This window comes from Methylomonas sp. MED-D (assembly GCF_050276835.1).
GTDB classification, from domain to species: Bacteria; Pseudomonadota; Gammaproteobacteria; order Methylococcales; family Methylomonadaceae; genus Methylomonas; species Methylomonas koyamae_A.
In genome coordinates, this window is sequence record NZ_CP189965.1 from 629,906 (window position 1) to 687,576 (window position 57,671).

Genomic DNA, 57,671 nt, shown 5'->3' on the forward strand with positions numbered 1-57,671 from the left:
CGGCGCCGATTCGCTCGCGCAAATAGGCGGCGCGTTCCAGCACCAAAGATTCGATGGTGGCCATGCCGGTTTCCAGCAGCAAGGACAAGCTGGCGGACAGCGCATGAATCCCGACCATATTCGGACTGCCGCATTCGAAGCGGCGGGCGGTGGGGTGGACTTCCCACGGCCGGTTTTCGTAATTGTGCGTGTCCTTCATCATGTGCCAACCGTATTGCGTCAGCTTGAGACGGTCGCGCGCGGCCGGCGTGGTGTAGAACACACCTAGACCTTCCGGGCCGAACAGCCACTTGTGGCCGTCGGCCATCACGAAATCGGCGCCGCAGGCTTGCACGTCGAATCGCACCGCGCCCAGACTTTGAATCGCATCGACGCAAAACAAGATATCGCGTTTTTTACAGAACTCGCCCAGTCGTTCGAGATTCAGGCGCAGGCCGTCGGCGAACTGGATCGAGCTGACCGCCAGCAAGCGGGTCCGGCGGTCGATCAGCGCGATCAACGCGTCTTCCGGCGTCGCGCCGTCGCGCATATCGGCCTCGCGGAACTCGACGCCTTGGTCGGCCAGCGATTGCCACGGCAATCGGTTGGACGGAAATTCCTGGTTGCTGGAGACGATGTTGTCGCCGGCTTGCCAAATAAGGCCGTAGGCGACGAAGGACAGAGCCTCCGAGGTGTTTTTGACCAGCGCGACATCGTCGGCGGACGGCGCGTTCAGCAAGTCGCGGAACTGCTCGCGCAGCTCGGTTTGTTTCTTCAGCCAGTCCAGGTAAAAGTGCGAGCCGTAGCGGCTGTTTTGCTCGGCGAAGGCGATCACCGCCGCGCTGGTACGTTTCGGCCACGGCGCGACCGCGGCGTGGTTCAGGTAAATCAGATCGTCGATCAGCGGGAATTCGGGGTGTCTCATTTCAGGTTTCCGAGTTGCGGGGAGCGCGGGCGTGGGCCGGCTCGTCGCGTGGCCGGCCCGGCTATCATAACGGTCGCGAGCGCGAATGCCAAAATGGTCGTCGGCCGTAAGCCTGGTGGCGTTGGCCCGCGACATTTTGGGGCAATTGTTTGAGAGCGCCGAATCAAGTAGTCTTTAGCCTTTTAATCGGTTAGGGACGGCATGAAACAGCAGAGCTGCAATACGATCTGGCATCAAGCCAGCGTGACTCGCGCCCGGCGGGAAGCGTTGAACGGACATCGCTCGGCGATACTCTGGTTTACCGGATTGTCGGGGGCAGGCAAATCCACCTTGGCGCATGCGGTCGAAGAGCGTTTGCACGAACTGGGTTGTTTGACCTTCGTGCTGGACGGCGATAACGTCAGGCACGGCTTGTGCGGCGATCTGGGCTTTAGCGATGCCGATCGTCACGAGAATATCCGACGGGTCGGCGAATTGGCCAAGTTAATGCTGGAAGCCGGCGTGATTACGTTGACGGCCTTCATTTCGCCGTTTCGCGCCGAGCGCGAACTGGCGCGGCGCTTGGTCGCCGACGGCGATTTCATCGAGATTTATTGCAACTGCAGTCTGGACGTGTGCGAGAGTCGCGACGTCAAAGGCTTGTACCAAAAGGCGCGCCAAGGCCAAATCCCGCATTTCACCGGTATTTCGTCGCCTTATCAGCCGCCGGACCACCCGGAATTGATCGTGAATACCGATCAGGCGGAGCTGAAGGCTTGCGTGGAGCAGGTCATGCGGGTCTTGACGGCGCGCGGCGTGGTTGCCGCCGAACGCGACGAGGCGGGCGATGCAATACGACGTCTTTAACGGCGATGCCGACGGCATTTGTGCGCTATTGCAATGGCGGCTGGCTTATCCCGAGCCCTCGATTTTGGTAACCGGTATCAAGCGAGACATCGCATTGCTGGAGCGCGTGCCGGCGCGTGCCGGCGATCGGGTGACGGTGCTGGACGTTTCGCTGGACCGCAATCGAGCGGCGCTGTTGAAGTTGTTGGCGGGCGGTGTCGAGTTATTTTACATCGACCATCATTTCGCCGGCGAAATACCAATACATCCCCGCTTTAGCCATCGCATCGACACCGCGTCCGACGGCTGTACCAGTTTGCTGATGAACGCGCATTTGGCTGGGCGTCACGTCGCGTGGGCGGTGGTAGGGGCGTACGGCGACAATCTTGATAGCGGCGCGGCGGAGGCGGCCCAGTCTCTGAGTTTATCGGCACGGCAATTGCTTGAGCTACGCCAGCTTGGCATTTGCATTAATTACAACGCGTACGGCAGTTGTCTCGAAGATTTGAATGTCGCCCCGGACGATTTATTTCGACGATTGAGCGTTTACGCGACCCCGTTCCAGTTCGTTGCCGACCAGCCGGAACTGTATCGGCAATTGCTGGATGGATACGCGGCCGATATGGCGGCCGCGGCGGGTTTGGAGCCCGAGTTTAGCAACGAGGCGATCGCGGTTTATGTGTTGCCGGACCAAAAATGGGCCAGGCGCGTCAGCGGCGTGTGGGCCAACGCCTTGGCCAACGGGGCGCCTGAGCGTGCCCATGCGATCGTCGGTGTCAACGCTCGCGGCAGCTACCAAGTCAGTGTCCGCGCGCCTTTGACCAACAAGGCCGGTGCCGACGAATTATGTGCCGGCTTCGGCGGCGGCGGCCGTAAGGCGGCGGCCGGGATCGACGATTTGGCTATCGATAGATTCGATGAGTTCGTGGAAACCTTCAATCGACGCTATTCTGATTTGCGATGAACGGACTTTCGGTGTTGCCGTGAAAAATCGGTTGTTGCTGGCTTGTGTTTTATACACGGTCTTTGTGATCTACGGCAGTTTGGTGCCGTGGCAGTATAACGGCTTGTCTTTTGGACAGGGGTGGCGGCGGTTTCAACAAATTCCCTATTTGGACTTGGGTATTGCTTCCCGAGCGGACTGGGTAGCCAACATCTTGTTGTTCGTGCCGCTGACGTTTGGCTGGTTGGGCTGGTGGTCTTATCAGCGGAGTCAGGCGGCCCGGATTGTGGCGACGCCGCTGGTGTGGCTGGCGGGCTTGGGATTGTGCTTGGGCATCGAATTTACCCAGGTCTTCTTCCCGCCACGTACCGTGTCGATCAACGATGTGGTCGCGGAAAGCTTTGGTGGGGCGGTCGGGCTGGCCGCTTGGTGGCGGTGGGGCGAGCGATTGATGAGCTGGCTGGTCGCATGGCAGCTTCGACATCAAGGCGTCACTCCGTATTTGCAACTCTATTTGGCCGGTTTATTCGGTTATAGCGTGTTGCCGCTGGATCTGACTCTCAGTCCGGTCGAGTTCTACCATAAGTGGCACGAGGACCGAATCATCCTATTGCCTTTCGGCGGTCTGACTGGCGATTGGCTGAAGAATGTCTACGATATTTTGGCTGATGTCGCGCTTTGGGTGCCGGTGCCTTGGCTTTGGGCGAAGTTGACCCCGATGACGCCACGCCAGATATTGTGGCGGGTGTTCTGGTCCGCTCTGGCGATAGAGGGTTTCCAACTGTTTGTTTACAGCCGGGTAACCGATGTGACCGATATCGGCTTGGCGGTGGTCGGCGGCGGTTTGGGTCTGCGTTTGTTGGGCCGGCGCGGCTGGCAATCCGCGGCTGGATTGCATGGCGATACGCTAGGGCGTCGCTTAACGCTTTACGGGAGGTTGGGCTACGTGTCGTGGGGTTTGCTGCTGATCGCGACCCTTTGGTATCCCTACGATTTTCGTTTCGAGCGTCAAGCGCTGCTCGGATGGGAGAGCCGGTTTTTCAGCGTACCTTTGCGGGCGTATTACTACGGCACCGAATACCGAGCCATCACCGAGGTATTCCACAAACTGCTATTTTTCGTCCCGGTTGGGGGCTTTTGCCGGGTGATGTTTGTAGCGCTTGCGAAGCGGCCGCGCCGGTGGGTGTCGGGATTGGCAATTGCCGTCGTCGCGTTGGTCGTCGAATCCGGGCAGATGTTTATCCCCGGCAAAAATTCCGATATGACCGACTTGTTGCTGGAAATCGGTGGCGGTCTGTTGGGGTTTTTAGTGACTGGGCGGGTATTGGCGGAATTTTACGAAGACTCGCGGTTGGTCCTTGGCGACCCGCCGTCGGTTCTCGCCAAGTCGCCGAACGCCGCTGCGAAGGGTAGGTCCACGAATGGCGGATGGTGGCCGATGTTGCTGGGGGTAAGCGTGACTTGGGCCGCGTTGACCTGGGTTAGCCAGTATCCAGGCACACCGTACAACGTTCGGGAGTGGTTTTCCGCCGATTTTCCGGCGCTGAGCGCTTTCGGTTTGACAGTGTTGTTTTTTTGGTGCTTCGGCGGTCCGTTGGCGTTTTTATTAAATGCGCTGGGACGCGGTGCCGGCATGGGTTTTTGTCCCAAGGTTTTGGCTTTGCACGGTTTGGGAGCATGGCTGATGGTTCGCCTGTGCCTGCCGTTGGAAAGCCTGCATGATATCGTGGGTTCGCCGATCTTGCCGGTCAACGCCGACTTGGAATTGGCGGTCCGGTTTTTGGGCTTATTCGGTGTATTTTCGATTTTGCAGCAAGGCGGCAACCATCTGGCCTTGTTGCCGTTGGCACGCTCCGGTCATTTCGCCAGGTTGTTCGTCGTCGGCGGCGTGTGGGCGGCCGTGGTGTTGCCGCTTGGTTTTTGGATCGTCGTCGATCGGGCCGCAACCGACAATCTGACCGAGCTATTGCCGAATGGCGGTTACGCCTGGGCCGTGTTGAATATCGGAATTTATTGGTTTTTGGTGAGTTGGTTAAGTTCGTCGCTGGCGGTTAGCGCGGTATTTTTCAAGATTAAGCGCTTTTCGGTGGTTTTGGCGGCATTCCTGGTGTCGTTCGAAGTGGGATATCGCTTAGTGAATTGGGGAACCGAGCAGTACGTCTTGAAATACGATCAAGTCTTTTCAACGCTGCAGTTTTTATTGAGTAGCGACCGAGCGCATTTGACGCCGATAGCCGAGCTACGCGGGCGGTTTTATCCGCTGCATGCCGGCGTCGTGGCTCTCGGCTTTTTTGCGCAGTATGCGATGGCGGTAATGTTCCGAGATCGCATTCAACAGAATTATTCGCCGCCCAAGCGGCGGAACCTCTTCAACGGGAGATAGCTTTGACTGGAGTTTGGATATTATGGGTTGCCGGCGGCTTGGCGCATCGCGATGCCGGGCGGTAACTCGGACGTGGCATTGTTTCGGATCAGTCCTTTCAGGCTGCCTCGTTTGGCTTGCGTGGCGGCATGTGTCTGGTTGGTCGGGGGAGAACCGGCATGGGCCGGCGCGCCCAGGAGCGGCGGAGTTTTGGTGGCGACTACCGAGGCGACGGCCGGCGCCGATAGCAAGCTCGGCACCGGTCGCGTCGAACAGACACCGAACACCGCCGAAAATCCGGCGGTAAATGTCGAGCGTAAGCCGTTTGCGGCGGATTTCTCGGCGCAAGTGGCGATGACTCAGGCGCTATTGGTCGAGCAGCGTAGAATGGAAGCGCTGATGACCGGCCATGTTGCGCAAAATTCGCTACCAGGACAAAGCGACATCCATGACCGCTTCCAACAGGTATACGGCTTAGCGATTGAAGCGCCGGCTTACGATCAGTTGCTGAACGACATTCGAAGTCAAATCGGCGAAGAAACGTATAGCCGTTTGCTATGGACTTATTTCGATATCAAAGCGTTGGACGTAAGTATCAATGCTCGTTTGGCGGAATACGATCAGGCCCTCAGGCAGTGGATGCAGGATACTCAGCAACGCTGGGGGCTGGACCAGCGCTTTGCTTTTCTCGGGGTTTCCGAGTTGGAAAACAGGATGGAGGTGTCCACGGATTTGGGACCGGTGCCGATTTTGTCGCCAACCCACGCCGGGGGGAAAGCGGTTTTGGATATTCGCCAAAATCCGAACGGCGTTGCCGAGGGTGGTATCAACGAGGACGGATTTGTAGCGCGATTGATAAAACTCTTTACGATCAAGAACTTCGTGCTATTGTCGCTAGTGGTGTTTTCGCTCGGTTTGCTGTTTCGCGGATTCCGGTTTTTAGTGCGCCAGCGCAATGCCTAGGCTTACTCGGCAGTGTCTGCTAGAAGGTTCCGCCGAGTTCGGTGTACGGTTCCGTCGCGGCTCGGATTTTAGCGTTTCATAGCTTGCCGGGCTTAAACGGCCTTACGCACGCCGCCGGTTTTGCCTTGAAGAGCACTCAAGGTACTTCGGTTAGCTGCCCCGCGGTTTAAACTGGTGGCGGCTTCGGCGTTTTTGTAACCAACGAACCAAGCCGGTGGCGTAGAGCAGCGCGCAAAGCGGCCCCGCCGCGAAAATTAACAAGCGGCCGGGCAAGCCGAAGGCTTCGCCGCTGTGCAGAGGATGCAGCCAACTCCAGAATAATTCGCCGCCGCTAAAATTCTCGGGGGCGTTCATCGCTAATACCTCGCCGCTATATTGATCGATCCAGACGTTGGTTTTCGGAAAGCGCCGGCCCGGCTCGCCGGGCTGGCGCAGATTGATGCGGTAGCTGCCGGCCGCGTCGTTTGGCGTTTCGATCCAGACCAGTGTCGCGTTCGGATAGCGCGCCATTCCCGCCGACACGGCGGTATCCACGTCGATGGTTTTGCCGCCGGATTGGCGGGAGCGCGGGTTGGGCGGGTCGTGCATCGGCGCAGCCTGCATCACCAACGGCTTCACGTATTCGGGGATCTCCAACGCGATGCCGGTGATCGCCAAAACCGCAAATACGAGCCATCCGTATACGCCGGCCAGCTTATGCAGATCGTAGATCAAGCGTTCGGAGCTCGCGCGTTTTTTCAAGGTCAATGCTGTTCGCCATTTGCCCGAATGCGGCCACCAGAGCACCAGGCCGCTGATTAGCGCGATCAGCAGTAAGCCGCCGATGACCGCCATCACCAGCTTGCCCGGCCGGTCCAGCAATAAGGCGTAATGTAAGTCGTACAGCCAGGTGGTCAGGCTGTCGCCCCAAAGATGGCGTCGCACGACCTGACCGGTATAGCGATCCACCGAGACCAGCAGCGGCGCGAACGACTTCCGTTCTGTTTCGATGGGTTTGTAATAGCGAGCGGTGACGGCGCGTAGCGGATTTTCGGGGTTTTCCAGTCGCCAGCCATGCGGCCGTTCCGGTTCGGCGCGGCGCAGAGTCTGGTAAGTGGCTTCCCAGCTTAGCGGCGGGTTGGCGCTGGGTTTGGCGAGCAGCTCCGGCGCCAGGATGGGGTCCAGTTCCTGGTAAAACACCAACACGCTGCCGGTAATGCCGGTCAGCGTTAGCAACAAACCTAGATTGAGTCCCAAGTAAAGATGCAGCGCCCGCCAGAATCGGCGGGTGCCGCCTGTGCGCGAAGCCATCAATAATCAAACTTGACGTTGACGGCACCGTAGAACGCAATGCCGTCGCCTGGCGAGAAGAACGGTTGGGCGGTGGCGCCGAAGCTTTCGTCGTACCAAACGTATTCCCGGCGAACGTCTGCCAGGTTCTTGGCCTGAAATTGCACTTCCACTTCCTTGGTCACCTGATAGCCCAAATCCAGGTTCAGCAAGGCGTATTCGCCGTATTTGCCGCGGACATTGGCCTGGTCTACGAAATAGTCTCCCTGGCCGCTGGTCCATAGCGACGAACGCAGTTGCGGCAGGATTTGGTAATCGATGCCGGCCGAAAACAAGTAATTCGGGGTATTGACCACCTGATTGCCTGCGACGTATTGCATCGCACTGGAAACAGCTGGCGGATTGGTGACTTTGGCTTCCTGCAACGAGTAGGCGGCCCAAACACCAACTTTGTCGGTCGGATAAACCTTGATCTCAATGTCCACGCCCTGCCGTTTGGTGGCGCCGATCATCGTCGAATCCACGCTGGCCAGATTGCGGCTGATTTCGTTGCTGGCGTCTTGCGCCCAATAAGCGACCCGGCCTTCGGCCCAATCCACTGGTTTTAGTTTTATGCCCACTTCCCAACCGTCGTTCAAAGAAGGGCCAATATTCTTTTGGCTGCTATTCAGAATGAATGTGGCTTGACCCAAACCTACCTGAAATGTGCGTCCCCAGTTTCCGTAAAGGCTATAGCCTTCGATGGGTGTAATCACCGCGCCGATTTTCGGCTGGGAAATAGTGCCGTAATCGTTCAATGGATAGGCGCCGTAGGTCGAGCCAGCGCGGTGATTGAAAAAGCTGCCGTCGATGATGTCGGCGCGGTAGCCCGGCGTCAGCTTTAACCATTTGAATGGCTTGATCACGGCCTGAATGTAGCCGCCATAATTCAAGAAGTCCCACTTCTCGTCATTACGCAAACCGTCGCTGTTGCGAACTCGGCTAGTGGTTATATAACGCAGGTATTTATTTTCTTGCTGTTGGAAGTCGAATCCGGTTTCCAATGAAAAGTCGTCCAGCCAACTGACGACCGGATGGTAGGTCAGCGAGGTCATCGCGCCGTATTGGATTTCGTCGCGGTCGCGTTCTTGCTGCTTTGCGTCTGGGCCGTAAGTCACGTAGCGCTGGTCGTCGAACAAGGTGCCGTAAACCTTGGACGACCAGAACAAGGTCGGGCTGAGGTTGACGTCCAAATGAGTGCTGACCTGGCCGACGGTGCGTTTGCCGCCGTCGGTGGCATTTCGGGCGAAGGTTTGGGTTTGGTTGAGCAACTGTTCCTGATAAGTCATGTAGCCCGGTTCTTGAGCGCCGGCTTCGCTCCAGCGGGCGATCAGACCTATTTTGTATTTTTGATCGTCCGGCGTGTAAAACCATTTGCCGGAAAAACTGTTTTTGTCGGTATCGCTGTGGTCGCGGTAGCCCTCGCTGGCGCGATAGGAAATCTGATAATTTTGCGAGAAGCCGTCCTTTTCGTAGCCAAGTCCGGATTGGATGTCGTGGGTATTGAAGCTGCCGTAACCGACCCGGCCCTTGACGTAGTTACCGCCGGTGGTGGTGTTCATGCTGATGTTGCCGGCGAAGGAGTGCAGGCCGTAGCGGGCGTCGTTGGTGCCCCGGACCACTTCAATCGACTCGATGTCCAGCGGAAACAATGAATCGACGAAATAGGTGTCGCCGCTATTGGTGTTGCTCGGAATACCGTCGATCAAAAGCTTGACTGCGTTGACCCGGCCTTCGCCGTTAAAACCGCGAAACGACATTTTTCCGGTCGTGATGCCTTGGCCGAATTGAGTGACCTGCACGCCTGGCATGCGGTGGAACAAGTCGTAGGCCGTCAACACGTTTTGATCGGCAATTTTGTCGGCGTACATGATGTCCACCGAGGTGGCAATGTCCTTGCTGGTCAATTTGCCGTTTTGTTCGTTGTCGCTCACCGTGACCGCGCCGAGTTCGAAAATCGAATCGTCGTTGACCGCTTTCGGTTTGGGTGGTGGGGCTTTTTTGATGGCGATCATGCTGTCGCCGACCGTTTCGTATTGCAAGCCGTTTTTCGACAATACTTTCTCCAAGGCTTGGCCGATCGTGAATTGGCCGCGCAGAGCCTCGGCGCTCAGGCCTTGCACGACCGCGTCGGCATAAATCAGCTTGGTGCCGGTGGATTTGGCTAATTGTTCCAGCGTCGCGGCCAAGGCTTGCGGCGGCAGGTCGAAACGGCTGGCGCCATTGTCGGCTAGCGTCTCGAAACTGGCCGCCAACGCCAATGCCAGCAACGGTAAGGTCCGGCGCGCTTGGGCCGGCGCCCATAGTCCTATCTTCATGTTGATCTCCTGGTTTCGTGGATTGCGGCAAGATCGTGTTTGCCTTAATACCTAATAACGATCCGGAACCGACGAACTGGACAATTATTTTTGCAGAGCCATGTTTGAACAGCTCTAGCGAAGCGCTTGTGCCGGAAAAATCCAGTCTGGCAAAGGGTTTAGCGCGGATGCAGTACGATGGTCTGTTTTTGCTGTTGTACCCGAACCGGCAGGATTTTTTCGAGCGCCAGCAAAAACGGTTTTAAATCGTCGGTATCGAAGCGGCCGCTGACGGTCTGGCGCGCCAGTTCGGGGGCGGCCAACACGAAATGCACCGGATGGTAGCGTTCCAACTCCGCCGTCACATCGGCGAGCGGGGTATGGTCGAACCAAAGCTGGCCGTCCGTCCAGGCGAGAGATCGTTCGCGGGTGGCGGGCTGGATTGGCAACCAGCGGCCGTTGGCGTCGATTTGCCGGCTGAAACCGGCGCGCAAGTTCTGGCCGATCCAGCTGGATTCCTTGCGCAGTTCCACTTCGCCTTCCAGAACTGCTACCGCCGTTCCCGCCGCGCTACGCCGGACGTTGAATACGGTACCTATGTCGCTGATTCGAATCCCGCCGACGGCAACGCCGAACGGTTGCCAAGTGCGATGCGCGATGTCGAACAGCGCCTCGCCCTGCTGCAGCTCGACTTCCCGGCGTAGCCAGGACATTCTGACGCCGAGGCGAGTCGCGGTATTCAGCTGTATGCTCGATCCGTCGCCGAGGACGACGGTGCGGCGTTCGCCGATGCCGGTTTGGTAGGTCTCCTGAGGAGCGCTGGCGTGTTGCCACCAGGCGCCGCCTAGCAATCCGCAGGCGAGCAGCGCGCTGAACAGTGCGGAGGTTTTGCGCCAGGAGCGGCGGCCGGCGGCGCGAGCGTCGTTCAGGCCGGGGACATCCCGGCCTTTCAGCGTGTCGATGTCGCCCCAGAGTTGTTCGATTTCGAAATACGCTTGGCTGTGGGCGGGGTTTTCAGTCAACCAGTCTTCGAACTGTTGGCGCAGTAGATCGGTGCAATGTTCCGATTGCAATTCCACGAACCAAGTCGCCGCTTGCTTCAGCAGATTTTGTTGTTCGGCGGAGGTAGTCATAGCGGGCCTCAACCGGTTTCTAGCAAGGCCCGGTGGCAGTGCAACATGGCCTTGACCAATTGACGCTGGACCGTCTTTTCCGAAATCCCCAGTTGCTCGGCGATGTCGTGGTAGCTGAGTTCATCGAATTTGCGCAGCAGAAAAATGTGGCGGCATTGGCCGGGCAGTCCGGCGATGGCTTGCAGCAAGCGTTGGCACTGTTGACCAAGCATAGCAGATTCGTCCGGTTGCTTGGCAGGGCAGGGGACGGTTTCGTCAATGATGGTCTCGCGCATTTCCCGGCGGCGATTCTGACGGACAAAGTCTATCGCGAGGCGCTCGGCTGTGCGAAATAGATAGCCGGTCAAGTTTTCGTCATGGCTGAGCTCGTGTTTGCGCAGCAAGCGTAAATAGGTTTCTTGACTGAGATCCTGAGCAGTATCCGGGCAATTAACCCGCTGTAGCAAATAGGCGACCACGGTGTCTCGGTGGTCGCGAAACAATTCGACGATTTGCTGCTGGTGTAACGTGATGGCGGTCATGGGCTGCCTCCGCGGCAAACTTGGCGGATAAAACCCTAGAAATCCGCAATCAATATGCCAGTTTCCTGTTAAGGCTTGTCGTTTCTGGATCGAAGTCTTTTTGGGGAAGAGCCGGAGTGGCGTCGGCGCGGAAAAACTGCGGCAAATGACCTAGCGGGGTGTGGGAAATGCCGTATTTTGCCGGCGGCCGCGATTCGGTCGGCATCTATAGGGGCGATCGCTTCCGCTGCCCTAATCCTTCGCTTTCCGCTATGATGCCGCCACCATTGACAAGCAGCGGGGGCAACCATGGACTTAGCGAGAGCACTGGGGTTGGGAGCGGTCGAGCCGGACGAAACGGCGGCCAGGCAGCAACTACATCTCTATATCAACCTGAAATTGGCTTCTTGCGGGCAGCCGATCTGTGTCGACGCCGCCTCGGTGCGTTTCATGGACACCGCTCAGGACTTGCTGAATAGCTACTTGGAGAAGAGTCGGCTGTTGGCCAGTTCGTCGTTGTACCCGGCCGACCGGCGGATTCAGGACTTCCTCGATCGCTATTGCGCAGACTTGAATTTGCCGGCGATGCCGAGCTTGCCCACGATGACCTTCGAACTGGATCGCCACGGCGTCGCTCGCGAGTTGTCGCTGCCGATCGGCGAGGACGAATTCCGCTCGGAAATCGTGTCCAGTTTTCGGGTCAAGCAAGGGGTTTTGCACAATCCGGCCAGCGATCGTCGTACCACTAAAGGCTCCTTTCACATCGCGGATGGCGGCCTGCCGGTGCCGGGCGACAAGAAGCAAGTCCCAAAATTGACGTTTGCGCTGATGTTGGCGGAAGCGCTGAAACCACCGGCCGACATGTTGACGTTGCCGTTTACCGCCAAGCAGGCCAGACCGGCGCGGATGTTCGCATCGCTGCTGTTGCGGCCGGTCGTATGTCCGGAGATTCCCGGCGTGTCGGCCGAAAAAACGATGGAGATTCGCTTCTTCGCGCCCGGCAATTTGGTCAGCAATCTGGATTTCGTCGAAAGCATTTTCGGCAACGGCGGCAATCCGGCCTTGCCTGAGTGCGACGCGGGGCTGGACGTGGACCATTGGAGCGGTCACAGCGGTTGCGTGATATTGGCGCCGCATCTGGCCAAACTGACCAAGCAGCAAGTCGGTTTGCCGAATTGGGAAGCGGCGACCGATCGGCAGCGCGCCGACGGCATGTGCTGGCAAACCCCCGACGAACTCTACAACGACGGTCAGGCCTTCAAGCTAACCGCCCGCGACCGCTCCGGCGTTATCGTTACCTTGTTGGCCGACAACTATTACGGTTATTGCAAGAAGGAAGTCAAAACCCAGATCAGCTATGCCGCCAACCTCTACGGGTTGGCCGAGGAAGAACACGCCGGCGGCGCACTAGCGTTTCGCCGCTTCAATCACGGCGACGAATTCGGCATCGGCAGTCTGACGCGTGAGCCGGGTTACGACTTCGACGACATGGCTTACCGCTACGGCGCCATCATGGACATCCGGCCGGAAGGCTACGCGATCGACCGGCAGTACCCGGACATCGTCTACGTGCCGCAAGATTTGCGGATGAACTTGAGCACTCAGAAAATCAGTTGGGTACGCAACGGCCAAAGTCACGGTATCCGCTTGCAGCCCGGCAAGATTTATATTCAGCCTAACGGCTATAAAATCGAGATGTGCAAACATCCCGGCGCGCCGTCCTGGCGCTTGGTCGGCACCGTCGCCGAAGGCACGTTCTGCCACAAACCGTGCACCGTGTCTGGCGGCGGCAAGTCGGAAATCTCTAAGTCCATCGAAGATGCGGTAATCTACGGTCCGCTATTCGTCGACGACTTGCAGAACGACCTGGATCGGGTCCAAGCGATCTTCGACAGGGATTACCGGAGCGGGCGCTTTCTGCCCGGTCACGAGCATGAAGATCGCGATCCGGCCAGACCAATACTCAGCGACGAACGCAGTCTCGGGTCTGTCATCAAATTGCTGACCCCGTCGCCTTATTACACGCCGGAGTTCAACGCTTGGTTGAAGTCGATTCCGCCCAGTATTTTCGCGTTGGTATTCTTGATTAAACGCTTTTATCGCAGTGAATGGGAAAGCCGCTGGCGCGACCATTTGTCGGTGGACGTGATCGACGGCGCGCCGGGCCACGAGTTGAAACTGGATCAGCGCAAAATCGTAGCCACCTATTTGCGGGTCGGTTTCGATCAGGAGGGCGGCTGGCGCACCTTCAAGGTCCGTCAGGATTACATCGCCGCCGAGAAAGTGCAGATGGAAGACGACATCACCGCCTCGGTGGTGGTGCCCGCCGACCGGATCAAGGCTTGGTTGCCGCTGACCGACTACCCGCATAGCATCAAATTGGTCAGCAACTGCGAATATCGGCTGTTTCAACGGCCCGACGACGCGATCATTCCCGGCTACGACAAGCAAACCGAGGCCAATATGGCCGCGCCGGGCAATTTCATCGCCAACTTCGAACCGCTCGATCGCGCCAAGCTGGCGGCGGTCGTCGAGGATGTGACGACGTTCTCGCGTTTCACGCCGGCGATGCGGACTCTGTTGAACCAAGCCTACCGCGACGCCAACGGTTTCGTTGTGTCGTCGGCGCATCCGCGCTTGGTCGACGGCAAACCGTCCAAGAACCCGCGCTATCTGGAAACTCGCGCCGACATCGTCAACCCGATTCGCAAATACATCGCCGAAATCGGCGCCCGCCTGCACCGCAAGATTCCGTTGTCGGAGCCGTTATGCCATCCAGTCGACGCGGTATTGACCGGGCGGCGCAACAATCCGCCGGAACCCGGCATTCGCCCTCTGGCGGTTTACAACCCGATTCATTATCAGGAATTGCCGGAATTGTTCATGGACTTTATCTGTTCGTTGACCGGCAAGTCGCCCTCCATGACCGGCGCCGGTAGCGAAGGCGCTTTGACCAAGGGACCGTTTAACGCGTTGCGTCCGACAGCCGATCTGAACAATGCCTTGGTATCGTTCATCCTGACCGACTATCCGGGCTTTTCCAGTTCGGCCGGTTTCATCGGGCCGGATACCCGAGTCGATCACGACATCAGCCTGTTGATCCCGGAAATCTGGGCGCGCTTGCCGCCGCGCGAGCGCCGGCCGGACTATCTGATCCAGCATGGCTACCTGGAAGCGGTGCGGGATTTCGAATACCAAGGGCGCAAGGTGTTGGCCAGCCGTTTGGGTTATCGGATTACCAGTCACTTCGTGCATGGCTTGATGGGCAAGATTTTCGATAATCCTTACGCGGTGTTCACCGACGAGATTTTGCAACCCGAACGGCAGAGTCTGGCGGTGTTTGTGGAAGGGGTTAACAATATCGTCGATACCCAGCAGCGGGTGGCCCGGCAGTATTTCGAGGATGGCAGCATTCAAGACGCTTGCCCGCCTCTGTTCGCCTTGCTGCATATCATGGCCGACGGATATTACCAGGGGATGGACGCCAGTCATCCGCAAATCCGAGCCATGTTTGGCCGCGAGGCTTTGTTGGCTTCCGATTGGTACCGCGAGCGGCTGAGTATTAAACAACAGCGAGACATTGCACTTTGGCAGGGTCATGTCGATTATTTGCAAACCTTTTTGAACGCCAGCGGACACCAGGCGCCGGCGGCGGAATTGAATTTGGTCGAGCGCTTGCAACGGGCGAAGACCCGCTTGCTGGCGGTGTCGGCGGAGGATTATCCGCAAACGCTGGTCGGCACGCTGGGTGCCGATCCGCTTGGACCTTATGCTGCGGGCTAGGCTTAAGGCCCGCCGGTTTCCAGGTAGCCGCGGAGTTCCGCCAGGTTCAACGGCGTGCTGAAGTGAAAGCCTTGCGCCAGATCGCAATCTAGCGCGCCTAGCATAGCGGTTTGCCGCTCGTTTTCGACGCCCTCGGCGACCACCTGCAAATGGATGCCGTGCGCCAAACCGACGATGGAACGGACGATACAGGCGTCGCCGGTTTCCGCGTGGAGGTCGTCGATGAAGGACTTATCGATTTTCAGCGTGTCGATCGGCAGCTGACGCAAATTATTCAGCGACGAGAAACCGGTGCCGAAGTCGTCGATGCTCAGGCGCATGCCGCGGCTTTTCATCGCCCGCATTTGCGCGATCGCCGCGTCCAAATTGTCCATCAACATGTTTTCGGTCATTTCGAATGCCAGGCGGCTGGCCGGGAAACCGGTTTCCGCCAGTATCGCGTCGATGCGATTCATCAGGTCGGGTTGCTTGAACTGGCGTGACGACAGATTGAACGCCAGCGTCAAGCCGGCCGCGGCCGGCAAGGTTAGAATGTCGCGGCAGGCGGTACGCAATACCCAAGTGCCGATCTCGACGATCAGGCCGCTGTCTTCGGCGATGGGAATGAATTCGTCCGGTTGAACCTCGCCGATGTCCGGGTGCCAGCGCAACAACACTTCGACCCCGACCGGCGCGCCGCCGGGCAAGGCTACTAGCGGCAGATAGCGCAATTCGAATTCGCCCCGGGCCAGCGCCTGATGCAAATGCTGCTCCAGCGTCACGCGCCGCAAGGACAGGGCGTTGGCCGACGCGTCGTAGAATTCGAATTTATTGCGGCCGCGCTGTTTGGCCTGGTAGAGCGCGTCGTCGGCGTGTTTGATCAAGGTTTCGCTGTTTTCCCCGTCGGCCGGATACACCCCGATGCCCAGACTGGTACCGATAAACAATTGGTGGTCGTCGATAAAAAATGCTTGGTTGACTTGCTCGATCACCCGCCGAGCGATTTCGCCGGCATCGGTGGCGGTGCGCAGATTTAGTCCGATGATCGCGAATTCGTCACCGCCCAGGCGGGCCACGGTTTCGTGCTCGCGCAAGCAAGCGGTGACGCGCTTGCCGACTTCGATCAACAGTTTGTCGCCGACCAGATGCCCCAGCGTGTCGTTGATATTCTTAAATCGGTCCAAATCCATGTAGAGCAACGCGAACTCGGTGCGATGCCGGCGCGCCTGACTAATAGATTGCGCCAGCCGTTCGTTGAACAGGGCGCGGTTGGGCAAGTCCGTCAGCGGGTCGAAATAAGCTAGATGCTTGATGATTTCTTCCGAATCCTTGCGGTCGCTAATGTCGTGGATGATGGAGACAAAGTGGCTGATGGCGTTATCGTCGTCCAGAATCGGCGTGATCGACTCCAGACACCAGAATAAGTCGCCGTTTTTCTTGCGGTTCAGGAATTCGCCGTGCCAGTCCTGGCCGGCATTCAGGGTTTGCCACAATTCGTCGTAGATTTCGTTGGCGGTCAGATCGGATTTCAATAAATTGGCTTTGTGGCCGATCACTTCTTGTTCGGTAAATCCGGTGATCCGATAAAATGCCGGATTGCAGTATTCGACCTTGGCCTGGTGGTCGGTGATGATGACCATGCTGGAACTGTATTGCATCGCCAAAGACAGCTTGCGCAGTTCGCGTTCGGTCTTACGGTGATTGTCGATTTCCTTGGCCAGCGCAGCGTTGGCGGCCATCAGTTGGCTTTGGCTGGGTATCGCCAGAATTTTCGGGATCAGCGGCCAGATTAAGACCGCCGTGGTCAACGAAGCCGCGGCGGTAGCCAGTTTGACCAGTCCCGACGCCCAATAATCAGGTACCCAAACGTTCCAGATACTCAGCAAATGGGTGGTGCCGCATAGGAAGATAAACAGACCGAATAGCCAGTATACCCAGCCGAATTGTATGTCCTGGCGGCGCTTTAACACATACACCATCGCGAACGGAATGGAGTAGTAAGACAGCACGATCAGCGCGTCGGACACGGTATGCAACAACAGCAAGTCGCTTTGCCATAAGTAACATTGGCCGTGCGGCATGTAAGCCTGCATATCGAACAAATGGGGCTGTGATTCGTGCATGGCGCTCCCGAAAACAACGCTCCGGCAATCGGCCGCCGGACCGAAAAGGCGTTACTCCCGAAGCCGGGATGACGCGCGAATTTAGCGCAAAATCCCTTGCAATAAAACAGTTTTGTAGCAGTGCGGGTTTCAGGCCGGCGGCAGCCGGCCCGTTATGTCGTGTCTGGGCTTTGACTCCGTGCCGCGCGTTGCCGACAAAGCCAGCGCGCGGCGGGACGGTTCCTACTGTTGATGTTTGCGTTTGCCCTTGGTTTTGGTTTTCGGAAATTCCTGGGCGATCAACGAACGCGCCAGTTTACGCAGTCCGTTGGACGAGACTTCCAGGCCGAGCGGCGAGCCTATCGATTCCAGTTCGTACATCAGGTCGGTCGCGGCCACCAGCGTCACGTAGCGCAAGTTCTCGCCGCCCGGCAGTTGCGTGGACGCCAAGCGCAGCAGCGGTGCCAGTTTGTCCCACGAGCTGTTGAAAAATTTCCGTACCGGATCGTTTTCCGCCACGTATTCGCCGGTCAGACCTTGTTCGAACGCGCTGCCGGCCTTTTCCAAAACCTCGCGCATCGTGGCCTTGGCCGATTCGTCGGCGGCGGTCAGTTTGGTGCGTTCGATGGCTTGCTCGACCGAGCCTTGCCAGTTTTGCCAGAGTTGCCGCCATTGCGCGAGTTCGGTTTCGGTCAATACCGGCGACGACTTGATCCCGTCGCTTTTCCGGTCGTTGGCCGTGTAGCCGACACCTAGCAACAAGCCCTTGGCGTCGGCCTTGGCTTGGTTGAAACGTAGACTGTTGACCGCGTCGTGCCAGTCTTCGCTGTGCTCCGCCGAGATAAACGGCAGCAGCGATTTGGCGATGTCCGGGCGAGCCCGGTTCAGGTCGATTTTTAGTGAGGCCAGTTTCGGTTCGGCGGCTTTTTTAATCAGCGACAGCAATTGGTCGATGTTCAGCGCTTGACCGTTGCCGTCGTAGGCCTGGGTGCGAGTGACCGGAAACGACAGCACGTTACCGGTCGAATCCAGCGTGGGCTGTTGAAAGGTTTGCAGAATGCCGGACCATTCGACGATGGTCATGCATTTGTTGCCGAGCGCGGTGCCGATCTTGGCCTGCACGTGGTTTTCGATTTTGACCAAGCCGTCCTCGCCGCCGATTTGCGGCTGGGACAAATCCAAAAAACTGCATTGCTTGCCGTCCTTCCAGACGCGTGCGGTTTCGCCGGCGCCGGTGTAAAGCTGGTTGACCAGTACGCTTCTGATCAGGCCGTATTCCATCGGCACCGGTACGTTGATCTCGCGAGCCTGGGCGGCTTGCGCCGTCAGCAGCAGGCCGCCGGTGAATAACAGGGTACGCAGGGTTGACATGATTTACTCCGTAACGTTGTCTTGCGCGGTTGGGTTGAGTTCGGAAATGCCCCGGTAGGCCGACGAAATCGGATAACGCCGATCCCGGCCGAAGGCGCGAGGGGTAATGCGGATGCCGGGCGGCGATTGCCGGCGTTTGTATTCGTTGCGATCGACCAGCGAAATCGCGCGTTCGACCGCCTCGCGCGGATAGCCTAGCTCGACGATGTCGGCGGCCGATTGATCCCGCTCGATGTACAGCGCCAAGATCGGGTCGAGTACGGAATAGGGCGGCAGCGAATCTTCGTCTTTCTGGTCCGGCGCCAATTCCGCCGACGGCGGCCGGCTAATCACCCGTTCCGGAATCACCGGCGTCAGCGTGTTGCGGTATTCGGCCAGTTGGTAAACCAATAATTTAGAGACATCCTTGAGCGGCGCGAAGCCGCCGGCCATGTCGCCGTAGAGCGTGGCATAGCCTACGCTCATTTCGCTTTTATTGCCGGTGGTCAACAACAGTTTGCCTTGTTTGTTGGACAGCGCCATCAGCAAAACGCCTCGGCAGCGGGCTTGGATGTTTTCCTCGGTGGTGTCGGTCTTGGAACCGGCAAACAGCGGCGCCAGCATGGCGTTGAACGCGGAGACGGCCGGTTCGATCGGGATCACGTGATGCCTGACGCCGAGCGCCTTGGCTTCCAGCTCGGCATCTTCGTTGCTGATGTCTTGGGTATAACGCGACGGCATCAGGACGCATTCGACCCTATCCGCGCCCAACGCGTCCACCGCCAATGCCAGAACCAGTGCCGAGTCTATGCCGCCCGATAGCCCTAGGATCGCACCTTGGAAGCCGTTCTTGCGCACGTAATCCCGAATGCCGAGCACCAGTGCCTTGTATTCGCTGACCACCGGCTGGTAGAGAGCGACGATGCCGGTTTTGGCCGGCCGCGAGCCGTTGAACTCGACGAGATCGAGTTGCTCCTCGAATTCGGCGGCGCGATAGACAATCTCGCCATCGCGATCGGCGACGAAGGAGGCGCCGTCGAAGACCAATTCGTCCTGGCCGCCGATTTGATTAACATAGACCAACGGAATGCCCGCCGCGCGAACTTGGCTGCAAATGATGGTTTCGCGTTGCTGCATCTTGCCGGCGTGGAACGGCGAAGCATTCAGGGTCAGGATGATGTCGGCGCCGGCGTCGCGATTGGCGGCGATGATGCCGTCGCGCCAGATGTCCTCGCAAATGGTCAGCGCCAGTTTCGTGGTCTTGACTTCGAAAAGACAGGTTTGCCGGCCAGCCTCGAAATAGCGTTGCTCGTCGAAGACGCCGTAGTTAGGCAGGGCGAGTTTGTGGTATTCGGCGACGATCGCGCCATCCCGCAACGCGGCGGCGGCGTTGTAGAGCGTCTCGCCTTGCCGGCTCGGGTAGCCGATTACGGCGGTAATGCCCTGGATGTCTCGCAGCAGCCGGGTCAGACCGCGTTCGGTCTGGGCCAAAAAATCGCCGCGCAACAGCAAGTCCTCCGGCGGGTAGCCGGTCACGCACAGCTCCGGGAAAACGATTACATCGGCGTGTTGGTGTTTGGCTTGCTCGACGGCGGACAGGATTTTTTCGACGTTGCCGGAAATGTCGGCGACCGTGAAATTCAGTTGAGCCAGGGCGATGGTTAGAGTCATCGATTACCGGGCGATACAGCCGCGCATTGCCGCGCCGATGTCCGACGGCGAGCTGACCATGGTCACGCCGGCCGCCTGCATCGCCGCGATCTTGCCTTTCGCGGTGCCCGCGCCGCCGGTGATGATGGCGCCGGCGTGGCCCATGCGTTTGCCGGGCGGCGCGGTTTGGCCGGCGATATAACCGACCACCGGTTTGGTGACGTGGGCCTTGATGAATTCCGCCGCTTGTTCTTCGTCGCTACCGCCGATCTCGCCGACCATGACGATGCCCTCGGTTTGCGGGTCGTCTTGAAAGCGGCTTAATACGTCGATGAAGTTCATGCCGTGGATCGGGTCGCCGCCGATGCCGACGCAGGTGCTTTGGCCGAGGCCTTCGCGGGTGGTTTGGTGGACGGCCTCGTAAGTCAGGGTGCCGGAGCGAGAGACGATGCCGATCTTGCCGGGCTGATGAATATGGCCGGGCATGATGCCGATCTTGCATTGGCCGGGTGTGATCACGCCGGGGCAGTTCGGGCCGACCAGCAAGGATTGCGTGCCTTGCATCGCCGCCTTGACTTTCAGCATTTGCAACACCGGGATACCTTCGGTGATGCAGACGATCAATGCTATGCCGGCGTCGACCGCTTCCAGGATCGCGTCGGCCGCGAAAAACGGCGGCACGTAAATCATCGTCGCACTGGCGCCGGTGGCCTTGACGGCTTGCTGGACCGTGTCGAATACCGGCAAATTCAGATGGCTGGAGCCGCCCCGGCCCGGCGTGACGCCGCCGACCAGTTGGGTGCCGTAGGCTAGCGCCTGTTCGGAGTGGAAAGTACCTTGTTTACCGGTGAAGCCCTGGCAGATGACTTTGGTGTGTTTGGCTATCAGAATAGACATTAGGCCACCTCTTGAGCCAGTTTCACCGCCAATTCGGCGGCTTGATTCAAATCCTCGGCGGGCGTCAGTCCCAGGCCGGAGTTTTTCAGCATGGCCAAGCCCTGCTCGACGTTGGTGCCCTCCAGGCGGACCACGACTGGAATCGTCAGATGCATGTCCTCGACCGCCGCCAGAATGCCGGCCGCGATCACGTCGCATTTGACGATGCCGCCGAAGATATTGACCAGCACGGCTTTGACGGTGCCGTCGGACAGGATCAGCTTGAAGGCTTCCTTGACCTTGTCCTTGTTGGTACCGCCGCCGACGTCCAGGAAATTGGCCGGCGCGCCGCCTTTGAGTTTGACCATGTCCATGGTTGCCATCGCCAGGCCGGCGCCGTTGACCATGCAACCGATATTGCCGCCCAAGGTGATGTAATTCAGATCGAATTGCTTGGCCTCTGCTTCCTTGGGGTCTTCCTGGCTGGCGTCGCGCAGCGCGGCGATGTCGGGATGCAAGGCCAGGGCGTTGTCGTCGAAATTGATTTTGCCGTCCAGCGCCAGCAGTTTGCCGTCTTCGGTTTCTATCAGCGGATTGATTTCGATCTGGCTGCAATCCTTGCTTAGGAACAGTTCGTACATGCCGTTCAGGATGGCCGGCAATTGCACCTGTTGCTCTTTGCCCAAGCCGAGCGCCGCGCCGATTTGCCGGCCCTGATAGGCTTGCAGGCCGGCGGCGGGGTGCACCGGAATACGGACGATCTTCTCGGGCGTTTCGGCGGCGACGGCTTCGATGTCCATGCCGCCGGCCGCCGAGGCGACAAACAACAGGCGCTCGCTTTCCCGATCCAGCAAGAGGCTCAAATAAAATTCGTTTTTGATCGCGGATGCCTCTTCGACCCAGACGCAGTTGACCGGCAGTCCGAAGGCGTCGGTTTGATGAGTGACCAAGCGTTTTCCCAGCATTTCGGCGGCGTGCTCGGCGACTTCGCGGGCATCGCGGGCCAGCTTGACGCCGCCGGCCTTGCCGCGCGCGCCGGCATGGATTTGCGCCTTGACGACCCAGGCATCGCCGCCCAATTGTTCGGCGACCTTGGCGGCGTTCGCGGCGCACTCCGCGATATCGCCTTTCGGCACCGGTACACCGTACACGGTAAACAGTTGTTTCGCCTGGTATTCGTGGATATTCATGTCCCGCTCCGATTCACGTTGATTGCCGCCGTCACTATAAGACTAGCCGCCGGGCAGGTCCTCCGCCGACTTAATGCTATGATGAAAGCCATCTTCATTCTAACTGAAACCCGCTGACAGAGACGGCATGCCTCCCGGTCAAACCCATACCTATTACCCTTGTCCGTTTTCCCGAGGTTACGGCATACCCGAGCGGCAAGCATGGCTGATGCTGAAGATATTCGCCATCTATCGCTTCATGGCCGGCAGTTTGTTCGTGATGCTGTTTTATTTACGGTTCGGCGCATCGACGCTGGGCACCTACGACAACACATTGTACCAGTTCGCTAGTCTCGGATACCTTGCGATTTCCGTGGTTGCCGCGCCGATCACGCTCAGGCATCGCTTCGGTTACGCGATGCTGGCGCAGATGTTTATCTTCACCGATATTGTCTTTATCACGTTGATGATGCATGCCAGCGGCGGCATCGCCAGCGGCATCGGCATGTTGTTGGCGATTTCGATCGCCGCCGGCGGGCTATTGATCGGCGGCCGTTGCGCGATCTTGTTCGCGGCGCTGGCTAGTCTGGCGGTGTTGGCCGAGCAGGTTTACGCGATTCAGACGCGCAGTTTCGAGCCGGTGACGCTGACCTATTCCGGCATGCTGGGCATTTCGTTTTTCTCGATTGCGTTCCTCTCGGTGATTCTGGCTCAGCGCGCCGAGCAGTCGGCGATTCTGGCGCAACAGCAAGCACAGACTATCGCTCGCTTGGAAGGCTTGAATCGCTACATTATTCAGCATTTGCAATCCGGAATTTTGATCGTGGATGGTGAGCGAATGCTGCAATTAGCCAATCAGTCGGCGCTGCGGTTATTGGATCTGGCGGATATTCCGCCGACATTGGCGGACTTGGCGGCTCCCTTGCAAGAAGCCTTCGGCTTATGGCGCGACAACCCCGAGCAGGATTTTGCCATCTTGCATTTGTCCGGCGACAGGGAAATTCAGGTACGGTTTTCCGTGTTATCGATGGACGGCGAGGCTTTGTATCTGTTGATCATCGAGGATATCGCTTTGTATAACCAACGCTTGCAGCAAAGCAAGCTGGCTTCGCTGGGTCGCTTGACCGCCAGCATCGCCCACGAGATTCGCAACCCGCTTAGCGCAATCAGCCACGCAGGACAGTTGTTGTCCGAGGCGCCAGGCTTGCCCGCCCAGGAAGTGCGGTTAACCGAGATCATTCAGAACCACTGTCAACGGGTGAACTGTATTATCGAGGATATTTTGAAGTTGTCCCGCCGCCACTTCAGCCATAAGCAAAAAATCAATCTGGACGCTTGGTTGACGGCTTATTTCAGCGAGCAGAAATTCGATTTGGGCGGACGCGCAGATGCGTTCGCGCTGGCGTTTGTCAGGACGGGCTTGACGGCTTGCATCGACGACGGCCATTTGAAACAAATTCTGGATAATTTGTGCGCCAACGCACTGCAGTACGGCAGGCCGGAAGCGGGGAAAATCCGGGTTGTGGTCGATCTGGTCGACGAACAGCCGACGATCAAAGTGATCGACAACGGTCCCGGCATCGGCGGTGAACATCTGACGCATTTGTTCGAGCCGTTTTTCACGACCTCGCACAAAGGCACCGGGTTAGGTTTGTACATTTCCAAAGCGCTCGCGGAACTGAATCAGGCCGATCTCGGCTACGTTCAGGATGGCGGAAAATCCTGCTTCGTGCTGGCGCTGGCTAACGCGGAAAACACGGTGATAGAAATATGAGCCCACCCGTCACGCTGGTTGTCGACGACGAGCCCGACATTCGGGAATTGCTGGAAATCACGCTGAACCGAATGGACATTCAAACCCGCTGCGCGGCTGATTTGGCCGGGGCCAAGCAATTGCTGGCCAATCAACGTTTCGATCTGTGTTTGACCGATATGAAATTACCGGACGGCGACGGTTTGGAACTGGTCGACCACATCCAAGCCTGCGGTCTGCCGTTGCCGGTGGCGGTGATTACCGCGCACGGCAATATGGATATCGCCATCAAGGCCATGAAAAAAGGGGCTTTCGACTTCCTATCCAAGCCGGTCGATTTGGCGGTGTTGCGGCAGCTGGTCAACCATGCGTTGCAAGCCTCGCAAGGGCGGGCGGCCGAAAAAGAGCGCCGCACTCGCGATGTGTTGTTGGGCGATTCGGTACCGATGCGGGCGATACGCTCGAAAATCGAGAAGGTGGCGCGCAATCAGGCGCCGGTCTACATCAGCGGTGAGTCCGGTTCCGGCAAGGAATTGGTGGCGCGCTTGATTCATCAGCAAAGCCCGCGCGGCGCGCAGCCCTTTGTCGCGATCAATTGCGGCGCGATTCCGCTGGAGTTAATGGAAAGCGAGTTCTTCGGTCATAAAAAAGGCAGCTTTACCGGCGCGGTCAGCGACAAGCAAGGTTTGTTTCAGGCTGCCGAAGGCGGCACGCTGTTTCTCGACGAAGTCGCCGATTTGCCGTTGCCGTTGCAAGTCAAATTGTTGCGAGCCATCCAGGAAAAGAAGGTCCGGCCGGTTGGCGAGCAACGCGAAGTCCCGGTTGACGTGCGCTTGCTGAGTGCCACGCATAAGGACTTGGCGAAAATGGTCCAGGAAGGGGCGTTTCGGCAGGATTTGTATTACCGGATCAATGTCATCGAACTGAATTTGCCGCCGCTGCGGGCCAGGGAAGTCGATATTCCGCAATTGACCCGCCACTTACTGACCAAGTTAGCCGCCGCCAACGGCACGGCAATTCCCGATCTGAGCGATGCGGCTTGGCGAGCGCTAAAGGGGTACTGCTTTCCAGGCAATGTGCGGGAATTGGAAAACATTCTCGAGCGAGCGTTGGCCTTGCACGAGGGCAATCTGATCGATGTTGACGATTTGAATTTGCCGTTGGGGCTGGAGGCTGCCGCGGCCGAGGATTTCGACGCGCAAAAGATGTCGCTCGAAAGCTATTTGGAGGGCATCGAAAAGAAAGCGCTGAGCAGTGCGTTGGAAGAAAATCGTTGGAATAAAACCGCGACCGCCAAGCAACTGGGCTTGACCTTCCGTTCGTTGCGGTATCGGCTGAAAAAGCTGGGACTGGAGTGATTGCGGCAGCCGGATCGGCTGCCGAGAAGCGGGTTGCGTTAGCGGTACTTGTCCATGGCGGCCAGTTGCTGTAGCGCGGCCTGGATTTTGGTTGTCGCGGCTTCGTCCAGTTCGTTGTTTTTATAGACTTTGTCGAGCAAGCCTTCCTCAACCAGCGCATCCTTGATCCAGCGCTTGGCAAAGGCATAGTTGCCGGAAATTTTCGCGACTTCGCCTGTTTTCGGATTTTTGACGCTGTCGGCAGTGGCGGTCGGTGCGGCGGCTTGGGCTGGCGCGGCCGGCTTGGCGGCGGTTTTGCGGGTGGAAGGACGGGGTGTCGCGGGTTTTGCGGCGGGGGCTGGCGGCGGGGGTGTCGGTTCGGCTTGACTGGCCGTGGGTTCCGGCGCCGGCGTTATCGCCGCTTCCGGTTTGGCGGCGCTCGGCTTGGGATTTTTATCGCCCATGACCACAAAGACGACGTAAGCGACAAATATCGTGGTCGCGATGAATAACAGTTCGGCCATAACCCTTCCCCTTTGTAAATATTATTTTTTGGTTTAAGAACAATGTGATGACAATTGTAGACGCCGGCCGCGAATATACCAGAGGCGGGCGAAGCGGTAAATACGGGCGATTTTCCCGGCGGGTAACTCGGCTTATTTCACCGGCGTTTGATTGGTGTGGCCGTTCAGCAAAATCGCGATCGACACTTTATGGCTATCCAGAAGATTGATGTCGGGCTTGCCGAAGGCGTAGCCCTGGCCGAAATTGACGCCGATTTCCTTGAGCTTGAGCGCGGTGCTGGCCGATTCGACGAATTCCGCGATGGTTTTTTTGCCCAATTTGGCGGCGATTTCGACCATGGATTTCACCAAAATCTGATCGGTTTCGTTTTCCAGAAGGTTTCGGATGAACTGGCCGTCGATTTTGACGTAATCGACCGGAAAGGTTTTCAGGTAATTGAACGAACAAAAGCCGGCGCCGAAATCGTCGAGCGCGAACTTGCAACCCAGCGCTCGAATTTTGTTGATCATGTGGCGGGTTTTTTCGAAATTGTCGACGGCGGCGGTTTCGGTAATCTCGAAGGTCAGGCGGCCGGCTTCCACCCAGGTCAATTCCAGCTTGTCCCGTATCGTCGGCAGCAGATCGGGATACTGGAAGGCGGTACTGGACAGATTGATCGCCAGCGACACGTAAGACATGTAAGACGGCATCGCCGCCAAAAAATCGATCGCGTGTTCGACGACCCATAGGTCGATCGCGTGGATCAAGCCGGTGCGCTCGGCGACCGGGATGAACTGATCCGGCGTGATCACTTCGTTGTTTTCGCCGCGCATGCGCAGCAACACCTCGTAGTGGGAGATATTGCCGTCGCATAACTGAACGACCGGTTGAAAAACCAGAAACAGGTTGTTTTCGCGCAAGGCCTTGCGAATCAGCGGTACCCAATAGATGTCGCGGCGGCGTTCCTTGACCGAAATATCTTCGCTGTTGTAAAGGCATACCTTGTCCCGTCCGCTGTTTTTAGCATAGTTGCAGGCCTGACGGGCGTGCAGAATCATCTCGCCGGGATGCACGGCGGCCACTGAATTATCGAGTGCGGCGATGCCGATCGAAACCGATGCGCTATAACAAACTTCGCCGGTAAAAAAACGGAAATTGTCGACCGCGTTCTTGATCGTCTCGGCGAACACTCTGGCTTGTTTTTGGGTTTTGTTTTCCAGGAACAGACAGAATTCGTCGGCGCCGATGCGGGCGAACAAACTGCCCGGCGGCGCCATTTTCCGGACCAGTATGGTCAATTCGACCAACAGACGGTCGCCGACTTCGAAACCCTCCAGCTCGTTGATCAAGCTAAAGCGATCGACGTCGATAAACAGCAGGGCGCCGTCTTTCTGCAGTTTATTGCTGCGGTTCAGGATTAAACGCAGTTGCCGTTCGAAACTGCTCCGGTTAAACAAACCGGTCAATTCGTCGTGGGCGACCAAAAACTTCAATTTGGCGTCGATGATGCTTTTGGCGGCCAGTTCGTTGATCAATTGTTCTTCCTGCTTGAAGCGCAGTAAACGCTCCTGATGCAGGCTAAGCAGAAAGCGGACCGCCAGCAACAATTCCTGGGTGTTGAATGGATTGTTGATTTTGTACACCAGGCAGTTTTCGTACTCCTGAGGGCATGGCGACGCACTGCAGTCGGGGTTTTCGTCGTCCAGGATCACGACCGGTATCACCGACGCTTCGTTGGCATTGGCCAAGCTGTGACAGAGATCCGCGGTTTTACAGGCCGGCAATTTGGCGTTCAGCACGATCAGGCCGACGGCTTGCGGCTGGTCGTGGAAGGGTTTGAGAATCTGGTAAATTTGTTCGCCGTTGCTGGCCGAACGGAGGTTTCCGAAGCCTTTGGCCTTGAGGGTGGCGGCGATTTTTTGGGCGGAAACCTCGTCATGCTCGGCAATGATGATAAGTTTTTCCTTGAGCGCGTCACTGGCAATCATCTGTCCATACCGTCCAGGTATTGAAAAAATCTTGAACCATCATAAACCATAGCGTGCGCAGGAATCCAGCAGGGTGAGGATTGAAAAATTATATAAATGGTCTAGGTTTAAACTGAGTGCTTAAAGTCATTTCTATAAAGCTGCGGTTTAGTATAGGTTAAATTTTCATTCCAATAATCCAGATGCAACTTTCTTCGTCGTTGGGTTTAAGCGTTTCGGATTTACTTCGAGGCGACATTCAGTTGGTTTCGCCCCCCAATGTTTATTTTCTGCTTAAAAAAATCATAGACGATCCGCAAAAATCGGCTAGCGATGCGGCCTTCGTTATCGAAGACGACGCGGCTCTGGCGTTGAAGGTTTTGAAGATCGTCAATAGCGCGTTTTACGGGTTTCCGTCGCAAGTCAGTTCGATCGCCAAGGCGATTTCGCTGATCGGCATGCGCGAATTGCAGAACTTGGTGTTGGCGATGGTGGTGGTTGAGAGGTTCTCGGAACTGCCGGGGCAATTGTTGTCGATGCACGACTATTGGGCGCGCAATTTACGTTGCGCGCTGCTGGCGAGAGCGCTCGACAAACTGCTGGGAAAGCGTTACGCCGATACCGCCTTCGTGTGCGGATTGGTCCACAACATCGGCCAACTGGTGTTCTACCGACGAATTCCGGTGCTGGCGCGGGAAGTCGATTTGTTGCTGCAGTCGCAAGCCCAACCGGAAAGCGACGACGAAGTGCGCATCGAGCAAAACGTCATTGGCTTCGATCATTTCCAAGTTGGCGCCGAGCTTTGCCGGCTTTGGAAGCTGCCCGAAGTCATCGTCGAAAGCGTCAGGCTGCATTGCTATCCGGACACACTGGCACCCTGCGCCGACATTGCCGCCATCGTCAGACTGGCGAATCTGCTGTGCCGAATCGAGAATCCCTACGATGCTTTTACTATCGACGCTCTGGGCTTGACGCCCGATCAGCTCAGTGTCGTGTTGGACGACATCAGCATGGAATTCGAAGGCATTTTTAAATTGTTCTATTCCTAAACCCGAAGCGGGCTATCCGAGGCCGCCGCCTACGGATTTTCCTTCGCCGAAGCCGGCGAGTTTCAGGTTGCAGCGTCGCTATGCCCGGCTTTTCGGTTTCGTTTGGCGGCTGAATCCGGTTATTATCGGGTTTTGGCCGATTTCGAGGGAAATCCATGATGGCTGCGTCAAACAAACTTCGCCGCGCTGGGTTTTGGTGCGCTTGCTTGCTGATGTTGCGGATGATACCCGCGCATGCCGCCGAAACCCGGCCGCCGGCCTGGCCGGAATTTGTCGAAGGCTTTATTGCCGGCTACTTTGAGCAGCAACCCACCTTCGCCGCCGAGGCCGGCCGCCACGAATTCGACGGTCGCTTGCCGGATTGGAGTCCGCAAGGTTTGCGCGATACCGAACGCTGGCTGGAAGCGCAGCGGATGTTGGCGCTGGCCTATCCGGACCAAGCCTTGACGCCGGCGCAACGTTTCGAGCGCGACTATTTGCTAGCGACCGTGGCCAAGGAATTGTTCTGGCGGCAAGTCGCGCGGCGGCCGTTCAAAAGCCCGCAGTTTTATGCCGGCGCCTTGGACCCGAATCTTTACATCAGCCGGCCTTATGCACCGTTGGCCGAGCGGATGCGGGCGTTCATTGCTTACGCCGGCAACGTGCCGCGCGCCGCTGCCCAAATCCGCGCCAATCTGGAATTGCCGCTGCCGCGCACCTACCTCGACATCGGCAAAACCGTATTCGGCGGCCTGGCCAAATTTTACGAAGCCGAGGCCAAGGCCGCGTTTGCCGATGTCGCCGATCCGGAATTGCAACGGGCGTTTGTAGAAAAAGTCGGTCCGGCGGCACAGGCGCTGCGCGAGTTGGTGGATTGGCTGGAGCAACAAAGGCCGACGGCGACCGACGCATTCGCGCTGGGGGCGGAAACCTTCAGCCGGATGCTGGCTGATACCGAAACCGTCGAGCTGCCGTTGCCGAAGCTGGAGCAAATGGGCCGCGCCGATTTGCAGCGCAATCTGAAAGCATTGGCGCAAGCCTGCCGCCGGTTCGCGCCGCAAGCGACGACGGCCGAGTGCGTGGCGCGGGCGGAGGCGCATAAGCCGGCGGCCGGTCCGGTCGCCGCCGCCGGCGAGCAACTCAAGCACTTGAAAGCCTTCGTCGCCGAGCGGCAATTGCTGACCATCCCCAGCGACGACGAAGCCCATGTCGCGCCGTCGCCGCCTTATGCGCGTTGGAATCTGGCTTACATCGACATTCCGGGACCCTACGAGCACGGCCTGCCGTCGGTGTATTACGTCGCGCCGCCCGATTCGGCCTGGAGCGCGGCCGAGCAGGCCGCCTATCTGCCCGGCCAAGCCAATTTGCTGTTCGTGTCGGCGCACGAGGTCTGGCCCGGCCATTTTCTGCAATTCCTGCACGCCCATCGGGCCGGCTCCAAATTCGGTCAACTATTCGGCAGCTATGCGTTTTCGGAAGGTTGGGCGCATTACGCCGAGGAATTGATGTGGGAAGCCGGCCTGAACGACGGCGATCCGGAAACCCACATTGGCCAGTTGGTCAACGCCTTGCTGCGCGACGTGCGCTTTCTGGCCGCGATCGGCTTGCATACCCAAGGCTGGAGCGTCGAGCAGGCCGAACAAATGTTCCGGGAACAAGCCTTCCGCGATCCCGGCAACGCCCGCCAGCAGGCCGCGCGCGGCACCTTCGATCCGGCCTATCTGAACTACACGCTGGGGAAATTGCTGATCCGGCAACTGCGCGACGACTGGAGCGCCCGGCGCGGCGGCCGTAAAGCCTGGCGGCAATTCCACGATACGTTTTTAAGCTACGGCTCGCCGCCGATTCCGTTGGTCGCGAAGGCGATGTTGGCCAGCGAAGGGCGTTAACTCGCATCGGAAATGCGGTACGTCCGGCGCGGATCGGCGGATGGCAGGCACTCCCATGCCGTAAAGTCGAGGATTAACCGTTGGTCCCGAGCGCGGCCGGAGGGCGAACTGGTAAACCGTCCATGGTTCGACAGACTCACCTCGAACGGTTTACGAGCTACCGCGAATGGTTCGACAGGCTCACCGCGAACGGTTTACAAGTTCACCAGCAACGGTCTACAGGCTTGCCGCGAGCGGTATTGAGGGCCGGTTTAATCGCCAATGGCTTTGCTCTCGCGACGGCTGTTTTTATAACAAAGTCGCCGGTCCAGCCGCCGGCGCACGGTTTCGGCGCGCTGCCGATCGCGGCGGAAGCCGTGCCTACGCCGATGCGTTTTATTCCGCGCGGTGAAAATCCCGTCCTGATCGTTAGGCTATGCCGGTAGGCGGTGGCGGGCCTCAAATTGTGTATCGGTTTCGCTGCACCGCGCGGGATTTTCGGCCGTTGCCACATTCCGCCGAGTCGTCGGCACGGTCGGGTGATTCGACTGTATCCGTCGCCCCCAACAGTGCCTGGACCTTTTTTGCGAGATCAACAAGGCGGTGGCTTCGGCCAAGGCTTTGTCCTTCCGGTTCTTGGAAGGATTCATTTTTTGATCTCAAATTTAAATTCGGTTGAAAATTTGAGGCGACAACTATTCTGACGCGGGCGGTCAGTTGAACAACCTGTCCCACATCGCATCAACCTTTTTAATGACGTCCTCGCGCATCACGATAGGCCTGCCCCATTCGCGCTGGGTTTCGCCGGGCCATTTGTTGGTGGCGTCGAAGCCGACTTTCGAGCCTAGACCGGACACCGGCGACGCAAAATCCAGATAATCGATTGGCGTGTTTTCCAGTATCGTCAGGTCGCGGGCCGGGTCCATGCGGGTGGTGATGGCCCAAATCACGTCTTGCCAGTTGCGCACATCCACGTCGTCGTCAACGACGATCACAAACTTGGTGTACATAAATTGCCGCAGGTAGGACCAGGTGCCGAGCATGACCCGCTTGGCGTGGCCGGCGTATTGCTTCTTCATGCTGATTACCGCCATCCGGTACGAGCAGCCTTCCGGCGGCAAGTAGAAATCGACGATTTCCGGAAACTGCTTTTGCAGAATCGGCACGAACACTTCGTTCAAGGCCACGCCGAGAATTGCCGGTTCGTCAGGCGGCCGGCCGGTGTAGGTGCTGTGGTAGATCGGCACTTGGCGCTGGGTGATGCGCTCGATGGTGAACACCGGGAATTCGTCCACTTCGTTGTAATAACCGGTGTGGTCGCCGTAGGGACCTTCCGGCGCGGTTTCGCCGGGATGGATAAAGCCTTCCAGGACGATCTCGGCGCTGGCCGGCACCTGCAAATCGTTGCTCAGGCATTTGACGACTTCGGTCTTGCTGCCGCGCAACAGGCCGGCGAAGGCGTATTCGGACAAGGGGTCCGGCACCGGCGTCACCGCCGCCAGAATCGTCGCAGGATCGGCGCCCAAGGCCACCGCGACCGGGAACGGTTCGCCGGGCCGCTGCTGTTGCCATTCCCGAAAATCCAGGGCGCCGCCGCGATGCGCCAGCCAGCGCATGATGACCTTGTTTTTGCCTATCACCTGCTGGCGGTAGATGCCCAGATTCTGGCGTTCCTTGTTCGGCCCCTTGGTAATCACCAGCGGCCAGGTAATCAACGGCGCGGCGTCTTCCGGCCAGCAGGTCTGGATCGGATAATCGGCCAAGTCAATCTCGGCGCCGATGCGGATTACTTCCTGACATGGCGGATTGCTGACGACTTTGGGTGCCATGTTCAGCACCTGCTTGAACACTGGCAGTTTTTCCAGGGCGTCTCTCATGCCCTTGGGCGGCTCGGGTTCTTTCAAGTAAGCCAGCAGTTCGCCGATACCGCGCAATTCCGAAATATCGCTGGCGCCCATGCCCATCGCCACCCGCTTGGTGGTGCCGAACAGATTGCCGAGCACGGCGATATTGGAACCTTTGACGTTTTCGAACAGCAAGGCCGGACCGCCTTGCTTCAAGACCCGGTCGCAGATCACCGTCATTTCCAGATAGGGATCGACCTCGATTTTGATGCGTTTCAGTTCGCCTTGTTTTTCCAGTTGAGCGATAAAGTCTCTTAAGTCTTTGTATTTCATCGGATGGTGGGTGGTCAGTGGGGCAGGGAACGGCAGGTTTTAAGACCGAACGACCGGCGGTTCCAGGCTAATCGGCGACAAGTTTGCCCGCTTTGTCGGGGGAATTGCAAGGCGAGCCGGGCGCCCGAGCGGCGAGCGCTTAAATTCGGTCGGCGTCGTTAGGCTTCGGAGCGGATAGCCGGGTACCGAACAGGTAGTCGCACCCAGGCCAGGTCACGCACCAGTTGCCGGGTTTGGGTAAGGTGTGGTGGTCGTAGTGCCAACTTAAATGGCGCCGGCCCCAAGCCGGGTCTAAATGGGCCTTGCGGTGGCGGGTGTAATAAATCAGTAGAGAAAAATACAGGCCGCACGGAAAGCCGGGCCAGATCGCTAGTAACGGCGCGTGCAGCGAGGCGATGCCGGCCAATACCGCCAGTTCCTTGGTCTGCGCGTTCCATGCGTTCAAGCGGATTTTCGCGTAACCCGGATCGTACATCGCGTGTTCGGCGCAGGTCGCGTGGTGCCCGTGCCAGTGATAGGCCCAAAAGCTGTTCCGGCGCTTGCCCAGGCCGTGCAGGATAAATTTATGCATCAACCATTCGCCGAGATTGGCGTAACAGAGCGCTAGAACAAACTGGACGGCAAACATCATCGGTAATCCTGTTCGATTGGGGGAAGACGCTTTGGAGGCGGCTGTGGCGACTTGGACTGGCGTGTCGATGTTCGATTTCTTGTCGGCTGCCCCCTCATCAGGCTCGGTTTTGTGTGGCGGCGCGGCCTGCTGAAGGCTGAGCGTATTGTAACTATTCAGCGCGAAGTAAAAACGCCCTCTCCCGGCGGAACGGGGGATGAACTTCTCAATGTCAGCTATGCCGTTCGCTGAGCGGCGTCGAAGCGAAATCGCTGGCTTCGGCTCCGCTCAGCCAACGCCTCATTTCGGCTCAGCCAGCACCTTATTTCGGTTCGGCCAGCGCCTTATTTCGGCTGGGCCAAAGCCTCATTTCAAGCTCCGTTCAGCCAGCGGCCTACATGGACTGCAACCGTTTAACTTGGCGCCGTTGGTCATCACTTCCCCCCAAAAACGCCTATGACTAGTTACGGCGTATTTATATAAAAAAGCTATCGATATTATAAAAACAATCGATTTTATTTATATAAAAATCTTCTCCAGAATAGCGACCAAGCCGGACGAACCGGGCGAGATATCGCCGCCGGCCTTATCAAACACCTATCAGGAGAACAGCCATGAACACCAGCAAAACCATTAAAATCGCCGCCGTTATCGCCACCGTATTGATGGCCGCCAACGTACGCGCGCACGGCGACCGAATTGAAGCCAATAGCGGGGAAGCCAAAACCGCTATCGCCGAAGTGGTCTACGACAATCCGGCCTATAGCCGGGGCATACACAGCTACCCGAACCCGATCGCGGAGCATCCGATGGGCAAAGCGCGGGCGATCTACGTCGATAAAGCATACGGCCAAGCTATTTATAGCTATCCGGGCAACTGGCGGTAATCGCAACAGCGCCGGGCGGCGCTTAATGGGCAATGCGGTAAAGCTGTCCGGCGCGCTCCAGGATGGCGGTGAGGTCTTCGGCCGGCATCGGTTTGCCGAACAAGTAGCCTTGGGCTTCGTCGCAATCGTTTTGCATCAGGTATTGGGCTTGTTGCTCGGTCTCCACGCCTTCGGCGATGACCTTGAACTTGAGGATACGGGCGATCGAAATAATCACTAGTACGATGGCGGCCGCGTCGGCGTCGTGCATGATGTTGGCGACGAAGGAGCGGTCGATTTTCAACTTGTCGAAGGCAAAGTGCTTCAGTTGGTTCAAGCTGGAATAGCCGGTGCCGAAGTCGTCTATCGAGATTTGCATGCCGGCTTCGCGCAGTCGAGCCAGAATCTCGCGCTTTTTTTCCGGGTGGCGGATGAATAGACTCTCGGTCAATTCCAACTCGACGTATTGCGGCGGCAGGCCGGTATCGGCGACGATCGCGGTCACCTGATCGGCGAAATCCTCGTGATCCAACTGGCGTGCCGAGACGTTGACTGCAACGCTGAACGGCGGATAGCCGGTTTGCTGCCACAAACGGTTTTGCCGGCAGGCTTCGCGTAACACCCAGGCGCCTATCGTTTCGATCAGACCGATTTCCTCGGCCACCGGGATGAAGGCATCCGGCGGCACCAAGCCTAGTGTCGGATGCTGCCAACGGATCAACGCTTCGGCACCGATGATACGGCCGGAATTCAGATCGATTTGCGGTTGGTAGTGCAGAAAGAATTCGTCGCGTTGCAAAGCCCGGCGCAAATCGCTTTCCAACCGCAGTTTCGACGATACCGCGAATTCCATGCTGTCTTCGTAAAAACAAAAAGTGTTGCCCTGTTCCTTGGCGCGGTACATCGCGGTGTCGGCGTGTTTGATCAACAAACCGCTGTCGATGCCGTCGGCCGGAAACAAGGAGATGCCGATGCTGCAACTGATATAGAACTCTTGCTCCATCAGCAGGAAGGGCTTGGCGATGGTGTTGCAGATTTTGTCGGCGACCGCCACCGCGACCTGGGCGTTGCCGATTTTTTCCAACAGTAGAATGAATTCGTCGCCGCCGAAGCGGGATACCATGTCTTCCTTGCGCACGCAGCTCTGGATGCGCTCGGCGGCGGCTTTCAACAATTGGTCGCCGACATCGTGGCCCATCGTGTCGTTGGTGAGCTTGAAGCGGTCCAAATCCAGAAATAACACCGCGTGCAATTGCGGGTGGATGCCTTCGGCCTGGATGACCGCGTTCAGCTTGTCCATGAACTGAGCACGGTTGGCCAGATTGGTCAATGGGTCGTGATAAGCCAGGCGGTTCAGCGTGCGCTGGCTGCGGCTGGCATCCAGCAAGTGGGCGATGCGTTTACGCAACACCGTGAAATGGATCGGCTTGGGAATGTAGTCGTTGGCGCCTATCGAGAAGGCCAACTCCACCGAATGTTCGTTTTCCAGCGCGGTGATCATCAAAATCGGCACTTCGGCGCCGTTCGGCAGCGCCCGGATTTTTTGGCAGGCTTCGAAGCCGTCCATCTCCGGCATTAGCGCATCCATCAGGATCAGATCGGCCATTTGCTGTTGACAAATAGCGACGGCTTGCTGACCGGTGCCGGCCAGGTCGACGATGTAGCCGTCCTTTTCCAGAATATCCTGCAACGCAAAGCGCATCGCGCGGTCGTCGTCGGCCACCAGAATGCGCGGACCTTGCGGCGTGGGCGCGGCGTCGGCGATCGTTTCGGTGCCGATTTCGCGTAGCAGCAATTGTTCGATGAATTGATATTCCTCGCGCAATTGGCGCAGCAGCGCTTCGCTGTTTTCAAGACTATGCTGCTCTCCGGCATCTTCCAGCTGCTTGGCGACGGCCGCCAGCTTATTGGCGCCGAGGTTGCGGCTGGCGCCTTTCAGGCTATGGGCGAGTTCGCGAACCTGTCGTGCGTCGTTGGTCGTCAAGGCCAAAGCCAATTGTTGGATTTGGACCGGCGAATCTTCCAGATAAAACCGTACCATCCGCTCGAAACCTTGACCGATTTCGTCGCGCAATTGGCGCAAGACCTGGTCGTCCAAGGTGTTGGGCGTCGCGTTGGCGCGGATATTGGGCTTCGCCGCGACAGGGGCGTTCTCCAGCCAGTGCAGCAGCTTTTCGCGCAACGGCGCCAATTTGATCGGCTTGGCCAGGTAATCGTCCATACCGGCGGCCTGGCACAAGTCGCTGTCGCCTTGTCGGGCGTTGGCGGTCATCGCCACGATCGGAATGCGCGCCAACGGCTCGGGCAATAGCCGGATGCGGCGAGTGGCTTCGAAACCGTCCATGTTCGGCATGTGGCAATCCATCAAGACCAGGTCGAAGGGTTTGCGCGCCAGCCATTCCAAGGCTTCGTTGCCGGACGCGGCGATTTCGTACGCGCAGCCCAGCCGCTCCAGCATGCCGGCCGCCACCATCTGACTGGCGCGGTTATCCTCGACGATCAGGATTACGCGGCCCAACTCGGCTGAGTGCGGCGTTTCGGCGGCGGCTTCGACCGGCGCGGAGTCCCGGTAATCCTGGCCGACGGTCAGGATGAAGTCGTATAACTTGGATACCTGTACTGGTTTGGTCAGATTGGCGGCCACGTTGGGCAGGCGGGACTGGCCGGCGGTGTTGCCCGGATTGGACAGCAGGATGATTTTCAGGTCGGCCAGCGCCGGATCGTGAGCGATCAAATCCAGCCAACTCAGGTCGCCGGCGTCTTTCAGATCGACGATCGCGAATTGGTACGCCTGGTCCTGTTCGCGCGCCGAGCGCAGCATGTCGACCGCGCGAATGCCGTATTCGCTGTGGCGGTAATGGATTTGCCAATGTTCCAGGGTCTGGGTCAGGAATTGGCGCATCTTGGCGTTTTCGGAAATTACTAGGACGCGCAAATTGGCGAAATAAGCCTGGCGGGCTTCCGACAACGCTTGAGTGCCGCGCGGCGCCTCGAAGGGCACGGTAAACCAGAAGGTGCTGCCGCCGCCGGGCTGACTGACCACGCCGATCTTGCCACCCATCAGATTGACCAGTTGCCGACAGATCGCCAGGCCCAGGCCGGCGCCTTCGTGGTGGCGGGTGCTGGAGCCGTCGGCCTGTACAAAGGCGTCGAAGATGGTTAACTGGGCGGCGGCGGAAATGCCGATGCCGGTGTCGCTGACCTCGAAGCGCAGCAGATGCAGGTCGGCGCTGGCGCTTTCCACGCTAACCCGAATCGAGATTGCGCCTTGCTCGGTAAATTTCAGCGCGTTCCCGACCAGATTGATCAGCACTTGCCGGACCCTGGAGGCCTCACCGTTCATCACCAACGGGATTTCGTCGGCGACGGCGTAATGGAGTTGCAGGTTTTTGCGGTGAGCTTGGCCGGCCATCAATTCGACGACTTCGTCCAACGTTTCGTAAAGTACGAAATCCACCGGCTGACGTTTCAACATACCGGCTTCGATCCGGGAAAAGTCGAGGATGTCCTCGATCAATTTCAACAATGCTTCGCCGGCGTTGCGGGCGATCATCGAATATTCGAGTTGCTTGGGCGTCAGGCCCATGTCCTGCAATAGTTCCAACATGCCCAGCACGGCGTTCAGCGGCGTGCGCAATTCGTGGCTGACGTTGGCGGCGAATTCGCCCTTCAATCTCGCCGATTCCAGTGCGGTGTCGCGGGCGCGTTCCAACTGCTTTTCGCGGGTTTCCAATACTTCCATCATCGTATTGAAGGCGCTACCCATATCGGTGATGTCGCGCGGGCCCTGTAATTTGGCTCGGACGTTTTTCGCGCCGGCCGATGCCTTGCCCATTTGCTTGGCCAGCAGTTGGATCGGCAGGGTCAGGCGGCGGGTCATCGCCAGCAGGAACACGAAAAACAGCATGGCCGCGCCGCCCGAGACCAGCAGCGTCGCCCAGAGTATCTGTTTTTTCATCACGTTCAGCGAGTGTTTGCCCTGGGCCAAACGCACGTAACCGATCAACTCCGGTTCGGCCTGGGCCTCGAACGGCGACGCGTCCTGGTCGCCGCCGCGCGCGAACACCGGTGCCACGAAATACCAGGCTTGATCGGTTTCCTGGACCAGACGCAGGTCGTCCGGCCAGCCGGATGCGTCGCCGCCGTCGGGCAGCGTGGTGTCGCCGCGCTCGAACAAGGCTTGCCGGGCGGCGTTGAAAATCGCAACCCCGCGCACGTCCGGGAAGGACAGAAATCGCCGGGCCGGTTCCTCGGCGTTTTCCTTGCTGGCGTAGAGCAAGGCCAGCGCGCTTTGGGCGGCGAAGGCTTCGGTGGATTGGCGGCCCTGGGCGATCCATTGATCGCGAACGATGCGGTAGGACAAGGTCGAAATGCCGAACGAGGACAGTAGTGAGATCGCCAGCAGCCCGACGGTAAAGGTGACCGTCAGTTGTTGTAAAAAACTCGCTCCCCGCAGGCGTGGCCTCGATCGCTGCTTCATTCGGGCTTAGGGGGTTGGGAAAACCATGGCGAATTCGCGGCGGGTCTGACTGGAAAAACGCAGGCCTAAATGTTCGGCGGTCCGTAAGTTGACGGCGACCAGCAAATCCCGCAGCAATTTGACCGACTCGAATTTGCCGTCGGGCCTGGCTTGTTGCAAGGCCAAGCTGGCCAAGCTGCGGCCCATGCCGAAATTGTCCGGATACAACGAAAACAACGCGCCTTTGCGGACATGGTCGAGATTGCTGGAGAACACCACGAAGTTTTTCTCCCAGGCTTCCCGGAGCACTTCGGGCAACAGCGATTGTTCGTCCATCGCCGCGTTTTCGCGCGGTAGCCACAACGCGATCGAGTTGTCTTTGATTTCCAGCAGGATCTGCCGGAACAGGTCCGAGGAATCGCGTAGGTTGCCGGTCGGTTGGGCCGTCAGGATCAAGTCCCTCTCCTTGGCGGCACGTTCGGCGTGTTCGATTTCCCAGGCGGTTTGGCGGGGATCGTAAATCACAGTGACTTTTTTGATGTCCGGCACCAATTTTTTCAGATGGTCGAACATCGCTTCCGGGGCCGGCGTCAGACTGATGCCGGCCAAGCCTTGCGGTACCTCGTCCGGGCGGATCATCGTTGCGCCGATCACGACCGGAAATGCCGCCGAGAGCGGCTTGGCCACCGCCAGTCCGGCGCGGCCCAGCGTGACGACCACGTCGATCCGGTCGTTTTTCAGGGCGCCGATCAAGCGGTCGGCGGCGGTCGAGTCGCGGTCGTTGAGCAGATAGTGGCCGACCGGTTTGCCCAGTTCCTCCTCCATGCCGCGGGCGATTTCCAAAAACACCGAGCGGTAAGGTTCGCGGACATCCGGATAAACGATTGCTACCGTCGGCGTATCGGCTCGCGCGATACCGGCCATCGCCGACAAAAAGACTGCCAATAGCAGCGTGAAAATCAAACGACCGAACAAAATAACTCCTGAATAATGCATGAATGAGCCAGTCGCGGCGACAATTCGTCGGCTAAAAGTTAACGCTGATTTCCCCGTAAAAACTGCGGGTCGCCAGCGGTAAATCGTTGGGGATGGCGGTCGGGCTGCCAACCAAGCTGGGTTCGCGGGCGCTGACGTCAAATAGGTTGCGAACCGAGAACGCCACTTCGACATGTTTGGCCAGATTTTGCCGGCGTAGGGTCAAGTCGACCCAAGTATAGTCGGCTACCGGCTCGCGTGTGTCGCCGTAGCTGCGTTCGCGGCCGACAATCCACTTGGCTTGCGGGCTGAGCGACCAGTCAGGCAGGAATTCCCAATTGGCGCGCAAATAAATCTGGTGATGCGGCGCATAGCCGGCATCGTGATTCAGCGCTTCGTCGCGGCTGCGTTGGTAGGCGTAATTGCCGATCAGTTTCAGATTGTCGGCGGCCTGCCATTCCGCTTCGAACTCGGTGCCGTAACCTTGTTGGGTGCCGGTGTTCCGCGCGGTGGACGTCGTCGAACCGCTGTCCGGCACGAAGCGGATAATATCCTTCCACCAATAGTTGAAGAAGTTCAAGCCCAGGCGCAGGCTGTCGGTTGGCCGGTAGTCGAAACCCAGTTCGAGGTTTTCCATCGTTTCCGGCTTCAAGCGCGGATTGCCGAGCTGCGCCGGGTTGTTGATGATGTACATCTCCTGAAACGACGGCGCGCGGAACGCCGAGCCGTACATCAACTTGGCGGTCAGGTTGTAGTCGGCCTCCCAGATCAACGCGGCGCGCGGATTGAAGGTGTTGCCGAAATCCGAATAGCGGTCGTAGCGGGCGCCGGCGGTCAGCGTCCAGTCGTTGGCGAAATTCCACTGATCCTGCAAAAACAAATAGGCGACCTTGCGGTCGACTTCCGGGATAAAGGTCGACGCGGTGCCCGAAACATCGGTGAGCGGAATGCCCGGTAGCGACGGAATCGGCAGGCCGGTGGTCGGGTCGATACCGAAATTCTGACTGACTTTGGCCCGGAACAGACTGTCGTAATTGAAGCCGATACCGCTGCGCAATAAATGTTGCTGAAAACCGGTGTAAGCAATCGATTGGTTGATGCGAACATGGCGTTCCCAGACTTCCGGGTTGCCGATATAGCCGTTCGGGAAGGTGACCGGCGCGCCGAGGCCGATCTGGCCGTTGCCGCCGATCGGCAACGTGGTGCCGGGCGGAAACAGTGTCAAATTGCGTTCGATTTCCTGGGTGGTTTCGAAATAACTGGCTTGGGTGGTCAGATCCCAGTTATCGATATCGTCGTTATGGTAGGTGACGTCGGCATTCCAGCGGTCGCTGGCGTAGCGGTTGATCGGGTCCAGCGCCTGAGCGACGCCCGAGCCGTTACCGAAATCGCCGCGATGTTGCAGGCCGCCGCGAAACCGCCAATGACCGCGCGATAAATCGATGCGGGCATCGAGATTGTCGCGCGACAGATTGAGCGGTCCTGGTGCCAACGAGGCTTTCGGCCCCAGGCCCAGACTGTCGAAATAGCTTTGCAGGTCGGCATCGACGATCGAATCCTGGCCGGCGGTCTTGTGGTATTCCAGCGCCAACGCCACGTCGAAGCCGGCCCATTCGCCGCCGTGCAGCGCCCAGCCGTCGTACGTGTCGAAGCTGCCGACCCGGCCGCCCACCTCGGTGCCCTCGATGTCTTGCCGAGTTTTGGTGATCACGTTGATGACGCCGGCGAAGGCGTCCGCGCCGTACACCGCCGAGCCGGGACCGCGCACCACTTCGATCCGGGCGACGTCGCGCAGCGGCATGCCGCCCCAGGCCTCGCCTCGGCTGCCGGTATAGGAATTGGTGATCGGGATGCCGTTGACCATCATCAGCACTTGCTGATTGAACTGCGAAAAAATGCCGCGAAAGGTGTAAATCGGGTTATAGCCTATGGTGTTGCGCTCCACATGCAAGCCGGGAACCGTTTCCAACGCCTCGTCGATATCGGTCGCGCCAATCGATTTGATGTCTTCCGCGGTGATGACCGTCGCGATTGACGGCGCTTTGGAAATCGGCTGTTTGTAGCCGCTGGCGATGCTGACCATTTCTTCGCCGCCGTAGATTTGCGATAGGGCTTTTTCTTCTTCCTCGGTCGAAACCGGTTGCGCCGAGGGGCTTGCGCTGACGCAAACCGCGGCGAGGAAGAACAGGCGGCGATGCATGGTGGGCTCCTGAATGGATGTCTTGTCTTGATGGCGAAGCTCGGGTCACCGATGGGCCGGGCCGGTTGCGGAGCATACCAAGCCCGGACCATCGATTGCCAGAGATAATTGAAGCGCAGTTTAGTCGGGCTTTGCGGGATGCCAAGTGCGGCGAGGCGATCCGTCGTAAACAATGCCGTCGCACGGCGTAGGGTAGAGCGTGCCGGCCGGGCGTTCGCTGGCTTCGATATAACCCGGCGGCATTCCGGCCAGAAATACCGGAAAGATGAACAAATACAGCTCGCGCGCGCTCATGCCCAGGTCGCTGCCCAAGGCGGCGACCAGCGCGGCGTAATTCATTTTCATCCGCCAGCGGCCGTTCAACAACATTTGCTCGACCGCCAAGGCCAACTTTAGATAAGGGCCTTGGTCCAGGCCCAATGCCTTCGCCAAATCCAACAACGGACCGATGCGTTCGTCGCCGTTGACTAGCGGCCTGCCGTAACCGCCGATGCCGCGGTGGGTGGTCAGTTCCTCGCGAATACAGGTCTCCAGATCGCCACCTTGTTCGAGTTGGCGTAACGCGCGGCTGAAAAAGTCGATCGATCGTACGAAAATGCCGCCGCCGTATATTTCCGCTTCCGATACCGCCAGGGCCGCCGCCAGACCCAGCGTCCCGGTGCTGCGGGTACTGCCGGCCAAGGCCGCGACCCGATTGTTCCACAGCCGGACGTCGGGATAACTGGTGTAAATCCAGATCGCGTGCAGCAATTTCAGTTGGGCTGGGTCGAAGTGGCGGCCGGTGATGCCGAACACGTACAACTCCAGCCAGTCCATGTCTTTTAATTCACTCAGCAAATCCCGGCCGCGAAACACCACGTGGCTGCCGGGGTAAAACTTGCCCATCCGGCTTTTCAAGACGCCGACGTGGCGGTCGAGTAATTTTGCCCCCCTCATGCCGCTTGCTCCACCGGTGGCGTTTCCAATTCGACGACGCCGAACGGAAATTTCTTGTAACCCAGCGGCCGCTGTTCCAAGGCATGCGCCGCCGCGCCCGGCAGACGCAACAGCAGATACAGCATTTCGCTTTGTTCCGGGTCGAAACCCAAATCCGCTAGCGCCGCCGCCGCGACGCCGGACAGTGCCAAAGGCCGGCCGGCCAGTGCTTGCAGCGCCGCCAGATTTTCGATCAGCCAAGGCAGGCGCGGCCCAACGCCGTATTTCGCCAGGCAGTCCAGGGTTTGCCGTACCGGTAGCGAGGTGCCGGCGCCATGGTCGTCAAACCCGGACGGATGCTCGACCGCCGGCCAGACACTGCCCGGATCGGCGGTCAGCGACTCGGTCAGCCAACGCCGCCAGGCGTTCAAATCGGTGCCGCAGCGCAGCCAGCCGTTCGCCGCGTTGTAGACTTCGCGAGCGCCGCCGGCCTGACCGGCGCCGACCGCCAACGCCGCCATCAACGACGAGGCGGCCGGCGAGCCGCACACGCCGCCGCACATGGCCGCATGCACGGCCGGGTCGCGCGGTCCCGGATTCGCCAGCGCCAGCGCCAAGCTGTCCAATAGGGCGGATTGTTCGGCGCTCGGCGCTTCCGGCATGAACAGCATATACAAGAGATCGGTCCAGCGGGCCTGGCCCAGCATTTCCCCGTAAACGTCGTAGCCTCGGCAATAGGCGGTTCGGGTGGCGAAACGGTTGTCGGACTCGGCTTCTTCCCGCCAGATGCGGGTGCGTATCGTCGGGATGGTTTGATCGGCGCTCATAATGCCTCCTAGGGTAAACAAACTAAACTGATGCCGCCGTCGACGACGATTTCTTCGCCGACGACATAGGCCGAATCGTCGGACGCCAAAAACAACGCGACCTTGGCGACTTCCTCCGGCGCGCCGAAGCGCTTGATCGGCGAACGGCCCTCGATATCGGTTTTGATGGCTTGAAACACGTCGCCGGGTAACGGCAGGCGGTTGAAGCCTTCGGTATCGATAGGGCCGGGGTTGATCGCGTTGACCCGTATGCCTTGTCCTATCAAGGTCAATCCCAACGATTGCACCATCGAACGCAAGGCCGCCTTGGTGGCGGCGTACACGCTGAAATTGGGGGTGCCGCTACGGTTGGTGATCGACGTGGTGACGATGATGGAGGCGCCGGGTTTGAGCATCGGCAAGGCTTTTTGGATCGTAAAAAACACGCCCTTGAAATTGACCCGCATGATGCGGTCGAATTGGTCTTCGGTGGTCAGTTCCAACGGTGTCGGTTCGGCGATGCCGGCGTTCAGAAACAGAATGTCCAAAGTTTGAAAATGTTGGCCGACCTGTTCCAGCAGGGCTTCGATGTCGTTCAGACAACCGGCCTCGCTGACGAGGGCCAGCGTGTCGTCGCCCAACTGTTGGCGGGCGGTTTCCAAGCGTTCCGGGTCCCGTCCGGTGATCGCCAGCCGGGCACCCTCGGCGAGGAATAGTTTGGCGCTGGCCAGGCCGATGCCGCTGGAGCCGCCGGTAATCAACGCGGTTTTACCGCTGAGTTTGTTCATGAAGTCGCCCCGCTTATAAGGTGTTGGTCAGGACGCGCATCCGCACGTTCATCGGCGGCTCTTCGTCGGGATCGATCAGCACGTCAAGCAGGGTCGGCCCCTTGCGTGCGCAGATCGCGGCGATATTCAGATTGGTCAAGTCGTGCGGCGAGCGGATCGTGTAAGCGTCGGCGCCGAGGGCGCGGGCCAGGGCCGCGAAGTCGCTGGGCGGCAAGTCGCAACCGATTTGTTCGGCCCCGGCCAAGCGCTGGCCGTGTCTGACCATGCCCAACGACTGATCGTTGAGCACAATAAACACCACCGCCAGACGCTCGGCGACCGCGACCGAAATTTCCTGACCGTTCATCAACATGCTGCCATCGCCGGTGATGCACACGACCGGCTGACGGCGGTTGGCGATCGCGGTGCCGATCGCGCCGCCGATCGCCCAACCCATCGCCGCGAAATTCATCGTTACCCGCAACCAGCCGCCGTCGGTGCGGCGCAGGCCCGGCGTGATCTTGCGGCCGCCGCCGCCCAATCGGCGTTCGCCGACCCGCCGGTCGATGCCGGGGTGCAGATAATGCACGGCCCACGACACGCTATTGCCGGTGTCGGCCAGAAAGCGGGTGGTCGGCGGAAACAGTTGGCCCAATTCGCGCATCAAGCGCTGCGGTTTCAGCGGCGTGGCATCGCTTTGATATTTTTCCGGCGCGCTTAACAGTTGGTGGGGGTCGTGTTGGTCGACCTTGTGTTCGCGGGAGGCGCGCTGCCGGGCATATTCGAAATTGTCGGTTTTTTGCTGGTGATGCAGTTGCTCGACCAGCCGGCTGAACACCGACAGAATACGGCCGCGCACATGCAGGCGGGCCATCGGCGTACGCGACAGGTTTTCCTCGGACTCGTCGATGTGTACCAGGCGCTCGTTGAGCAGGCTGTCGCTCCAGCCGCCGCTGTTCCACTCGCCCATGTTGGCGCCGATGGCTAGGATCAAATCGACTGCTTTGTCTCGCAGCGCGGCGTCGGCGGTTTCGTGACCGCCGAAACCAAACACGCCCCGGAACAACGGATGGCGTGGATTGACCAGGCCTTTGCCGTCGGGCGTGGTGACTAGCGGCGTGCCTTTCAGCGCGGCGAATTGCAGAATCGAACCGATCGCTTCGCCGCAGCCGCCGCCGATCAGCAGAACGACGTTTTGGGCCTCGGCCAGCATGTCGCGCAATTCGGTGATGGCGTCGTCGTCCACCATCGACGACGGCGCCAGCAGTTGCTCCAAGTTGTAGGACGGTGTGCCGCGGCTGCAGGGGCTGCGGAACACATCCACCGGCACGGTCAGATGCGACGGTCCGCGCGGGGCGCGAATCGCCCGTTGCAGCGCGGTCACCAGTTTGGTTTCCAATTGCTTGGGGTGGGAGACCAACGAGTTGTATAGCGTGCAATGCCGGAACATGCCCAGCGTGTTGATGCCGGTGCACGAGGATTCTTGCAAGGGGTATTTGCCGAACGCCGGCAGGGCCGGCTGGCCGGTAATGACCAACATCGGAATGTTGTTGTCGTAAGCGCAGGCCACGCCGGTAATCAGGTTGGTGGCGCCGGGACCCGACGTGGAGCAGCAGACGCCGATTTTGCCGGTTTCCCGAGCGTAGCCGTCGGCCATGAAGGCGGCGCCGGCTTCGTGGCGGGCCAGCACGTGACGGATACCGCCGCGCCGGCTGCTACGGGCGATGGCGTTGTAGAGCGGCTCGATGGCGCCGCCGGGCACGCCGAAAACGTATTCGACCCCCATCTGTTCCAGATAGGCGACCAGCAGATCAGCGATGTCCGCCGGCTGCGCATGTCTGGGATCGGCGATGTCGTCGATTAGGTCTGTATGGTGATGAATCAGGGAAATTTGCGCGCTCATGGTTACCCCGCGAGGTTAAACAATACCGGGTTATCGATAGCCGAATGGTTCGGGTGCCGGAACAGCGCCGCCGCGCTGCTTGCGGCAGGGTTGGCCGAACTTGGCCGGTGCGGTTCCGAAGAGAAAGTGTAGAGGAGCAATTTCCGCCGGTAGCGCGGGGGAATCGGGAGCGTTTCCAAATCGGGAGGGATTTTACGCGTGGCGGATGGTGGCGCGGCCGGATTGGCGGCTAAGCTTGGCCGGGGTACGCTTTATTCCAAGGCCGCTCGGGTTTTCTGTATCTTTTTGAGAAAATCGGCAAGCGTTGTCGCTCTGCTGCAAGCTCGATTGATCGCGAGGCGCCGACGGGCATTTAGGCGCTGGAAGGACAAGTCCAATCTGTGAAGAGGCTAACAAACGAATTTGCCTTGCCCGCGATTTGATGCAAGCGACGGCTGAGAAATGCCCGCCTTCAGGCTAACGGATTTGCGAAGTGGATCGCAAATTCATCGGAGTCGCCAAGTGTCGATTGCGGCGTATCGATCAGGTTGGCGAATGCCGGGGTTGGTGGCTGGCGACCAAGCGTTACCGAAACAGCCAAATCGCCAACCAGGGCACGACCAGAATCGCCAAGCCGGTTTGCCAGGTCGCTAAGGAAGCGCTGGGCGGCGGCGGTTCCAGACGGTCGGCATCCGGGCTGCTGGGAATAAAGGCCAGTATGAGGGCGACCAGCAGCATGAACGGCGGCGCAAACAAAAATCCCAGTAAAATTCCCCATGCCGACGAGCCCAGATCGCGAGCGCGTTTGATCATTGCCGTGATGCCGAACAGACCGAGACCGCCGACCAAGGCCCAATAAAAACCGTTGCGGATGTCGTCGGACCAATGCTCCGGCCGCAGTTCCAGCATGTAGATCACCAACGCGGCATTCAGAAGACTGGGTAGGCCCAGGGCGATAAAGCGGGAGCGGTCGTAACGAAGCATGTTCGCGGGTATTCCGAAAGGTGGCGCAAGTTGGGATTTTAACGCATTCGGATTGACGCGCGCCCGTTCTTACGAACGGCGGCCGGCCGCGCTAGCTTGAATATTAGGTACTTTACGTCGCCCGGAGCGTAGAATGCGACCCTCCTATATCAATAAAAGTCGGGGGTTGGACATGAAGAACATAACATTAGCGCTGGTTTTGTCGGTCGTCGCAAGCCAGGCGTTTGCCGATGTCCCGCTGCAATCCGGCGACGAAGTACAAGGCAGTTGGAAACTGGAATACACCAAAAAATCGGCGGCGACTCAAGAAACCATCAAGCGGGAAGACACGTGGACCTTTGGCGCCGGCAAGGTCACGATCACCCATATCCCGCGCGAAGGCAGCTATTACGACCAATCGCCGGTCAATTACGAAGTGGAAAACGGTAAATTGAAAATTTCGCTGCTGGGCCGGTCGGATAAATTCGATATCTTCTCGCTGGTCGAAAAGGACGATAAAACGATGACGTTAAAAGGCAAGTTTGGGGATATTTACCACTTTAACAAGAAATAGATTTTTTGAATTGTAGGGCGGCTTTGCGCAAGCAAGCCGCCAAACTGTATGTATTTAGGCTGGTGTATTTAAATTATTAGTGATTTTAAGGCCCATGAAGGGAAAACCAAATTATGGATTATTGAAAGGTAACTTTCGGGGCTTTCATGGTTCAAAACAGTGAACGCAGTATTTGACGTTTCTTCAAAAATCGCCAAGCCTTTTGGAGTTATGCATAAGTTTAGGTCTGGGTGTTTTATCTGGTTGTCTAGAATATGTTTCTGAATTTGGCCTTCTGGGTTTTTAGCAATTTCTGAAATTTTTCGAATCCAGTGACGTGCTTTGTCTGTCGACTCCATAACCCTGGTTGAGGTTGCTGCGGATGTAATACCCAATCCTGGACCAAAATATGCCTTTCCGTTTAAGATAATAGGGATATTTATTCCGGCCAATCTTAGTTTTTGGATTTCTCGCGGAGATATGGTTTTTTGTGGCGGCAGTATGTCTCTTAAATGAAATTGTTCCATATAGTTTGGCCAACTATGATTAACTAATATTATTAGTTCGTTGTCTGAAAACAATCCATCATCATTGTGCTCTCTGACATCTATTAGAGCAAAAGTGTCATTCTCAACTAGGAAGAATAATAGCCAACTTCTACCGTCGCTACACTTTCTCTCTGAAAATAATTCGCCTGGTTTGATCGGTATATCTGTGATATGTAAGTGAAATATGTTCCAGTCTGCCCATAAAAGGTCAGTGCGTTTGGCCTTTCTTTTTCCGCTAATGTCGTGGAAACGTTGAATTGATTTGGATTGATATGCGTTTATATCTACTCCCATACGCATCAGTTTTTGTATATGAAGAAAGCCAGTCTCGACAGTTTTAGGAAGTTTTTTTGGGAAAACCTCTGAAAATACTATCTGCCTGGGTTTGGGGTCAATATATCGGAGGCGAAAATCCAGCCATCTCATTAGAGGGCAGCTAAGGCCATTAATTTGCTTTTTGAATTCAAGATTGTAGTGTGAAATTAGGTCCTGGGCGATGCCATTTAGATCGGTTTGAAACTTCTGATTCAAATTATTCATTTGGCTGTTGACGAGGCAATTTTAAGCGCTTGAAAACTTGTCTTTGGCGTGAGTTTAAGTAACTAATTAAACGATACTGGCATGCACATTATCTGCGATTACACTTCACTATTCGGAGGAATTAAGGTGTTAAACTCGTTGGGTTACGTTTCACGAATCGGATCTACATTTCTGGAATTCCAATTTGTAATGTTTGAGCCTCTCTTGCAGCGTCAACACGTTTCAATCTTCAATCGTTGCATTAGCATTTGAAAAATTGCCGTTCAGTTGGATTTGCGTGTTTATTGGTCTATCGATAAGTCCGAATTTTTGAAATCGCGGCGTTTATGAACCACTGTGACAACATAGGCTTGATTAAACTTAATTTGGTAAATGATTCTCCAAGAATGCACGCCGATTTCCCTTAATTCCTGTTGTTCAAACTCGGGCACTTTTTTACCGAGGTAAGGAGACACCAGCAGGCTGTCGGTTTTTTGTATCAATTCCCGGATGATGCGTTTGGCAGTAAGCGGTGAATCCTGCGCGATGTAATCATGAATGGCTTTGAGGTCTGTTCTGGCGCGAGGCGTCCAAATTACCATTGCTCGATTTCGCGTAGCAAGATCTCGCTGCTAATGCCCTTGCCGTGCTCTACATCTTCTAGCCCCTGATATATTTTGTTCAGAACGTAGAGCCGATACACGATTTCTTCAAAATCTACCGTGTCTGGCAATAGACTGATGGCGGCGATGGCTTCTTGCTTGGCGGTTTGACAGTGCGACATATTACCTCCAAAAAATTAAAATCAAGATTTAGGCGCCAATCGTATCAACAACTTCTCCAAAAACGCCACCTTATCCTCCATGTCCTTAAACGTGTTGGTAAAGCGCAATTTATCGGCGCCGTCGAATTTGTAGACCTGCGACTGGCTTTGGATCATCAGGATTAACTCGGCGGTATCGATTTGCGGCGTGGCGGTAAACACGATGCGGCCGCCGCTGGCGTGGGCTTCGATTTTCTTGATGCCCAGGTTAGCGGCGTGTTGCTTGAGTTCGGTGACCGCGAACAAGGCTTTGACTTGATCCGGCAACAAGCCGAAGCGGTCGATCATTTCGATTTTTAATTTGCGCAAATCGTCTTCGGTTTCGGCGCTGGCGATGCGTTTGTACAGCACCAAACGAGCGTGAATGTCCGGCAAGTAGTCTTCCGGGATCAGCGCGGCGATTTGCAAATCCACTTCCGGGCCGGTGTCTAGCGGCGCATCCAGTTCCGGTTGTTTGCCGGATTTCAAGGCTTTCACCGCGCGTTCCAGCAACTCGGTATACATAGTAAAACCGATTTCCTGAATCTGGCCGCTTTGCTCGTCGCCCAGCAACTCGCCGGCGCCGCGGATTTCCATATCGTGCGAGGACAGCATAAAGCCGGCACCCAGTTCGCCGGAGGTTTCGAAGGCTTCCAGGCGTTTGATCGCGTCCTTGGTCATCAAAGACTTGGGCGGCACGATGCAGTAAGCATAAGCGCGGTGATGCGAACGGCCGACCCGGCCGCGCAATTGATGCAACTGGGCCAGACCGAGCTTGTCGGCGCGGTTGATGACGATGGTGTTGGCGCTGGGAATGTCGATACCGCTTTCGATAATCGTCGTCGCGATCAATAGATTGAAGCGCTGGTGGTAGAAATCCAGCATGATTTGCTCCAGCTCGCGCTCCGCCATCTGGCCGTGGGCAATCTGAATGCGGGCATCCGGCACCAGTTCGCCGAGTTCGCGCATCATCTTGTCCATGGTCTTGACATCGTTGTGCAAGAAAAACACCTGGCCGCCACGTTTGATTTCGCGCTGGCAGGCTTCCTGGATTTGCGAGTCTATCCATTCGCTGACGAAGGTCTTGATGGCATGGCGGTTTGGCGGCGGCGTGGCGATGATCGAGATGTCGCGTAGGCCGGCCATCGCCATGTTCAAGGTGCGCGGAATCGGCGTCGCGGTCAGCGTCAGCAAATCCAGTTCGTAGCGCAGCTTTTTGAAATGTTCCTTTTGGGTGACGCCGAAACGGTGTTCTTCGTCGATGATCACCAGACCCAAGGCCTTGTATTTCATCTCTTTGGATAACAGCTTATGCGTGCCGATGACGATGTCGACCTTGCCGTCGGCCAGATCGTCGGCGATCGCGGTTTGTTGTTTGGCGGTGACGAAACGCGAGGTGACTTCGACGCGCACCGGCCAGTCGGCGAAGCGGTCGCGGAAGTTTTGATAGTGCTGTTGCGCCAGCAGGGTAGTCGGCACCAATACCGCGACCTGTTTGCCGCTTTGCACCGCGACGAAGGCCGCGCGCATCGCCACTTCGGTCTTGCCGAAACCGACGTCGCCGCAGACCACGCGGTCCATCGGTTGCGGCGCGGCCATGTCCTGCAAGATGGCTTCGATCGCGCTGAGCTGGTCCGGGGTTTCCTCGAACGGGAAGGCGGCGGCGAAGGCGTTGTAATCGCTGTTGTCGATGTTGAAGGCAAAGCCTTCGCGGGCGGCGCGTTTGGCGTGGATGTCCAGCAATTCGGCGGCCACGTCGCGGGCCCGCTCCATGGCTTTTTGCTTGGCCTTGCTCCATTGCTCGCTACCGAGTTTATGCAGCGGCGCGTTTTCGGCGCTGACGCCGCTATAGCGGCCGATCAGGTGTAGCGATGCCACCGGCACGTAAATTTTGTCGCCGCCGGCATATTCCAACATTAAAAACTCGGCTTCGATGCCGCCGACCGTCAAGGTCTGCAAGCCCAGATAGCGGCCGACGCCGTGTTCCTGGTGTACCACCGGCGAGCCGACGCTCAGTTCGTCGAGATTGTTGAAGATGTTTTCCAGCGCGCGGGCGGCGGATTTGGCCCGGCGCCGGCGTTGCTGGACTTTCTCGCCGCTGAGCTGGCTTTCGGTGATGATGGCCAGTTTTGGATCTTCAAGCCATAAGCCTTGGTCCAGCGGCGCGACGACGATGCAGGGCGAATCTTCGCCGCGTAAAAACTCCGGCCAGCTCTGTATCTGTTTGGCGCTCAGCTTGACGCTTTTTAGCTTGTCGATCAGGCCTTCGCGGTGGCCGGCGGTTTCGGCGACGAATAGTACCTTTCCGGAAAAGCCTTCGATAAACTGCCGCAAGCGTTGCGCGGGCTCTTTCAAGCGGCTGTCGATCGCGACATCGGGTAGAACCCTGCAATCGAGCGATTCGCCGTGTTCGGCTTGATTGTCCAGCACGATACGGCTGAAGCCGGCGATGTGGTGCTGGATTTCCTCGGTCGACAAAAACAAACGTTCCGGCGGCAACAACGGCCGGTCGACATCGTATTTGCGCTGCTGATAACGCTCGTCGGCTTCGTGGTAAAAGCGCTCAGCGTCGCCGGCGAAGTCGGCCGGCAACACGAATAACGCGGTCTGCGGCAAGTAGGCGAGCAGCGATTCGGTACGTTCGACGAACAAGGGTAAGTAATATTCGATCCCGGCCGGGGCGATTTGCTTGGAAACGTCGAGGTAGAGAGGGTTTTTTGGCGAGGCATTCGGGAACTGTTCGCGAAAGGCCTGGCGGAAGCGTTTAATCGCGTCGTCGCTAAACGGGAATTCGCGGGCCGGAAACAACTCGATCTTTGGCATTTTGTCTTGCGACATCTGCGTGTCGGGATCGAAGCTGCGGATCGATTCGACGTCGTCGTCGAACAGCTCGATGCGGTAGGGCTGTTTTGAGCCCATCGGAAATAAATCCAGAATCGAGCCGCGCACCGCGAATTCGCCGTGCTGGTAGACTTGCGACACACACTGGTAGCCCACCGCTTCCAGCTTGGCGCGAGTTAGCTCCAGGCTCAAGGTGCCGCCGACTTCGATCGCAAAACTGTGAGCGAGGATGTGCTCGCGCGGCGCCAGCCGGTGCATCAGCGTCGAGACCGGTACGATCAGCGCGCCGCGCTTGGTTTCCGGCAACAAGGCCAGCGTTCGCAGGCGTTCGGAGATGATTTCGGGTAGCGGCGAGAATACGTCGTAGGGTAGGGTTTCCCAGTCGGGGAATTGCAGGATGGGGTAGGCGTTGTCGAGAAAAAACGCCAGTTCGTGTTCCAGCCGTAGCGCGGTTTGAGTGTCCTGGGTGACGATAACCAACAGGCGCTTTTCCTGGGTAATCGCACTGGCCAGCGCTAGCGAGTCGCCGCAGCCGCTCAGGTCTTTGAAAGTTTGAGTGGCGGCGGAATCGGGTAGACTGGGAAGTTTGAGTGGCGAGCGAGTCATCGGTTATTGGCGGTGGAGAATGGCGAGGTGTGTGGCTGAAATTTGACGGTCGCGCTGGCCGCGCAAGTCGCCTGAAAAGTCTTGAGCGGAGATTGGTGGCTGGTATGCGCTTGAATCTTCGGAGGAGCGCCGACGTAAGAGCGAATCGACTGTCTGCCGATGATCTTGGCGCGCGCTAACCGATGTTTTTTTGTTGCCGCTCGATGTCTTGGACGTAACGTTGAATGCTGGATTCGAACATCTGCGAAACTTGGGTGAACTGGCAGCCGACCCGCTGCTGTTTACCGGCCGCTCCGGCCCGCATGGTGGCGATATCGCGGACCATGATGCCGACATTGGCGCGGCTGCCGTCGTTTAGATACAGCGCGCAATCGCCATGTTCGGCGCCCTGTTGCAGGAATTCGGAGAACTTGGTGTCGTTTACCAGCATCGCGAATCCGGAAATGCTCAGATCGGCCAACGGAAAAATCCCCGAGAGCGTTTGCGGATTGTTGTCTTCATCCACGGTGCGAAACTCGATTTCACAGAAACTGTTTTTATGCGAGAGCGGAATTTTTACTCGATAAAACTGGCGGCGCTGCATCCAAAATATCGCGTCCGGCAACGGCATCGCTAGAACCGCCATGCCGTTACGCTCGGTTTTTTTTATGGCTTTGCCCCGGAAAGAGACTTTGATACCGTCGAACTCGGTACGGAACAGGACTTTCGCCGAAGTCAGCAATTGTCGGTTCAGTTGCTCGTTGGGCGCGACATCGAGCGCCAGCAGATTGGCTTTCTGGTCGAGCTCGACGATGGTGGTCAAGAACGAAGCGTTGTCTTCGCCGAAATTCGCGGCGATGATGCACTTGTTTTTTACCAAGTCGGTCAAATGGCCATAAATCATTTTGGCGTTGCGAACGAGGTAGTCGGATTCTTTTTCCATTTACAGGGCTAAATAATGCGGTTTGACAGAAACGCTATTGTAAAATGCTCCGATTATAGCGTATGTCCGAGGAGAGTTGATGGGTTGGCTGTTGCTGTTGGCGGCGGGTTGTTCTGAGATCGTATTCGCGATCAGTCTTAAATTTAACGATGGCTTTACCAAGCTGTGGCCGAGCGTGGTGACCGGGATTTCCGGCGCCGGCAGTTTTTACCTGTTGATGTTGGCAATCAGAACCTTACCGCTGGGCACCGCGTACGCCGTTTGGACCGGTATGGGCGCGGTCGGCGTGGCGATCGTCGGCATTTTCCTGTTCAAGGAATCTTCCGATTGGATACGGTTGGCTTCGATTCTGTTGATCGTGATCGGCATCGTCGGCTTGAAACTGACCCATACCGAATAATGTTGCATATCGTGGCTTCCTCGCCGGTCAGGCCGGAATGGCTGGAGCGTATCGGCTCGGGCGATGACGTCGTGCTGTTGGATGCCGCCGCGTTGTCGGCTCGCGCCGGACATCGGGATAACCCGCTGTTGCAAAGCGTGCTGGATCGGGAATGTGGGGTTTTCGTGTTACGGGAATACGCCGAGGCCTGCGGACTTGCGCCGGACGCCGCGATGGCCGGCGTGGCCTGGACGGATTACGCCGGGTTGGTCGATTTGACGGTCAAGCATCCGGTGGCTCATACATGGCGTTGATAGTCGACGGTGCCGAATTGGCTACGACCGATGACGGATTTTTGCGGAGTGCCGATCTGTGGAATCGCAACGTCGCCGACGAATTGGCGCGTCTGGAAGGCTTGGTGATCGAAGAGGCGCATTGGGAGATTTTGCTGTTTATCCGCGATTACTATCGAAAATTCCAGCATTTGCCGAATGCCCGGATGTTCGCCGCCGCGGTACGCAAAACCCTGGGTGAAGAAAAAGGCAATAGCCGCTATCTGCAAAAATTGTTTCCGCAAGGCCCGTTGAAATACGCCTGCAAAATCGCCGGCCTGCCCAAGCCGCCCACCTGTTTATAGTGTTATCGAGAATGTCGAATGAGTAACCCCCGTGTTGGATTTATCAGTTTGGGCTGCCCGAAAGCCCTGGTCGATAGCGAGCAGATCTTGACCCGCTTGCGTAGCGAAGGCTACCAAGTATCGCCGAATTACAAGGATTCCGATCTGGTCATCGTCAATACCTGCGGCTTCATAGACGCGGCGGTCGAGGAGTCGCTGGACAGCATAGGCGAAGCGCTCGCTGAAAATGGTAAGGTCATCGTCACCGGTTGTCTGGGCGCGCGGCAGGACGAGATTTTGGCACGGCATCCGCAAGTGCTGAAAATCACCGGCGCTCACGCGACCGACGAAGTGGTCGAAGCTGTGCACGAGTATCTGCCGCCGGCGCACAATCCGTTCATGGACTTGGTGCCGCCGCAAGGGATTAAATTGACGCCCAAGCATTACGCCTACTTGAAAATTTCCGAAGGGTGCAATCACCGTTGTACGTTCTGCATTATTCCGTCGATGCGCGGCGACTTGGTCAGCCGGCCGTTGGACGAGGTGATGGTGGAGGCGGAAACGCTGGCTGCCGCCGGTGTTAAAGAGCTGCTGGTCGTGTCGCAAGACACCAGTGCTTATGGTTTAGACTTGAAATATCAAAGCCGCGATTGGCGGGGACGAGCTTACCAAACCCGATTCCAAGACTTGGCGGCGGCGTTGGGCGAACTGGATATTTGGGTCCGAATGCATTATGTCTACCCCTATCCGCACGTCGACGACGTGGTGCCGTTGATGGCGGACGGTAAAATTTTGCCGTATCTGGATATTCCGTTTCAGCATGCCAGCAGCAGGATCTTGAAATTGATGAAACGCCCGGCCGCCGCTGAAAACAATCTGGAACGCATCCGTGCGTGGCGGCGCATTTGTCCGGATTTGACGATACGCAGTACTTTCATCGTCGGTTTTCCCGGCGAGACAGAGCAGGAATTCGCAGAGCTACTGCAATTCTTGAGCGAAGCGCAAATGGACAGAGTGGGTTGTTTCGCCTATTCGCCGGTCAAGGGCGCGGCGGCGAACGCGTTGCCGGATGCGGTGCCGGAAGAAGTCAAACAGGAGCGATTGGCACGATTTATGGAGCACCAAGCCGCGATCAGTGCCGAACGTTTAAAGCAACGGATAGGCCGTCGTGAGGTGGTGTTGATCGACGAGGTTGTCGAAGAAGGCGCCGTGGCTCGCACTAAAAGCGATGCTCCGGAAATCGACGGTCAAGTGTTTATCGATGGTGCAAACCACCTGAGGGTCGGCGAATTCGTTGAGGTCGAAATCGAGGAAGCCGACGACTACGATTTGTGGGGTGCCTTACTCTAACGACGGAACGAGCCATCTCTCCGCGCCAAACGGTGCGGTTGGATGGATCGTGTTACAAGCAAATCGGCCGCAAATGAAAAAGCCGCTGGTCAGGCGGCTTTTTCAGTTCAATTTACAGCGGTGTTACGTTTTCCGCTTGCGGGCCTTTTTGGCCGTTGGTCACTTCCATCGTGACTTTTTGGCCTTCTTTCAGGGTTCTGCGGCCGGAACCGTTGATAGCGCTAAAATGGACGAATACGTCTTTGCCGCCTTCTTGCTCAATGAAGCCGAAACCTTTCTCGTCGTTAAACCATTTAACTTTGCCTTCTACTTGAACTGACATAAATCTCTCTTGCTAAAAAGTGCTTTCGCTGTTTGGAACTAGGGTTGGTGAATAAAGCGGGTAAGCGGAAAACAAAGTTTGTTGATCCTATTGCGAGCTTGAAAAGCGACAACGATACCGAGCTAAATCGGCTTCATTATACATGGCTATTCCAAGCGTTCCACAAAAATAGCAGGATTTTGCGTGTTAATGGATTATGACGATCGAGCAAAGAAATGAATATTCGTCAATCGGTTTGATGTACAGGGAGTGGTTTCTTATTAAGTAATTGAAATTTTTAGAAAACTGGGTGTTGGCCGCGTGTTGCCGAATTGGCCGCTCGGTTTACGGTAGGTTAAAAATAGTGGCTGTTTAATAAAAAATGCGCGGCGATACTGCCGGCGTAACCGAGCAGGATGACCGGCATCCACTTTAAATGGGCGCTAAAGGTGTAAACGCCCTTGACCTGCCCCATCAGGCCAACCCCGGCCGCCGAGCCGATTGCCAGCAGACTGCCGCCGACGCCGGCCGTCAGCGTGACCAACAGCCATTGGCCTTGGGAAATCTCCGGGTGCATCGTCAGCACCGCGAACATGATCGTGCCGTTATCGATGAAGGCCGACAAGATGCCGACGACGATATTGGCGATCGTCGGATCCATGCCGACATACAGCACGTCGGAAGCCATCGTTAAATAACCGATGAAACTTAGTCCGCCGACACTGACCATCACGCCGTAAAAAAACAAGAGGGTATCCCATTCCAAATTGGCGACGTTTTTGAACACGTCGAAGCGTTGATTTTGATTGGCCAACGGCAGTTCGACGTTGAATAATTTGTAAACGTGGGCAAAATCGCTGACTTTTTGTTTATCTTCGGTTTTTTGCAGGTAGTAGCCTAAAAACTTCAGATAAGTCAGTCCGGCCAGCATGCCGGCGGCGGGCGGCAGATCCAGGAAGTTTTCGAAACTGACCGCGGTAATGATCGTCAACAAGAACAACACCATCATCGTC

44 protein-coding genes (2 of these 44 running past the window's edge) are annotated in these 57,671 nt (G+C 57.6%); 15 read left to right on the forward strand and 29 right to left on the reverse strand.

What is annotated here, in order from left to right:
• On the reverse strand, nt 1-904 hold the 5' portion of the coding sequence (locus ACQE3E_RS02810; RefSeq protein ID WP_427501203.1) for an aminotransferase class V-fold PLP-dependent enzyme. 221 nt of this gene lie to the left of the window's left edge; the window shows 904 of its 1,125 coding nt (coding positions 1-904); the start codon lies at nt 902-904; the stop codon falls past the left edge of the window.
• Nucleotides 905-1,105: 201 nt separating this feature from the next.
• Between ACQE3E_RS02810 and cysC the strand changes: the two genes are divergently transcribed.
• The 4 genes from cysC to ACQE3E_RS02830 all read left to right on the forward strand — a co-directional run bounded on the left by cysC (nt 1,106) and on the right by ACQE3E_RS02830 (nt 5,997).
• Complete coding sequence (gene cysC / locus ACQE3E_RS02815; RefSeq protein WP_064031627.1) at nt 1,106-1,750, forward strand: adenylyl-sulfate kinase; 645 nt, start codon at nt 1,106-1,108, stop codon at nt 1,748-1,750.
• Complete coding sequence (locus ACQE3E_RS02820) at nt 1,731-2,693, forward strand: DHHA1 domain-containing protein (protein WP_427501204.1); 963 nt, start codon at nt 1,731-1,733, stop codon at nt 2,691-2,693. The genes cysC and ACQE3E_RS02820 overlap by 20 nt, the downstream gene beginning before the upstream one ends.
• A gap of 19 nt (nt 2,694-2,712) precedes the next feature.
• A complete protein-coding gene (locus ACQE3E_RS02825; protein WP_313729154.1) occupies nt 2,713-5,055 on the forward strand; it encodes a VanZ family protein in 2,343 nt (780 codons plus the stop codon).
• Nucleotides 5,056-5,247: 192 nt separating this feature from the next.
• Entirely contained in the window at nt 5,248-5,997 is a 750-nt protein-coding gene (locus tag ACQE3E_RS02830) for a hypothetical protein (protein WP_157198004.1), read from the forward strand.
• Between the two features lie 150 nt (nt 5,998-6,147).
• On the opposite strand, the gene ACQE3E_RS02835 is transcribed toward ACQE3E_RS02830, so the two are convergent.
• The 4 genes from ACQE3E_RS02835 to ACQE3E_RS02850 all read right to left on the reverse strand — a co-directional run bounded on the left by ACQE3E_RS02835 (nt 6,148) and on the right by ACQE3E_RS02850 (nt 11,256).
• A complete protein-coding gene (locus ACQE3E_RS02835) occupies nt 6,148-7,287 on the reverse strand; it encodes a PepSY-associated TM helix domain-containing protein (RefSeq protein ID WP_313729153.1) in 1,140 nt (379 codons plus the stop codon).
• Nucleotides 7,287-9,623, reverse strand: a complete 2,337-nt coding sequence (locus ACQE3E_RS02840) for a TonB-dependent receptor (RefSeq protein WP_313729152.1) — start codon at nt 9,621-9,623, stop codon at nt 7,287-7,289. The genes ACQE3E_RS02835 and ACQE3E_RS02840 overlap by 1 nt, the downstream gene beginning before the upstream one ends.
• 158 nt (nt 9,624-9,781) lie before the next feature.
• Nucleotides 9,782-10,735 carry a FecR family protein gene (locus ACQE3E_RS02845; protein WP_313729151.1) on the reverse strand — a complete coding sequence of 318 codons (954 nt, stop codon included), beginning with the start codon at nt 10,733-10,735 and terminating at the stop codon, nt 9,782-9,784.
• An 8-nt stretch (nt 10,736-10,743) separates the two neighbouring features.
• The gene (locus ACQE3E_RS02850) at nt 10,744-11,256 is read right to left on the reverse strand and encodes an RNA polymerase sigma factor (RefSeq protein WP_313729149.1); all 513 of its coding nucleotides are present in this window, start codon (nt 11,254-11,256) and stop codon (nt 10,744-10,746) included.
• Nucleotides 11,257-11,544: 288 nt separating this feature from the next.
• Between ACQE3E_RS02850 and ACQE3E_RS02855 the strand changes: the two genes are divergently transcribed.
• A complete protein-coding gene (locus ACQE3E_RS02855; RefSeq protein ID WP_427501205.1) occupies nt 11,545-15,018 on the forward strand; it encodes a hypothetical protein in 3,474 nt (1,157 codons plus the stop codon).
• Nucleotides 15,019-15,020: 2 nt separating this feature from the next.
• Here ACQE3E_RS02855 and ACQE3E_RS02860 read toward each other — a convergent pair whose 3' ends face one another.
• The 5 genes from ACQE3E_RS02860 to sucC form a co-directional block, all read right to left on the reverse strand.
• On the reverse strand, nt 15,021-17,120 hold the full coding sequence (locus ACQE3E_RS02860; protein ID WP_427501206.1) for a putative bifunctional diguanylate cyclase/phosphodiesterase: 2,100 nt from the start codon (nt 17,118-17,120) through the stop codon (nt 15,021-15,023).
• A 222-nt stretch (nt 17,121-17,342) separates the two neighbouring features.
• Nucleotides 17,343-18,470, reverse strand: coding sequence for a hypothetical protein (locus ACQE3E_RS02865; protein ID WP_064031618.1), 1,128 nt, complete (start codon nt 18,468-18,470; stop codon nt 17,343-17,345).
• A 3-nt stretch (nt 18,471-18,473) separates the two neighbouring features.
• On the reverse strand, nt 18,474-20,120 hold the full coding sequence (locus ACQE3E_RS02870) for an NAD+ synthase (RefSeq protein WP_313729146.1): 1,647 nt from the start codon (nt 20,118-20,120) through the stop codon (nt 18,474-18,476).
• Nucleotides 20,121-20,123: 3 nt separating this feature from the next.
• Nucleotides 20,124-20,996: a succinate--CoA ligase subunit alpha gene (sucD, locus tag ACQE3E_RS02875; protein WP_313729145.1), complete on the reverse strand. Its 873-nt coding sequence runs from the start codon at nt 20,994-20,996 to the stop codon at nt 20,124-20,126.
• Nucleotides 20,996-22,165 carry an ADP-forming succinate--CoA ligase subunit beta gene (gene sucC, locus ACQE3E_RS02880; protein WP_064031615.1) on the reverse strand — a complete coding sequence of 390 codons (1,170 nt, stop codon included), beginning with the start codon at nt 22,163-22,165 and terminating at the stop codon, nt 20,996-20,998. Before sucC ends, sucD begins: the two co-directional genes overlap by 1 nt.
• A 127-nt stretch (nt 22,166-22,292) precedes the next feature.
• Here sucC and ACQE3E_RS02885 point away from each other — a divergent pair, with 127 nt between their 5' ends.
• Nucleotides 22,293-23,918 (forward strand): sensor histidine kinase, encoded by a 1,626-nt coding sequence (locus tag ACQE3E_RS02885; protein WP_313729144.1) that lies wholly within the window; start codon nt 22,293-22,295, stop codon nt 23,916-23,918.
• The gene (locus tag ACQE3E_RS02890) at nt 23,915-25,255 is read left to right on the forward strand and encodes a sigma-54-dependent transcriptional regulator (RefSeq protein ID WP_313729143.1); all 1,341 of its coding nucleotides are present in this window, start codon (nt 23,915-23,917) and stop codon (nt 25,253-25,255) included. Before ACQE3E_RS02885 ends, ACQE3E_RS02890 begins: the two co-directional genes overlap by 4 nt.
• 38 nt (nt 25,256-25,293) lie before the next feature.
• Here the strand turns inward: ACQE3E_RS02890 and ACQE3E_RS02895 are convergent, their stop codons facing one another.
• Together ACQE3E_RS02895 and ACQE3E_RS02900 are read right to left on the reverse strand one after the other, a co-directional pair.
• Nucleotides 25,294-25,758 carry a hypothetical protein gene (locus tag ACQE3E_RS02895; protein WP_313729142.1) on the reverse strand — a complete coding sequence of 155 codons (465 nt, stop codon included), beginning with the start codon at nt 25,756-25,758 and terminating at the stop codon, nt 25,294-25,296.
• A gap of 132 nt (nt 25,759-25,890) precedes the next feature.
• Nucleotides 25,891-27,726: an EAL domain-containing protein gene (locus tag ACQE3E_RS02900; protein WP_313729141.1), complete on the reverse strand. Its 1,836-nt coding sequence runs from the start codon at nt 27,724-27,726 to the stop codon at nt 25,891-25,893.
• A 182-nt stretch (nt 27,727-27,908) separates the two neighbouring features.
• On the opposite strand from ACQE3E_RS02900, the gene ACQE3E_RS02905 reads away from it, so the two are divergent.
• Nucleotides 27,909-28,754 carry an HDOD domain-containing protein gene (locus tag ACQE3E_RS02905; RefSeq protein WP_168029954.1) on the forward strand — a complete coding sequence of 282 codons (846 nt, stop codon included), beginning with the start codon at nt 27,909-27,911 and terminating at the stop codon, nt 28,752-28,754.
• A gap of 155 nt (nt 28,755-28,909) precedes the next feature.
• Entirely contained in the window at nt 28,910-30,622 is a 1,713-nt protein-coding gene (locus ACQE3E_RS02910) for a DUF885 domain-containing protein (RefSeq protein ID WP_427501207.1), read from the forward strand.
• A 692-nt stretch (nt 30,623-31,314) separates the two neighbouring features.
• On the opposite strand, the gene ubiD is transcribed toward ACQE3E_RS02910, so the two are convergent.
• Both ubiD and ACQE3E_RS02920 read right to left on the reverse strand, forming a co-directional pair.
• A complete protein-coding gene (gene ubiD / locus ACQE3E_RS02915; protein WP_427501208.1) occupies nt 31,315-32,778 on the reverse strand; it encodes a 4-hydroxy-3-polyprenylbenzoate decarboxylase in 1,464 nt (487 codons plus the stop codon).
• 139 nt (nt 32,779-32,917) lie between these two features.
• Nucleotides 32,918-33,409 carry a sterol desaturase family protein gene (locus ACQE3E_RS02920; protein WP_313729138.1) on the reverse strand — a complete coding sequence of 164 codons (492 nt, stop codon included), beginning with the start codon at nt 33,407-33,409 and terminating at the stop codon, nt 32,918-32,920.
• A 593-nt stretch (nt 33,410-34,002) separates the two neighbouring features.
• Between ACQE3E_RS02920 and ACQE3E_RS02925 the strand changes: the two genes are divergently transcribed.
• The gene (locus ACQE3E_RS02925) at nt 34,003-34,275 is read left to right on the forward strand and encodes a hypothetical protein (RefSeq protein WP_064031606.1); all 273 of its coding nucleotides are present in this window, start codon (nt 34,003-34,005) and stop codon (nt 34,273-34,275) included.
• Between the two features lie 22 nt (nt 34,276-34,297).
• On the opposite strand, the gene ACQE3E_RS02930 is transcribed toward ACQE3E_RS02925, so the two are convergent.
• From ACQE3E_RS02930 to ACQE3E_RS02965, 8 genes are all read right to left on the reverse strand, one after another.
• Complete coding sequence (locus tag ACQE3E_RS02930; RefSeq protein WP_427501209.1) at nt 34,298-38,734, reverse strand: EAL domain-containing protein; 4,437 nt, start codon at nt 38,732-38,734, stop codon at nt 34,298-34,300.
• A 6-nt stretch (nt 38,735-38,740) separates the two neighbouring features.
• Nucleotides 38,741-39,709: an ABC transporter substrate-binding protein gene (locus tag ACQE3E_RS02935; RefSeq protein ID WP_427501210.1), complete on the reverse strand. Its 969-nt coding sequence runs from the start codon at nt 39,707-39,709 to the stop codon at nt 38,741-38,743.
• A gap of 31 nt (nt 39,710-39,740) precedes the next feature.
• Nucleotides 39,741-41,888 carry a TonB-dependent receptor plug domain-containing protein gene (locus tag ACQE3E_RS02940; RefSeq protein ID WP_313729133.1) on the reverse strand — a complete coding sequence of 716 codons (2,148 nt, stop codon included), beginning with the start codon at nt 41,886-41,888 and terminating at the stop codon, nt 39,741-39,743.
• A 120-nt stretch (nt 41,889-42,008) separates the two neighbouring features.
• Nucleotides 42,009-42,824 carry a citryl-CoA lyase gene (locus ACQE3E_RS02945; RefSeq protein WP_313729132.1) on the reverse strand — a complete coding sequence of 272 codons (816 nt, stop codon included), beginning with the start codon at nt 42,822-42,824 and terminating at the stop codon, nt 42,009-42,011.
• Complete coding sequence (locus ACQE3E_RS02950) at nt 42,821-43,630, reverse strand: citryl-CoA lyase (RefSeq protein WP_313729131.1); 810 nt, start codon at nt 43,628-43,630, stop codon at nt 42,821-42,823. Before ACQE3E_RS02950 ends, ACQE3E_RS02945 begins: the two co-directional genes overlap by 4 nt.
• Before the next feature lie 8 nt (nt 43,631-43,638).
• Entirely contained in the window at nt 43,639-44,397 is a 759-nt protein-coding gene (locus ACQE3E_RS02955) for an SDR family oxidoreductase (protein WP_313729130.1), read from the reverse strand.
• 13 nt (nt 44,398-44,410) lie between these two features.
• Complete coding sequence (locus ACQE3E_RS02960) at nt 44,411-46,279, reverse strand: thiamine pyrophosphate-binding protein (RefSeq protein WP_313729129.1); 1,869 nt, start codon at nt 46,277-46,279, stop codon at nt 44,411-44,413.
• 564 nt (nt 46,280-46,843) lie between these two features.
• Entirely contained in the window at nt 46,844-47,242 is a 399-nt protein-coding gene (locus ACQE3E_RS02965; RefSeq protein WP_313729128.1) for a DUF805 domain-containing protein, read from the reverse strand.
• Between the two features lie 172 nt (nt 47,243-47,414).
• Between ACQE3E_RS02965 and ACQE3E_RS02970 the strand changes: the two genes are divergently transcribed.
• Complete coding sequence (locus ACQE3E_RS02970; RefSeq protein WP_064031599.1) at nt 47,415-47,795, forward strand: lipocalin family protein; 381 nt, start codon at nt 47,415-47,417, stop codon at nt 47,793-47,795.
• 68 nt (nt 47,796-47,863) lie between these two features.
• Here ACQE3E_RS02970 and ACQE3E_RS02975 read toward each other — a convergent pair whose 3' ends face one another.
• The 5 genes from ACQE3E_RS02975 to ACQE3E_RS02995 all read right to left on the reverse strand — a co-directional run bounded on the left by ACQE3E_RS02975 (nt 47,864) and on the right by ACQE3E_RS02995 (nt 54,012).
• Nucleotides 47,864-48,862 (reverse strand): hypothetical protein, encoded by a 999-nt coding sequence (locus ACQE3E_RS02975; protein ID WP_313729127.1) that lies wholly within the window; start codon nt 48,860-48,862, stop codon nt 47,864-47,866.
• Nucleotides 48,863-49,143: 281 nt separating this feature from the next.
• Nucleotides 49,144-49,443, reverse strand: a complete 300-nt coding sequence (locus tag ACQE3E_RS02980; RefSeq protein ID WP_064031596.1) for a type II toxin-antitoxin system RelE/ParE family toxin — start codon at nt 49,441-49,443, stop codon at nt 49,144-49,146.
• Entirely contained in the window at nt 49,437-49,625 is a 189-nt protein-coding gene (locus tag ACQE3E_RS02985; RefSeq protein ID WP_313729126.1) for a hypothetical protein, read from the reverse strand. The genes ACQE3E_RS02980 and ACQE3E_RS02985 overlap by 7 nt, the downstream gene beginning before the upstream one ends.
• A gap of 21 nt (nt 49,626-49,646) precedes the next feature.
• Nucleotides 49,647-53,090, reverse strand: coding sequence for a transcription-repair coupling factor (mfd, locus tag ACQE3E_RS02990; RefSeq protein ID WP_313729125.1), 3,444 nt, complete (start codon nt 53,088-53,090; stop codon nt 49,647-49,649).
• 175 nt (nt 53,091-53,265) lie between these two features.
• Nucleotides 53,266-54,012, reverse strand: a complete 747-nt coding sequence (locus ACQE3E_RS02995; RefSeq protein ID WP_313729124.1) for a flagellar brake protein — start codon at nt 54,010-54,012, stop codon at nt 53,266-53,268.
• Nucleotides 54,013-54,091: 79 nt separating this feature from the next.
• Between ACQE3E_RS02995 and ACQE3E_RS03000 the strand changes: the two genes are divergently transcribed.
• The 4 genes from ACQE3E_RS03000 to rimO are packed head-to-tail and all read left to right on the forward strand — an operon-like array spanning nt 54,092 to nt 56,357.
• The gene (locus ACQE3E_RS03000; protein ID WP_064031592.1) at nt 54,092-54,412 is read left to right on the forward strand and encodes a DMT family transporter; all 321 of its coding nucleotides are present in this window, start codon (nt 54,092-54,094) and stop codon (nt 54,410-54,412) included.
• Nucleotides 54,412-54,705: a DsrH/TusB family sulfur metabolism protein gene (locus ACQE3E_RS03005; RefSeq protein WP_064031591.1), complete on the forward strand. Its 294-nt coding sequence runs from the start codon at nt 54,412-54,414 to the stop codon at nt 54,703-54,705. The genes ACQE3E_RS03000 and ACQE3E_RS03005 overlap by 1 nt, the downstream gene beginning before the upstream one ends.
• Nucleotides 54,696-55,028, forward strand: a complete 333-nt coding sequence (locus tag ACQE3E_RS03010; RefSeq protein ID WP_313729123.1) for a TusE/DsrC/DsvC family sulfur relay protein — start codon at nt 54,696-54,698, stop codon at nt 55,026-55,028. The genes ACQE3E_RS03005 and ACQE3E_RS03010 overlap by 10 nt, the downstream gene beginning before the upstream one ends.
• 18 nt (nt 55,029-55,046) lie before the next feature.
• Complete coding sequence (rimO, locus tag ACQE3E_RS03015) at nt 55,047-56,357, forward strand: 30S ribosomal protein S12 methylthiotransferase RimO (RefSeq protein WP_313729122.1); 1,311 nt, start codon at nt 55,047-55,049, stop codon at nt 56,355-56,357.
• A gap of 112 nt (nt 56,358-56,469) precedes the next feature.
• On the opposite strand, the gene ACQE3E_RS03020 is transcribed toward rimO, so the two are convergent.
• A complete protein-coding gene (locus ACQE3E_RS03020) occupies nt 56,470-56,679 on the reverse strand; it encodes a cold-shock protein (protein WP_054760518.1) in 210 nt (69 codons plus the stop codon).
• A 334-nt stretch (nt 56,680-57,013) separates the two neighbouring features.
• Nucleotides 57,014-57,671, reverse strand: partial view of a sodium:proton antiporter NhaD gene (nhaD, locus tag ACQE3E_RS03025; RefSeq protein WP_409521103.1) — the 3' portion only. It continues 632 nt past the right edge of the window; the window shows 658 of its 1,290 coding nt (coding positions 633-1,290); its start codon lies off the right edge, out of view; its stop codon occupies nt 57,014-57,016.

What these genes read in the sequence shown, in the direction of transcription:
- ACQE3E_RS02905 (WP_168029954.1), top strand. Translation starts at nt 27,909, where the DNA reads ATGCAACTTTCTTCGTCGTTGGGTTTAAGCGTTTCGGATTTACTTCGA.
- ACQE3E_RS02950 (WP_313729131.1), bottom strand. Translation starts at nt 43,630, where the DNA reads ATGAGCGCCGATCAAACCATCCCGACGATACGCACCCGCATCTGGCGG.
- ACQE3E_RS02900 (WP_313729141.1), bottom strand. Translation starts at nt 27,726, where the DNA reads ATGATTGCCAGTGACGCGCTCAAGGAAAAACTTATCATCATTGCCGAG.
- ACQE3E_RS02940 (WP_313729133.1), bottom strand. Translation starts at nt 41,888, where the DNA reads ATGCATCGCCGCCTGTTCTTCCTCGCCGCGGTTTGCGTCAGCGCAAGC.
- ACQE3E_RS02820 (WP_427501204.1), top strand. Translation starts at nt 1,731, where the DNA reads ATGCAATACGACGTCTTTAACGGCGATGCCGACGGCATTTGTGCGCTA.
- ACQE3E_RS02860 (WP_427501206.1), bottom strand. Translation starts at nt 17,120, where the DNA reads ATGCACGAATCACAGCCCCATTTGTTCGATATGCAGGCTTACATGCCG.
- ACQE3E_RS02935 (WP_427501210.1), bottom strand. Translation starts at nt 39,709, where the DNA reads ATGCATTATTCAGGAGTTATTTTGTTCGGTCGTTTGATTTTCACGCTG.
- ACQE3E_RS02965 (WP_313729128.1), bottom strand. Translation starts at nt 47,242, where the DNA reads ATGCTTCGTTACGACCGCTCCCGCTTTATCGCCCTGGGCCTACCCAGT.
- ubiD (WP_427501208.1), bottom strand. Translation starts at nt 32,778, where the DNA reads ATGAAATACAAAGACTTAAGAGACTTTATCGCTCAACTGGAAAAACAA.
- ACQE3E_RS03010 (WP_313729123.1), top strand. Translation starts at nt 54,696, where the DNA reads ATGGCGTTGATAGTCGACGGTGCCGAATTGGCTACGACCGATGACGGA.
- ACQE3E_RS02985 (WP_313729126.1), bottom strand. Translation starts at nt 49,625, where the DNA reads ATGTCGCACTGTCAAACCGCCAAGCAAGAAGCCATCGCCGCCATCAGT.
- ACQE3E_RS02845 (WP_313729151.1), bottom strand. Translation starts at nt 10,735, where the DNA reads ATGACTACCTCCGCCGAACAACAAAATCTGCTGAAGCAAGCGGCGACT.
- ACQE3E_RS02885 (WP_313729144.1), top strand. Translation starts at nt 22,293, where the DNA reads ATGCCTCCCGGTCAAACCCATACCTATTACCCTTGTCCGTTTTCCCGA.
- ACQE3E_RS02970 (WP_064031599.1), top strand. Translation starts at nt 47,415, where the DNA reads ATGAAGAACATAACATTAGCGCTGGTTTTGTCGGTCGTCGCAAGCCAG.
- sucC (WP_064031615.1), bottom strand. Translation starts at nt 22,165, where the DNA reads ATGAATATCCACGAATACCAGGCGAAACAACTGTTTACCGTGTACGGT.
- ACQE3E_RS02960 (WP_313729129.1), bottom strand. Translation starts at nt 46,279, where the DNA reads ATGAGCGCGCAAATTTCCCTGATTCATCACCATACAGACCTAATCGAC.
- ACQE3E_RS02895 (WP_313729142.1), bottom strand. Translation starts at nt 25,758, where the DNA reads ATGGCCGAACTGTTATTCATCGCGACCACGATATTTGTCGCTTACGTC.
- rimO (WP_313729122.1), top strand. Translation starts at nt 55,047, where the DNA reads ATGAGTAACCCCCGTGTTGGATTTATCAGTTTGGGCTGCCCGAAAGCC.
- mfd (WP_313729125.1), bottom strand. Translation starts at nt 53,090, where the DNA reads ATGACTCGCTCGCCACTCAAACTTCCCAGTCTACCCGATTCCGCCGCC.
- ACQE3E_RS02870 (WP_313729146.1), bottom strand. Translation starts at nt 20,120, where the DNA reads ATGACTCTAACCATCGCCCTGGCTCAACTGAATTTCACGGTCGCCGAC.
- ACQE3E_RS02930 (WP_427501209.1), bottom strand. Translation starts at nt 38,734, where the DNA reads ATGAAGCAGCGATCGAGGCCACGCCTGCGGGGAGCGAGTTTTTTACAA.
- ACQE3E_RS02890 (WP_313729143.1), top strand. Translation starts at nt 23,915, where the DNA reads ATGAGCCCACCCGTCACGCTGGTTGTCGACGACGAGCCCGACATTCGG.
- ACQE3E_RS03005 (WP_064031591.1), top strand. Translation starts at nt 54,412, where the DNA reads ATGTTGCATATCGTGGCTTCCTCGCCGGTCAGGCCGGAATGGCTGGAG.
- ACQE3E_RS02995 (WP_313729124.1), bottom strand. Translation starts at nt 54,012, where the DNA reads ATGGAAAAAGAATCCGACTACCTCGTTCGCAACGCCAAAATGATTTAT.
- cysC (WP_064031627.1), top strand. Translation starts at nt 1,106, where the DNA reads ATGAAACAGCAGAGCTGCAATACGATCTGGCATCAAGCCAGCGTGACT.
- ACQE3E_RS02865 (WP_064031618.1), bottom strand. Translation starts at nt 18,470, where the DNA reads ATGTCAACCCTGCGTACCCTGTTATTCACCGGCGGCCTGCTGCTGACG.
- ACQE3E_RS02955 (WP_313729130.1), bottom strand. Translation starts at nt 44,397, where the DNA reads ATGAACAAACTCAGCGGTAAAACCGCGTTGATTACCGGCGGCTCCAGC.
- ACQE3E_RS02925 (WP_064031606.1), top strand. Translation starts at nt 34,003, where the DNA reads ATGAACACCAGCAAAACCATTAAAATCGCCGCCGTTATCGCCACCGTA.
- ACQE3E_RS02975 (WP_313729127.1), bottom strand. Translation starts at nt 48,862, where the DNA reads ATGAATAATTTGAATCAGAAGTTTCAAACCGATCTAAATGGCATCGCC.
- ACQE3E_RS02840 (WP_313729152.1), bottom strand. Translation starts at nt 9,623, where the DNA reads ATGAAGATAGGACTATGGGCGCCGGCCCAAGCGCGCCGGACCTTACCG.
- ACQE3E_RS03000 (WP_064031592.1), top strand. Translation starts at nt 54,092, where the DNA reads ATGGGTTGGCTGTTGCTGTTGGCGGCGGGTTGTTCTGAGATCGTATTC.
- ACQE3E_RS02910 (WP_427501207.1), top strand. Translation starts at nt 28,910, where the DNA reads ATGATGGCTGCGTCAAACAAACTTCGCCGCGCTGGGTTTTGGTGCGCT.
- sucD (WP_313729145.1), bottom strand. Translation starts at nt 20,996, where the DNA reads ATGTCTATTCTGATAGCCAAACACACCAAAGTCATCTGCCAGGGCTTC.
- ACQE3E_RS03020 (WP_054760518.1), bottom strand. Translation starts at nt 56,679, where the DNA reads ATGTCAGTTCAAGTAGAAGGCAAAGTTAAATGGTTTAACGACGAGAAA.
- ACQE3E_RS02835 (WP_313729153.1), bottom strand. Translation starts at nt 7,287, where the DNA reads ATGGCTTCGCGCACAGGCGGCACCCGCCGATTCTGGCGGGCGCTGCAT.
- ACQE3E_RS02945 (WP_313729132.1), bottom strand. Translation starts at nt 42,824, where the DNA reads ATGAGGGGGGCAAAATTACTCGACCGCCACGTCGGCGTCTTGAAAAGC.
- ACQE3E_RS02920 (WP_313729138.1), bottom strand. Translation starts at nt 33,409, where the DNA reads ATGATGTTTGCCGTCCAGTTTGTTCTAGCGCTCTGTTACGCCAATCTC.
- ACQE3E_RS02855 (WP_427501205.1), top strand. Translation starts at nt 11,545, where the DNA reads ATGGACTTAGCGAGAGCACTGGGGTTGGGAGCGGTCGAGCCGGACGAA.
- ACQE3E_RS02850 (WP_313729149.1), bottom strand. Translation starts at nt 11,256, where the DNA reads ATGACCGCCATCACGTTACACCAGCAGCAAATCGTCGAATTGTTTCGC.
- ACQE3E_RS02980 (WP_064031596.1), bottom strand. Translation starts at nt 49,443, where the DNA reads ATGGTAATTTGGACGCCTCGCGCCAGAACAGACCTCAAAGCCATTCAT.